Here is a 52,450-nt window from a genome sequence, read left to right as displayed (position 1 = left end):
GGCATCGATTCTCATCGAGGCGCGGGGTAGCTCCCCCACTCAGACGCCGAATAGATGAAAGCAAGCCAAACACGACATCAGAAACAGTATTGCAGAAAAGGGGGTAACCATAGATGTGGGAGCGGGCTTGCCCGCGATGCAGGCGACTCGGACCCCGAGTTGAGAACCCATGCCAATTGACGCCAATCCCCTGCCCATGCTCTCCTACACACCTTGTTACGGGTGCCCTTCACAGGGTGAAACGGGAAACCGGTGAATCATGTGCTTTACTGCAAAGCCATGTCAGTCCGGTGCTGCCCCCGCAACGGTAAGCGAGCGAAGAGTCCGAGCCACTGTGCCAGTCGTACGGCATGGGAAGGCGATTCTTGCAGGCGTGGCCACGGCCCGCCCCTCGTGAGCCCGGAGACCGGCCCGCAACACATAGCTAACAAACCCGCGGTGGGCGGGCGCTGTTCAAGTCTCTGCGTGCCCGGCTCGCGGAGGTTGGCATGCGCACGATTCACCCCTGACTGACCAGAGGGAAGCGCCATGTCGACCATCACCAGCACCCGCCACGCCACCGCCAGCACCACCACACTGGGCCAACGCCTCGTTGCCGCCATCGGCGCATCGATCCTGGGCGTGTGCCTGGTGTACTTCGCCGGGTTCTCCCATATCGAGGCCGTGCACAACGCGGCCCACGATACCCGCCACAGCGCCGCCTTCCCGTGCCACTGAGACCTGCCCAGATGATCAAGCGTATTGCACAAACCGCAGGTTTCAGTGGGCTGCTGGCCGCCCTGCTGCTGACACTGCTGCAGAGTTTCTGGGTCTCCCCGCTGATTCTGCAGGCCGAGACTTACGAACAATCCGCACCTACGGCGGTTGAGGTCCATGAACACGCCGCCGGCACCGCGGCCCACAGCCATGACGGCGAAGCCTGGGAGCCGGAAGACGGCTGGCAGCGTGTGCTGTCGACCACGGGCGGCAACCTGGTGGTGGCCGTCGGCTTTGCCCTGATGCTGGCCGGTCTCTACACCCTGCGCGCGCCGACCCGCACGTCCCAGGGCCTGCTCTGGGGCCTGGCCGGTTATGCCACCTTCGTCCTGGCACCGACCCTCGGCCTGCCACCGGAGCTGCCGGGCACCGCCGCGGCCGACCTGGGCCAACGGCAGATGTGGTGGATCGCTACGGCGGCCTCGACCGCCGCCGGTATCGCCCTGATCGCGTTCGGCCGCAACTGGCTGCTCAAACTGCTGGGCGTTGCCATCCTGGCGGTACCCCATGTGATTGGCGCGCCCCAACCGGCGGTGCATTCGATGCTCGCGCCGCAAGAGCTGGAAACGCAGTTCAAGATCGCTTCGCAACTGACCAACGTGGCGTTCTGGTTGGCCCTGGGCCTGCTCAGCGCCTGGTTGTTCCGCCGCAAAAGCACAGACCCGTTCCCGGCATGAGTGAAACCCGCGCAGCGCCGACCCTGGTGGTCGGCCTGGGCTGCCAACGCGGCTGCCCGATGAGCACGCTGCGCGCGTTACTCGATCAGGCCCTGCAGGCGCACCAGATCGACCTGCACTCGATCAAGGCCCTGGCCAGCATCGACCTCAAGCGCGAAGAGCCCGGCCTGCTTGAACTGGCCGCCCAACTGGCGCTGCCGCTGATCTACTTCAGCAGCGAACACCTGGCCCAGTATCAAGCCCGCCTCAGTCACCAGTCGCAAATCGCCTTCGAGCGCACCGGTTGTTATGGCGTGGCTGAAAGCGCCGCGCTGGCCCTGGCCGAACACCTGGCCCAGACCCCGGCGACGCTGCTGATTTCCCGGCAGAAATTCGCCCAGGCCACCTTTGCATTGGCCTGCGCTTCGTAAAATCCCGATAATCCACCCCTTCGATCATGAGCAAACTTCATCTGAAGCCTTGCCTTGTCCTTTTTTCACAGGAGCCGGCCATGACCGTCTACTTCATCGGCGCAGGTCCCGGCGACCCGGAACTGATCACCGTCAAGGGCCAACGGCTGATTCGCAACTGCCCGGTGATCATCTACGCCGGCTCGCTGGTGCCCCAAGCAGTGCTCCAGGGCCACCAGGCGCACCAGGTGGTCAACAGTGCCGAACTGCACCTGGAACAGATCATCGAGCTGATCAGCCACGCCCACGCCAAGGGTGAGGACGTGGCGCGGGTGCATTCCGGCGACCCGAGCCTGTATGGGGCCATTGGCGAGCAGATCCGCCACCTGCGCGCCCTGGGCATCCCCTTCGAAATCATCCCCGGCGTCACGGCCACGGCAGCCTGTGCGGCGTTGCTGGGGGTCGAACTGACCCTGCCGGACCTCGCGCAAAGCGTGATCCTGACCCGCTACGCCGATAAAACCACGATGCCCGCCGGCGAGGAGTTCGCCAGCCTGGCACGGCACGGCACGACCATGGCGATTCACCTGGGGGTCAACCACCTGGCGAAGATCGTCGCCGAACTGCTACCCCACTACGGCGCCGACTGCCCGATTGCCGTGGTGCACAAGGCCAGTTGGCCGGATCAGGATTGGGTCCTGGGCACCCTCGATGACATCGTCCACAAGGTCCAAGCCAAGGGCTTTCGGCGCACGGCGCTGATCCTGGTGGGCCGGGTGCTGGCAGCGGACACCTTCAGCGAGTCATCGCTGTATCGGGCCGGGCATGCCCATCTGTACCGGCCCTGAGGGTTTGTAGCAGCTGCCACACGGGTTGACCATAAAAAAACGGCGCTCACGGGCGCCGTTTTTTCATGTCGCAGCGAACACCTTAGTAGTAGGCGTTTTCTTTCTGCGTGTGGTCGGTCACGTCGCGCACGCCCTTGAGCTCGGGAACGCGCTCCAGCAGGGTGCGCTCGATGCCTTCGCGCAAGGTCACGTCCGCCTGGCCACAGCCCTGGCAGCCGCCACCGAACTTCAACACCGCAATGCCGTCGTCCACGACGTCGATCAGGCTGACCTGACCGCCGTGGCTGGCCAGCCCCGGGTTGATTTCGGTTTGCAGGTAATAGTTGATGCGCTCGTTGATCGGGCTGTCGGCGTTGACCATCGGCACTTTGGCGTTCGGCGCCTTGATGGTCAGTTGACCACCCATGCGGTCGGTGGCGTAGTCGACCACGGCGTCGTCGAGGAAGGCCTCGCTGAACGAGTCGATATAGGCGGTGAAGCTTTTGAGCCCCAGCGCGGTGTCTTCAGGTTTTTCTTCGCCCGGCTTGCAGTAGGCAATGCAGGTTTCGGCGTACTGGGTGCCAGGCTGGGTGATAAAGACCCGAATGCCGATCCCCGGGGTGTTCTGCTTGGAGAGCAGATCAGCCAGATAATCGTGGGCGGCGTCGGTAATAGTAATGGCGGTCATGGAAATTCCTCGCAGGCTTGGGCGCAGTTTACGCCAATCATGGCGCCGGACAAAGTCCCAGTATTTTTGTCGGGATAAAGCCCTGTCGAAAACACCTGCTGCAGGCGCCGGCTTGCCAGTTCCTGCAGCAGCTGTGGGTCAGAGGTTCTCGTAGCGGTTCATGTCCAGCACGCCCTCTTCCACCGGATCGGTCTCATTGAGGTAGCGGCTCATATCATGGAAATACACCCAGAACTGCGGGTGACTGCGGCGAATGCCCCAGCGCGCGACGATTCGCTCGAAGCGGTGGGCGTCCTTGGCGTTTTCCATGTCTTCGACGAACTCCGGCACGTCGCTGGCGAGAATGTTGAACATGAAGTTCGGATAGCTGCTCAGCACCCCCGGCGACAGGGTCAGGGTGTCCAGCCCCGGCTGATAGCGCAGCGACTCGCCGAGCATGAACGCCACGTTGCTGTGGGCGCGGTTGCGCAACAGGCTGTAGACCTCACGTTTGCCATCGGCGGTTTCGATGCGCAGCAGGGTCGCTTCCGGCATCTGCTCGATCACCTTCAACCCTGCCGCCGGGCGGGACGTCAGGCGGCTCAGGGCTTGCTCGGCATTCTGCAGGGCCGGGTCGATGTTCGGCCGGGAGCAGTAGGCGCCACTGCAGCGGTTGATCGGGTCCGGTTGGGCGTTGAGGTCGCCATAGCGGACCAGCAACTGCTGGACGAAGTCGCGCTTGGGGTCCTTCGGCGCAAGCTTGAGCGCGGTAGGCGTGTCGTTGTCGATGCTGGCGTAATCCAGCCACATCTTGAACTTGCCGCCGTCCTGATACCAGTCGTCGAGGTAATCATCACGGGAGTCGGCGGGCATCAAGCGCAGGAAGTTCTGCTCGGCGCCATTCCTGATCAGGTCGAAATACAGCCGGGTCTGGGCCTGGTGCGACACGTTGCCGAACACGTCGAAATTCACCGCCAACTGGTAATAGGTGCGCTCCAGCAACGGGAAGTCGAACAGCCACAGGGTCTGCGGGACGTCGCCGATCAGGCCCTTGGTCACCGAAGCACTGTCGAAGTGGCGAAAGATGCTCAACAAGGCGTTGTCGTTACCCGCCCACAAGGATGACCAGCTCGGCGCCGGGGCATCGGCGTAGGCGTCCTGGCGCAGGGTTTCGTACTCGTTGCGCTTGTCGCGATAGGCATGCCACAGGCTCAGTACGCTGCCGACATCGTCGTTCTGCCCGGGCATCGCCAGCAACGGCGTGGCCTGGCTGCGGTAGTTCGGGTCGACGATGTACAGGTCGTGTTCCGGTGACTGGAACAAGGCCCAGAAGTGGTCGCGGATCACGTCGGTGGCAATCTGTCCGCGGCACACCGGCCCACGGATGAAGGTGCGCACGAAGTATTCGGCGTTATCGAGCATGAACTGGTAGCGCGCCTGGGCCGGAATCGCCTGAAAGGTCACGAACGGGTTGGCACGGCGCTCCGGACCATAGCCCGGCAAGGCGTCGACCTGCCAGTTGCCGCTGTAGAACAGGCTTTTGATCCGGGCCATCTTCCCTGGGCTCAAGGGATAGGTGATGTGGGTCTTGTGCACAATCACCCCTTGCACCGGCCACAGGCGGTAATACACCTGGGTCCCCGGGTCATCGTTGGGTCGCCGGCTGTTGATCAGGTCGATCGGCTGGCCGGTGGGCGTGCGCGAACGCACCCACTGGAAGAAGTGGCCCTGCTCGCCATCCTTGAAATACAGGTGGGCCAGGAACAGGTGTTCATACAGCCAGCGCGCCACCAGGCTTTCCCGGGCACCCGGGGCGTTGAGCAGGTTTTCCCACTGCACGATCTGCAGCGCTTCCTGTGCGCTGGGGGCCAGGCCTTGTTCGTCGATGGGCGCCCCGGACGCCAGCCAGCGTTGCAAGGTCTGGTACTGCGCCGTGGTCAGGCCGGTCACCGCCAGCGGCATGCCCTCCTTGGGGTGCTGTTTGGCATAAGTGTCGAATTCCCCTGGCTGCGGGCACATGTTGGCCCGGTTCAAGCCCAGGACGATTTCTTCTGGCAGTTTGGCGTTGGGTTGCAACGGGGTTTGATGGCCCAGTTCGAGCATGCGCGCCATCAGCGCGGCCTGGCTGCCCTGGGCATCCAGTACCGAATAGAAGTCCTTGCGTTGCCAGGCCGCCTTGCCGAACGCGTCGTAATAGAGCCGCGTCGGATTCGCCGCCTTGCTGCGGTCGCCGGCGTACACCGGCAACTTGGTCGCGCCCCGCGCCGCGCCTTCACCACTGCCCAGGTTGAGCTGGCAGGCGGAGTCGTAGCAGGCGTGGCAGGCCACGCACTTTTCGGTGAAGATCGGTTGAATGTCCCGGGTGTAAGACATCGCCGGCGCCTGGGCGGTGGCGACACTGCTGATGAGCAGCGCAAAAAGGCTGATGAAAACGCGATACGGCATGTCCCTGGTCCCGATCATGAAAAAACCTCGCGATTCTACCGGTCCGGCCCCGGCTTCAACATGAGCGATATTCATGCAAATCCTGCTCATGCCCCAATAGCGCACAGGTTTGTTATGATTCCGGCCCTTCGTAATCGCCTGACCAGGTAGTCCCCATGTCCGATCGCAGTGCTCGCCTCCACGTTCTCAAGCAAGCCCTCAAAGAACGTATCCTGATTCTCGATGGCGGCATGGGCACGATGATCCAGAGCTACAAGCTCGAGGAGCAGGATTACCGCGGTAAACGCTTCGCCGACTGGCCGAGCGACGTCAAGGGCAACAACGACCTGCTGGTCCTGACTCGCCCGGACGTGATCGGCTCGATCGAGAAGGCCTACCTGGATGCCGGCGCCGACATCCTGGAAACCAACACCTTCAACGCCACCCAGGTATCCCTGGCCGACTACGGGATGCAGGGCCTGGCCTACGAACTGAACGTAGAAGGTGCCCGCCTGGCGCGCAAGGTGGCCGACGCCAAGACCCTGGAAACCCCGGACAAGCCGCGCTTCGTCGCGGGTGTGATCGGGCCGACCAGCCGCACCTGCTCGCTGTCGCCGGACGTCAACAACCCGGGTTACCGCAACGTGACCTTCGACGAACTGGTGGAGAACTACACCGAGGCCGCCAAAGGCCTGATCGAGGGCGGCGCCGACCTGATACTGATCGAGACCATTTTCGACACCCTCAACGCCAAGGCCGCGATTTTCGCCGTGCAGGGCGTGTTCGAGGCGCTCGGTTTCGAACTGCCGATCATGATTTCCGGGACCATCACCGATGCCTCCGGTCGCACCCTGTCGGGCCAGACCACCGAAGCCTTCTGGAACTCCATCGCCCACGCCAAGCCGATTTCCGTCGGCCTGAACTGCGCCCTGGGTGCCAGTGAGCTGCGTCCGTACCTCGAAGAGCTGTCGAACAAAGCCAATACCCACGTTTCGGCGCACCCCAACGCCGGCCTGCCCAACGAGTTCGGCGAGTACGACGAGCTGCCGGAAGAAACCGCCCGGGTCATCGAGGAGTTCGCCCAGAGCGGCTTCCTCAACATCGTCGGCGGCTGCTGCGGCACCACGCCGGGGCACATCGAGGCCATCGCCAAGGCCGTTGCCGGCTACGCCCCACGGCCGATTCCGGAGATTGCCAAGGCCTGCCGGCTGTCGGGCCTGGAGCCGTTCACCATCGATCGCAACTCGCTGTTCGTCAACGTCGGCGAGCGGACCAACATCACCGGTTCCGCCAAGTTCGCCCGACTGATTCGCGAAGACAACTACACCGAAGCCCTCGAAGTCGCCCTGCAGCAGGTGGAAGCCGGCGCCCAGGTGATCGACATCAACATGGACGAGGGCATGCTCGATTCGAAGAAGGCCATGGTCACCTTCCTCAATCTGATTGCCGGTGAGCCGGACATCTCCCGCGTGCCGATCATGATCGACTCCTCGAAGTGGGAAGTGATCGAAGCCGGCCTCAAGTGCATCCAGGGCAAAGGCATCGTCAACTCCATCAGCATGAAGGAAGGCGTCGAACAGTTCATTCACCACGCCAAACTGTGCAAGCGCTACGGCGCCGCCGTGGTGGTGATGGCCTTCGACGAAGCGGGCCAGGCCGACACCGAAGCACGCAAGAAAGAAATCTGCAAGCGCTCCTACGACATCCTGGTCAACGAAGTGGACTTCCCGCCGGAAGACATCATCTTCGACCCGAACATCTTCGCTGTCGCCACCGGCATCGAGGAGCACAACAATTACGCGGTCGACTTCATCAACGCCTGCGCCTATATCCGTGACGAACTGCCCTACGCCCTGACGTCGGGCGGGGTGTCCAACGTGTCGTTCTCGTTCCGTGGCAACAACCCGGTGCGCGAGGCGATCCACTCGGTGTTCCTGCTGTACGCGATCCGCAACGGCCTGACCATGGGCATCGTCAACGCCGGCCAGCTGGAGATCTACGACCAGATCCCGAGCGAGCTGCGCGAAGCCGTGGAAGACGTGGTGCTCAACCGTACCCCGAACGGCACCGACGCCCTCCTCGCCATCGCCGACAAGTACAAGGGCGATGGCAGCGTCAAGGAAGCCGAGACCGAGGAGTGGCGCGGCTGGGACGTCAACAAGCGCCTGGAACACGCGCTGGTCAAGGGCATCACCACCCACATCGTCGAAGACACCGAAGAATCGCGCCAGTCCTTCGCCCGGCCGATCGAGGTCATCGAAGGCCCGCTGATGTCCGGCATGAACATCGTCGGCGACCTGTTTGGCGCCGGCAAAATGTTCCTGCCCCAGGTGGTGAAATCCGCCCGGGTCATGAAGCAGGCCGTGGCCCACCTGATCCCGTTCATCGAGCTGGAAAAAGGCGACAAGCCAGAGGCCAAGGGCAAGATCCTCATGGCCACCGTGAAAGGCGACGTGCACGACATCGGCAAGAACATCGTCGGCGTGGTCCTGGGCTGCAACGGCTATGACATCGTCGACCTCGGCGTGATGGTGCCGGCGGAGAAGATCCTGCAGGTGGCCAAGGAGCAGAAGTGCGACATCATCGGCCTGTCCGGCCTGATCACCCCGTCGCTGGACGAGATGGTCCATGTCGCTCGCGAGATGCAGCGCCAGGACTTCCACCTGCCGCTGATGATCGGTGGCGCGACCACCTCCAAGGCCCACACGGCGGTGAAGATCGAACCCAAGTACAGCAACGACGCGGTGGTCTATGTCACCGACGCCTCGCGCGCGGTGGGCGTGGCCACGCAGTTGCTGTCCAAGGAACTGAAGGCCGGTTTTGTCGCCAAAACCCGCGAGGAATACATCGAGGTCCGTGAGCGCACCGCCAACCGCAGTGCCCGCACCGAGCGTCTGAGTTACGCGGCGGCGATTGCCAAGAAGCCGCAATTCGACTGGAGCCGCTATGAGCCGGTGAAGCCGACCTTCACGGGCGCCAAGGTCCTGGACAACATTGATCTGAAAGTCCTGGCCGAGTACATCGACTGGACGCCGTTCTTCATTTCCTGGGACCTGGCCGGCAAGTTCCCGCGCATCCTGCAGGATGAAGTGGTGGGTGAAGCCGCCACCGCGCTGTATGCCGATGCCCAGGAAATGCTCGCCAAGCTGATCGACGAGAAGCTGATCAGTGCCCGCGCGGTGTTCGGCTTCTGGCCGGCCAACCAGGTGCATGATGACGACCTGGAAGTCTACGGCGACGACGGCAAGCCGATTGCCCGCCTGCACCACCTGCGCCAGCAGATCATCAAGACCGATGGCAAGCCGAACTTCTCCCTGGCCGACTTCGTCGCGCCCAAGGACAGCGGCGTCACCGACTACGTCGGCGGTTTCATCACCACCGCCGGGATCGGCGCCGAGGAAGTGGCCAAGGCCTACCAGGACGCCGGCGACGACTACAACTCGATCATGGTCAAGGCCCTGGCCGACCGCCTGGCCGAGGCCTGCGCCGAGTGGCTGCACCAACAGGTGCGCAAGGAACACTGGGGCTACGCCAAGGACGAAGTGCTGGACAACGAGGCGCTGATCAAGGAGCAGTACAGCGGCATCCGCCCGGCCCCCGGCTACCCGGCCTGCCCGGATCACACCGAGAAGTCCACCCTGTTCAAGCTGCTCGACCCGCAAGCCTCGGAACTCAAGGCCGGCCGCAGCGGCGTGTTCCTCACCGAGCACTATGCGATGTTCCCGGCAGCGGCCGTCAGCGGCTGGTACTTCGCCCATCCGCAGGCGCAGTACTTCGCCGTGGGCAAGATCGACAAGGATCAGGTGCAGAGCTACACCGCCCGCAAGGGCCAGGAACTGAGTGTGAGTGAGCGCTGGCTGGCGCCAAACCTGGGATACGACAACTGAGGTGTGAACGGGCGCGGGTCGAACTTTATCGGCGCCGCGCCCTCTACATTTTCAAGTTCCCCCCAACAGCGTGAACACACGGAAGACCCCCATCATGCGATTGACCCTGTCTACCCTTGCTCTAGGCATTCTGATCACCCAAGGCGCCATGGCTGCCGGAGATGGTACTGCCGCCGTCGGCGGCGGGCTGGGGGGTGCGTTGGGTAACGTCCTCGGCCAACAGATCGGCGGCAGCACTGGCGCAGCGATCGGCGCAGGTGTTGGCGGTGCCGCGGGCGGCGCTATCGCCGCCCCCAAAGGCAACAAGAATGAAGCCGCGATCGGCGGCGGCTTGGGCGCAGCCGGTGGCTCGGTGATCGGCAACCAGTTGGGCGGCTCCACCGGCTCGACCATCGGCGCCGGCCTTGGCGGTGCCGCGGGCGGCGCCGTCGGCAACAACCTGGCCGATGACGACGATCACAAGAGCTCCGGCGGCAACAGCCATAAGCACAAACACAAGAACAAGCACAAAAACAAACACCACTGATGGGCTGCCGTGTGGGAGCCGCCTAGCAGCAACTCCCACACGGTGCATCAACATTTACCCGCGCTTGACCCGCACCCCGGCATGGATCAAGCCATGCATCGCCAGCCCCAGCAACAACCCCCAGAACGCCCCGCCCAGCCCTAGCAAGGTGACATTGGCGGCGGTCGCCAAAAAGGTGATCAGCGCCGTTTCCCGCCCCCGCACATCGCTCACCGCCGTCGCCAGGCTGCCCCCGATCGCCCCCAGCAAGGCCAGGCCGGCCAGGGTGCTGATGAAGGTGGCTGGCAGGACCACGAACAAGGTAGCCAAGGTGGTGCCGAACACCCCCACCAGCACATAGAACAGCCCGCAGGCGAGGCCGGCGATGTAGCGCTTGCCCGGTTCTTCGTGGGATTCGGGGCCGGTGCAGATGGCCGCGGTAATCGCGGCCACGTTGAACGCGTGGGAGCCAAACGGCGCCATCAGCAGTGAACCCAGGCCCGTCACCGTGACAATCGGGTTGGCGCTGGTGGTGAATCCGTCGTTGCGCAGCACCAGCATGCCCGGCATGTACTGCCCGGTGAGGGTGATCACAAACAACGGCAAGGCGACGCTGAGCAGCGCATTGACGGAAAACTCAGGCGTGGTCCAGACCGGCGCCGCCAGGCTCAACTCGACACTGTCGAAGCTGACCTGCCCCATCCCCAGCAACAACACGACGCCCATCAGCAGCACGCCGACGATCGCGTAGCGGGCAGTGAAGCGGCGCAGCACGCCGTAGCTGACAATCAGCACGCCCACCAGCAGCGGATCGACACTCGCCCCACCGAACGCGCCCATGCCGAAGCGCAACAGAATGCCCGCCAGCAGCCCCGCGGCAATCCCCGGCGGGATCAGCCGGACCAGCCGCTCGAAGTAGCCCGACAGCCCCAGTATCACGAAACCGGCGGCCGACAGCAGGTAGGCGCCGATGACCTCGGCGTAGGGCGTGTTAGGCAGCACCGTGATCAGAAAGGCCGCGCCGGGGGTCGACCAGGCCGTGATGATCGGCTCGCGGTAGCGGTAGCTCAACCAGGCCCCGGTCAAGCCGACCCCGATGGAAATCGACCAGATCCACGAGGCGGTTTGCTCAGGGCTGAGCCCGGCGGCCTTGGCGCCCTGGAACACCAGAATGAAGGTGCCGCCGTAATTGACGATCACCGAGATCAGGGCCGCCACGATCGGGTGCAGCAGATCGGTGGATTTAAGGGGTAAGGCAACAGCGCTATGTTTCATCCGTGATTGACCTTCAAACGGGCGCGCCACCAGGCCAGGCCTGGAGAGCTGGGCTAACAGTGGCTCAAGTATCGGGACAAAATGGACTGTTTGAAATATCCACTTCCAGCAGATAAGTTAGACCACTTATCTCTTAAGCCGACCTGTGCCCATGAAGACCCGCGCCACCGCCTACCCGGTCTGGAACGCCTTTGTCCCCAGCCCCGACAGCCCGCTGTCATTGCGCGAGCAACTGATGCAGTTTTTCCGCAAGGGCGTGGCCGACGGCACCTTGAAACCCGGCATCCGCCTGCCGGCTTCGCGCCTGCTGGCGCAGGAGCTGGGGGTGTCACGGATGACCGTGACCGGGGTCTACGAGCAACTGTTGGCCGAGGGCTTCTGTGAGGCGCGGCAAGGGGCCGGCACCTATGTGGCGAGTCGGATCAACGCCCGGCCGCCGCCCTCGCCTGCCGCCCCCGCGGCGGAACTGGGCGGTTCCTTGCGCGCCCGGCAATTGGCCGGGCCGGACTCCATGTCGCTGGCGCACCCCGACTGGCCGCTGACCCCGGGCCTTCCGGCCCTGGACGCCTTCCCCTACGCCCTGTGGGGCCGGCTCGAAGGGCGATTCTGGCGGGGCCGGCTGCCGACTCATTCCTCCTACGGCGATCCCCAGGGCTCGCTGCCCTTGCGCCAGGCCCTGGCAGAGTACCTGGGGGTGGCTCGCGGCGTAGTCTGTAGCGCCGAGCAGATCATCATCACCCCCGGCGCCCAGGCCGCGGTCTCCATCGCCGCGCTCGCCCTCACCGACCGGGGCGAGCGGGCCTGGGTCGAAAGCCCCGGCTACGACGCCACGTACCGCAGCCTGATCCTGGCCGGGCTGGAAACCGTCGGCGTGCCGGTGGATGCCGAGGGCCTGGACGTCCAGGCCGGTCGTCGCCTGGCACCCGATGCCCGGCTGGCACTGGTGTCGCCCTCGCACCAATACCCCACCGGCGTGACCCTGAGCCTGGCCCGGCGCCTGGCTCTGCTGCAATGGGCTGACGAAGCCAATGCGCTGATCCTGGAGGACGACTACGACAGCGAGTTCCGCTATGACTGTGGACCCACCACCGCACTCAAGGCGCTGGATGGCCACAACGGCCGGGTGATTTATGTCGGCACCTTGAGCAAGCTGCTGATTCCCGGCCTGCGCCTGGGTTTCCTGGTGGCCCCGGATGGGCTGGTGGATGTGCTGCAACGGGTGCGCAACGGCAGTGGGCATCGGGTGCCGAAGTCATTGCAGGCGACGGCCGCCGACTTCATCGGCAATGGTCACCTGGGCAGTCATATTCGCCGTTCCAAGGCACTCTATAGCGAGCGCCGCGCCGCCTTGCTCGAAGCCCTGGAAAGCCAGGCCAGCGGGCTGCTCTCGGTGGTGACCGCCACCACCGGTTTGCACCTGCTGGCGCACCTGCCAGAGGGCTGTGACGACCAGGCACTGACCTTGGCCGCACGCCGCCGGCAGATTGGCGCAGGGTCCTTGTCGAGCCTGTGGGTGACGCGCCCGACCGCTGCGCCTCATGGGCTATTGCTGGGCTTTGGCAACACCCCGGCAGGCGCCATGCCGGCTGCGGTGCGAACCCTGTGCCAACTGATTGAAGCCCAGCTCGCAGGGCGGTCCCCAGCGTAACGCGCCCGCCTCGGGTTCTACGCCACTGCCCCGTGGTCACGGGCCTGGGCTGCGCCGGACTGCAGCCCGGACCGCAGCGCATGCCGGTACTTCAGCGCCGGGCGCTCGACCCCGTAGTAGGAAACCCCACTTAACAGGAACGACAGGACCAGCACGGCGGTAACGAGAGTCCCGTCATAGGCCACCGGCCAGAAGGCCCGCAGGCCATACATCAGCACAAAGTGATTGAGAAACACGCCATAGCTGATGTTGCCGAGGAACTCGTCAAACCGATGAAACTTGAGTCTGGTCAGCAGGTACACGGCAGGCACGCCCAGGGCGATGCCCAGCGTGACCTCGGCGTTGAACGGCCGGCGCTCGATCCAGCCGGCCATGATGGCCATGAACAGCACGGCCGCGACGACCGTGGTGCTGGCGCCGATCGCCAGGCCCTTGGCATCGGGTTTGTACAGGTAACTGCCACACAGGAACATGAACAGCACGCCCGGCAACAGTCGGTAGCCGTACAGGTCGGTATTGATGTAACCCAGCACGGCGGCCATGAACACCGCGACCGACAGCACGAACAGGACGCCCCGCACTCGGTAGATACACAGGAACGGGATCACCAGGTAGAAACACATCTCCAGCCCCAGCGACCAGGCCGGCGGCAGGATATGCGTCCCGGCCGCCCCGAACATGTAGAACCCGAGGGGCACGATCGCCAGGCTCGCGGCGATGTTGCCCAGGGTCAGCTCGGCCGCTTGGGGGGTGCCCGGCAACAGAACGTAGATCACCGCGCAGGACAGCACGAAGTAAAACAGGAACTGGGGGTAGAGGCGCAAGGCGCGGTCCAGGTAGAACAGGCCGATTTTTTCCGGCGCCTTGTAGTTGCGCTCGATCAGCGAAGTCATGACAAAACCGCTGATGATCAGGAAGGAAATCACTGCAACCACTCCGGGGTTGAGCCCGGCGAATGTCTTGCCCATGTGCGAAACGGCGACCAATACGGCCAACAACAAACGAAAGGCACCCACTTGCAACCCCGTACGTCCTTGTTATCAGGCTGCGTAAACTACGATGAATGGCGCCGGGAGAACAGCCCTTTGCGCGGCCGCGGCCTGGGCAAAAAAATGCGATGGCCGTCACCGACCATCGCCAATCGCCAATCGCCCGCCCCCGGACGCTTCAGAGACGGCTGGGTGACACGATGATCTTGACGTTGTGCTCCTTGTTGTTGACCAGTTCCTCGAAGCCCTGGCCGACGATCTGCTCCAGCTGGATGCGCCCGGTCACCAGCGGCGTGATGTCCAGGCGGCCATCGGCGATAAAGGCGATCACGTCGGCGAATTCACCGTTGTAGGCCAGCGCGCCAAGCACCTGCTTCTCGGTGGCCACCAGCTCGAAAAAGTTGAACTCGCTGGGCTCCTCGAAGATGCCCACCAACACACATTTACCGGCCTTGCGGATCAGGTCGATGGCCAGCTTGGCCGTGTGCTTGTTGCCGATGCATTCGAAGCTGACATCAGCCCCCAGGCCCCCGGTCAGGCGGCGGACCTCGGCCAGGGCATCACACGCCTTGGGATCGAGCACATGGCTGGCCCCCACCTCCAGCGCCTTGGCCTTGCGCGCGCCGGACATTTCCAGGGCGATCACCTGGGCTGCGCCGGCCGCCTTGGCGCACATGATGGTGCACAGGCCAATGGTCCCGGCACCGACCACCACCACGTTCTGCCCCAACAGGCTGCCGGCTTTTTTCACCGCGTGCATGCCCACGGCCAAGGGCTCGATCAGCGCCCCGGCTTCGGCGGGAAAATTGGCCGGCAGCTTGTACAGCAGGTTGGCCGGCACGTTGACCAGCTCGGCAAAGGCGCCGTTGTTCATCAGGCCGGTGAAGGCCAGGTTCTCGCAGATGTTGTACAGCCCGTGGGTGCAGTAATAACAGGTGCCGCAGTGCTGGCAGGCATCGGCAGCCACCGGCTCGCCGACACTGAAGCCCTGCACCCCGGCGCCGATTTCGACGATTTCGCCACAGAACTCGTGACCGAGGATGCACTGGCCCTTGATCCCGGTCAGCGGGTGCGGCGCGTCCACCGGGATAAACACCGGCCCGGCCACATACTCGTGCAGGTCGGAACCACAGATGCCGCACCACTGGACGCGGATCTGTACCCAACCGGCGGGAGGCGCCACGGGCAGCGGTACGTCTTCGACGCGGATATCGTGACGGCCATGCCAGACGGCAGCACGCATGCTGCGGGGCGGGTTATTGATCAGGCTCATGTTGAAATCTCCTTGAAAACAAAGGCCACCGATGACCGTCGCCGGTCACCGGGAGCGCGTTCAGTGGCTCTGCACGAAGTCCAGGAGCAGGCGGTTGACCTGCTCGGCCGCTTCCATCTGCACCATGTGCGCCTGGCCCGGCAGGATCTCGACCTGGGCTGCCAGACCCTGGCTATGGGCCGCCGGGATGATCGCGTCGGCGCTGCCCCAGATCACCAGCACCGGGTGCCGGGCGTCCTGCACCACGGCGCGCAGGTCGACCTGCTGCCGGCCCGCGTGAAACAGCGTCGCCGCCAGTTGCCGCAGGGCCTCGTCGACCCCTTCCAGGCGCTTGTACTTGAGCATGTCTTCGAGCATCTGCCGGTTGACCAGCTCGGCATTGGAGAACAGTTGCACCAGCGGCGCCTTGAGGGCATTGCGGTTGCCCGCGTCGATGAAGCCCTGCAGGTAGTCGCCGTTGATCTCCGGGCCCAGGCCGGCGCTGCCGATCAGGCTCAGGGAACGCACGCGCTGGGGCGCCAGGCGTGCCGTATTCAAGGACACCGCGCCGCCCATGGAATGACCCGCCAGGTGCGCCTGGGCAATATCCAGGTGATCGAGCAGGGCCAGCAGCACGCCGCTCAACTCATCCAGATCACCCCGTTGCAGTGGCTTGCTCGACTCGCCATGGCCGGGCAGGTCCAGGGCGATCACCCGGCGTTCCGCCGCCAGGACCGGGTGGTTGAACAGCCAGTTGTTCAGGTCGCCGCCAAAGCCGTGCACCAGCACCAGCGGGATGCCGCCTTCGCCGCGCTCGAAATAGCGGATCACTCGACCATCGAGTTCGACCTTCTGCGGTTTTGGTCCCTGGTCTTCCTCAGCGTCCGCGCCGGGCACGAACGCCGCCTGGAACTGCTCGACCACGGCGTCGATCTCGGCCTCGCTGGCGTCGCCCTCGACCACGATGCCGAGCAAGGCCCCGACGGCCAGGGTTTCGTCCTGCTGGGCGATCTGGCGGCGCAGCACCCCGGAAAATGGCGCCTCGACGCTGCTGGAGATCTTGTCGGTCTCGACGTCCAGCACTTCGTCGCCCTTGTTGATGACTTGCCCCGGCTCCTTGAGCCAGGCATCCACCCGGCCTTCGGTCATCGACAGGCCCCACTTGGGCATGGTCAGGGTATGGATCTGGCTCATCAACGCTTGCTCCACTCGATCAGCTTGAGCACGGCGTTTTCGATCTTCGCCGCATCAGGTATGTAGAGGTCTTCCAGGGCATCGGAAAACGGCACCGGGGTGTGCGGCGCAGTGACCATTTCAATCGGCGCCTTGAGTGCGCCAAAGGCCTTTTGCGCCACCAGTGCGGAAATATCGGTGGCCATCGAGCAGCGCGGGTTGGCTTCGTCGATGACCACCAGGCGCCCGGTCTTCTCCACGCTTTCGAGGATGCTGTCTTCGTCCAGCGGGCTGGTGGTGCGCAGGTCGATCACCTCGCAGTCGATGCCGCGCCCGGCCAGGCTGCGGGCTGCATCCATCGCGGTATTGACGGTGCGCCCGTAGGACACCAGGGTCACGTCCTTGCCATCGCGCAGGAAGTTGGCCTCGCCAAACGGGAGGGTGTAGAGCTCTTCCGGCACATCGCCCTGCATGCTGTAGAGCAGTTTGTGCTCGCAGAAAATCACCGGGTCGTTGTCGCGAATCGCCTGGATCAACAAGCCCTTGGCGTCATAAGGGGACGAGGGGCAGACCACTTTCAGGCCCGGGATGTGGGTCCACAGGGAGGTGAGCATTTGCGAGTGCTGGGCAGCGGCGCGCAGCCCGGCGCCAACCATGGTGCGAATCACCAGCGGCGTGGAAGCCTTGCCGCCGAACATGTAGCGAAACTTGGCGGCCTGGTTGAGGATCTGGTCCAGGCAGCAACCGGCGAAGTCGACGAACATCAATTCGCACACCGGGCGCACGCCACAGGTCGCCGCGCCGACTGCCGCGCCGACATACCCCAGTTCCGACAACGGGGTGTCGAGCACCCGCCCGGGAAACTGGTGATAGAGGCCCTTGGTCACACCCAGCACACCGCCCCAGGCATCGTTTTCACCGGGGGCACCGGCACCGCCGGCGACGTCTTCACCCATGATGAACACGCTGGGATCGCGGCGCATTTCCTGGGCCAGGGCTTCGTTGATTGCCTGCTGATAACTGATTTTTCTCGCCATGATGAAGGTCTCGATTCTTGTTATAGGGGGGCGTTCAGGGATAGGCAACGTAGACGTCGGTGAGCAGGTCGGCCGCGCTCGGCTTGGGGTCGGACTTGGCCTTGCGCACGGCGTTCTCGATCAAGGATTCGACCTCCTGGTCGATGCGATCCAGTTGGCTGGCCTGCAGCAGGCCGGCGCGGGTGGTGCGCTCGCGAAACTGCATCAGGCAGTCGTTGTGCTCACGGAAATGCTTGACCTCGTCCGGGGCCCGATAGGTCTGGGCATCGCCTTCGAAGTGACCGTAGTAGCGGGTCAGCTTGACCTCGATCAGCGACGGCCCCTCCCCGGCCCGGGCCCGCTCCACGGCGGCACCGGCGGCTTCGTGGACGGCAAAGAAGTCAAAGCCATCCACCGTGACCCCGGGCATGCCGAAACCGGCGGCGCGGTCGGCGATGTGGTCGCAGGCCACCGACCAGTTGGAGGCCGTGGCCTCGGCGTAGCCGTTGTTCTCGGCAATGAACAGGCACGGCAGGTTCCACACCGAAGCCATGTTCATTGCTTCGAACACCGCCCCTTCGTTGGAGCCGCCGTCGCCGAAGAACACCACCGCCACGCTGTCGGTGCCCTTGAGCCTGGCGGCCAGGGCCGCGCCGACCACCAGCGGTGCGCCGGCCCCGACGATGCCGTTGGCACCGAGCATGCCTTTCTCGAAGTCGGCGATGTGCATGGAGCCACCCTTGCCCTGGCAGACCCCGGTTTTCTTGCCATAGATCTCGGCCATCATCCCGTATACGTCGACGCCCTTGGCGATGCAGTGGCCGTGGCCACGGTGGTTGGAAGCAATGCAGTCGTCATCGCCCAGGTGGGCCATGACCCCGGCGGCCGACGCTTCCTCGCCGGCGTAGAGGTGGACAAAACCGGGAATCTCGCCGGTGGCGAATTCCACGTGCAGGCGCTCTTCGAAGGCGCGGATGGTGCGCATCACCTGGTAGGCATGCAGCAATTTTTCAGCAGTCAGCGGTGTCGACATTTTTATTCTCCAGGAGTGTCTTGGGACTGAAGGTTCACGGGGTGTTGCGGATGTTCACGACCGATGGCCAGCAGGCGCTCTTGCGCGACATAGGCCAGGGCCGCATGGACATCGATGCTCAGCGGGCCGCCGGCATCGAGGGTGACGGTGGGTCGGTCGTGGGCGTTGAATTCGATCTCGCGCTCGCCGTCCAGGGCCAGGGTCCCGCTGGCCAGCGCCAGGTCATGGGCGACACCGGGCTCCAGGCTGCCGGCCGCCAGCACGCCGCAGCCTTGCAGCAGCCCGGGCGCCAGGGGCACCAGCAGGGCCTCGGGGGATTGACCGTCCAAGCGCATCCAGGCCCCGCCCGGTGCCTGCCGCGACACCGGCAACCACAGCCCGCACAGGGCGGACAGGCCGATCGATTGCGGCTCGGCGAACGTCACGAAGACTTGCGCCAGGTCCGCGGCACGGCTGATGGCCCGGGCGCCGACGAAGGGCAACGAGGACACCGCGACATCCACCAGGGCGATCTCGCACAGGCCACGGCTCGGCTCGCGCACCACCAGCCGCTTGTTGCGCCGCAGGGCGATGGCCGCGGGAATCCGTCCGCTGGCGTACAAGCCGCCGGCCAGGCCGGCGCTGGTGGCTTCGCGCAGTTCCGGGAAAGCGTTGTTGGTGCCGGTGGACAGGGTCAGCATGGGGATGTCGCCGATCTCGCCGGCCACCGCCTTGTGGGTGCCGTCGCCGCCGAGCACGGCGATCAGGCTCACGCCGCGCTCGGCCATCAGGCGCGCGGCCTGGCGGGTGTCGGCGACACTCTGGCGCAAGGTGATGTCGAGAAACTCCAGGGCCGGCCAGTGGCTCTCGCGGGCCTGACGGCTGTGGCTGTTCTTCTGTACGGCGGCGGCGATGCCGGTCATGTCGGTGGGCAGCAACACCCGCTCGATGCCGGTGGCACCAAAGGCGGCGAGCAGGCGCTGGATCACCGAGACCTTGTCGGTGCTGGAAAACAGCCCGGCGTTGGCGGTCAGGCGGCGCACATCACGCCCGGACGCCGGGTTGGCGATGATCCCCACGGTCAGCGGCGGGCGGCTCATGGAGCGCTCCGGGACAGCTCAGGCGGCAAGCCGCAATGGCAGGACATAAGGCACCTCGAATTATTGTTGTCAGGCTTGCCAGGGCTAGAGCAAGGCCGGTGCCAGTTCTGCCATAACTGCCGAAGAGGCCCGTTGCAGAGCCTTTGCGTCATTCGATTCGCAGCCTCAGGCCAGGCCCGATTGAGACGCCGGATGTCAGGTTGCACGGGCCGGCGCCGAGACCGTGAGACGTCGCGTCTCACTCACGACCGTGCGCGCCCTGGCGCTTGTCTGCGGGCATTGATCGGCGCTTAATGGCCGCACAACGACAAGAAGCTGGAACCGGAGGCCTCAATGCTTTCCGTACACTCGAAGGCGCACGTGGATTGCGTCAGCCGGGTCTTGAAGAACGCTGCCCATTTGCCGCAGTTGCCTGTGCCCGACCTGATTCTCGACTCCTGGCGCCGCTCCATGGAGCAACACCACCTGGACCCCGGCTCGCTGCAGGGGCCACGGATCCTTTCGCACAACGTGCTGCAGGAATGCCGCGAGCGCTCGGAGCTGTTCCTGCGCATCGCCAGCGAAGAAGTCGCCCGCCTCCACGGCCGCGTGCGGGATGCCGACTACTGCGTGCTGCTCACCGATGCCCAGGGCCAAACCATCGACTACCGGGTCGAAAGCACCCTCCGCAACGACTGCCAGAAGGCCGGCCTGTACCTGGGCACCTGCTGGTCGGAAGGCGAAGAAGGCACCTGCGGGGTGGCCGCGGTACTCACCGCCCGCACCCCGGTGACGGTGCACAAGCGTGACCACTTTCGGGCTGCCTTTATCGGCCTCACCTGCTCGGCGGCACCGGTCTTCGACCCGCAGGGTGAGTTGCTCGGGGTGCTGGATGTGTCAGCGGTGCGCTCACCGGACGAGCGCCGTTCCCAGCACCTGATCCGGCAGATGGTGGTGCAGAGTGCGCGGGAAATCGAACAGGCGTTCTTCATGAACAGCGTCCAGGGCTACTGGGTGCTGCGGGCGCACCGCAGCCCGGGTTACGTCGACAGCCAGCCCGACTACCTGCTGGCCTGGGACGACGACGGCCGCCTGCAAGCGCTCAACCCGGCGGCGCGCCAGTGGCTGCTGCACGGCGTTGGCCGACTGCCGGAACACATCGGCCAGGTGTTCGATCACGCACTGCTGCAGGCCGCCCGCGACGAATCGCTGTGCCTGCTGCACAGCACAATAGGCACCCAGGCCTTGCACGGGCGCCTGAGCGCACCCCGGCGCAGCAACCACAGCCGCCAGCGCCTGGTGGTGAGCCCGGCCGAACTGGACCCGCGCCTGGCCGAGAGCCTGCGCCTGGCGGTACGGGTCAAGGACCGCAACCTGCCGGTGCTGATCCAGGGCGAAACCGGTTCGGGCAAGGAAGTCTTCGCCCGCCAACTGCACCAGGCCAGCCAACGCCGGGAACAGCCCTTCGTCGCGATCAACTGCGCGGCCATCCCGGAAAGCCTGATCGAGAGCGAGCTGTTCGGTTACGTCGCCGGGGCCTTTACCGGGGCCTCGCACAAGGGCATGCCCGGCCTGCTGCAACAGGCCGATGGCGGCACGCTGTTCCTCGACGAGATCGGCGACATGCCACTGGCCTTGCAGACCCGCCTGCTGCGGGTACTGGCGGAAGGTGAAGTGGCGCCCCTGGGCGCTTCACGGCGCAAGGCGGTGGACCTGCAGGTGATCTGCGCCAGCCACCGTGACCTGGAAAGCCTGGTGGCCGCCGGCGAGTTCCGCGAGGACCTGTACTTTCGCCTGGGGGGCGCGCGCTTCCAGTTGCCACCGCTGCGTGAACGCAGTGACCGCCTGGCCTTGATCAACCGGATCCTCGCTGAAGAGTCCAACCAGTGCGATACCCCGTTGCAACTGGGCAGCGCCGCCCTGGAGTGCCTGCTCGGTTACCGCTGGCCGGGCAATGTGCGGCAGTTGCGCCACGTGCTGCGCTACGCCTGCGCGGTGTGCGAAGGGCCGTTGATCCAGCCCGGCCATCTACCCGAACCCCTGCACAGCCAGGGCCGGCTCGGCCCAGCGCCCGAGGATACCCGGGAGCTGGAGGCCAGCCCGCAACGCCAGGCCCTGATCGACGCCCTGATCCGTCACCGCTGGAAACCCACGGCCACGGCCCAGGCCCTCGGCATCTCCCGCGCAACCCTGTACCGCCGGGTGCATCAGCATGGCATTGAAATGCCGGGGAGAAGCCCGGCCTGAATCTCCCATACCCCCACCACCCGTAGCAGCTATATCCCAAGACCAGGTAAACATCTGGAAACATCCGGCCAATTGCCAATACCCCCCACCTCTGTTTGCATCCGCGCTCCATTCCGTCAGTCGGGTCAAGGAGACAATCGATGAAAACCCTGGTGGTCGGTGCTAGCAAAGGATTGGGCAAAGCCTTGATCGAAGGCCTGGGGGAGCCGGGGGACACGCTGATCGGGGTCTCACGCAGCCGCCCAGACAGTCTGCGACCCCTCGCCGGTGTGCAGGTGCGCTGGCTCGAAGCCAATCTCGGCGAACCGGCCGAGGCGATCCAGGTCATCGAGCAGGCGGTGGCTGCCGACGGCCTGGACACTCTGATCTACAACCTGGGTATCTGGGAAGAACGCGCTTTCGATCCGGCCTACCGCTTCCTTGCCGATGACGATGCGCAACTGCAAGCCATCGTCAACTGCAACATCACCGCGCCTATCCTGCTGATCAAGCGCCTGCTGCCCCTGCTGCTGAAAAGCCCAAACCCGCGGATCATCCTCACCGGCTCGACCTCCGGGCTGGCGCAAAGTGGCCGGCCGGAAGTGGCCTTCGGCGCCTCCAAGTTTGCCCTGCACGGTATCGCCGACGCACTGCGCGAAGGCTATCGTCAGCAGCGCCTGGCGGTCACTTGCCTGAACCTGGGCTACCTGAACACCGAGGACCCGCTCAGCACGCCCCGCGAGGTGGCCGAGCAGCGTGGCGAGGGCCAATTGATTCCGGTCCACGACGTGGTGCAGGTGGTGCGCATGGTGCTGAGCCTGTCCGCGGCCAGCTACGTCAAGGACATCACCCTGCCGGCCCTGCTGGATGAGCGCTTCTGACATGATCCGGATCTGGACCCCGCAGGACACCGACGCGGTCCTGACTATCTGGCTGTCGGCCTCAATCCAGGCCCATGATTTTATCGAGGCCACGTTTTGGTCATCCCAGGTCGACGCCATGCGCACGCTTTACCTGCCGGCCTCAGAGGTCTACGTGTTCGAGCGTGATGCGGTGGTCGTCGGCTTCCATGCGCTGCACGGCGACAACCTGGCCGCCCTGTTTGTGGCGCCGGCCTTTCAAGGCCAGGGCATTGGCAGTCAGTTGATCGCCCACGCGAAAAGCCAGAGAACCGAGCTGAGCCTGTCGGTCTACCAGGAGAACCAGGCCAGCTATCGGTTCTATCTGGCCCAGGGTTTTGGGGTGGTCAGCGAGCAGACGGACCAACACACCGGCCACCGCGAATACCGCATGCGTACCGGCAGCCGATAACCGCCAGGCAGGCTCAGCGCTCCGACATCACCACCATCACTTCGGCATCCGCCCCGTCGTCGCTTTGCGCCAGGTAGATATGGCCAATGGCGCTATTGAAATAGGCGGTTTCGCGGCAGCCGATGGTGATGGACTCGCCGGTTTCGAACTGGATGCGCACCCGCCCGCTGAGCACCAGGGCAAACTCTTGCCCGGGGTGGCGAATGTAGTCGTCGAACTGGGTCAGTTCCCGGGCAAAGATGCGCGCGTACATCGGCGTCATGCTGCGCCCGGGGAAATCGCCGGCCATCGGATGGTAGTCGTAGTTACCGGTGCTGTAGCCCGCGGCACTGTCGATGGCCGTGCTGACCACCGTCGGTTGGACCAGGTCCGTGCGGTCTTTGGCCGGGCTGAACAACTGGGCGATGTCGACGCTCAGGGCGCGCGCCGCGGCGGCGAGTTTTTCGTAGCTGACCGAGACTTGGGCCAACTCCATTTTCGACAGGGTCGACAAGGCCACGCCGGAACGCTCGGACAATTGCTTGAGGGTCAACTTCTGGTGTTTGCGGATCGCCCGCAGGCGTGCGCCAACCTGGGCTCGGTCAATCAGCGGATGGGCCTGGGCATTCGAAGCGAGCGGTGGGCGGCTGGAACTCATGCAGTCTCTCTGTCATACCAATTTTCCGGCCCTGGGGAGCCGGGTCGGATGCGTGGCGCGATATTACCTCAAGGTCATGGCTTGACTGGAAAATTCTCATATCTTACATTTCTCTTATGTGAGAATTTATCCAGCCGGTGCGGGCCTCGTCATTTCTCCCCCCACCCACCACGGAGGTCCTTGGGCATGCACGACAGCGAATGTTTCGATTTCGTCATCATCGGCGGCGGTATTGCGGGGGCCTCCCTGGCCTATCGCCTGGCAGGACAGGCCAGTGTGCGGGTCCTGGAGCGTGAGTCGCAGCCCGGCTATCACGCCACCGGCCGCTCCGCCGCGATGTTCATGGAAGCCTACGGAACTGCGCAGATCCAAGCCCTGACCCGAGCCAGCCGGGCGTTCTACGAACAACCGCCGGCAGGGTTCACGGAACACCCGCTGCTGGAACCCCGGGGCTGCCTGTACATCGCCAGCCCACAACAACAGCCCCTGCTTGAGCAAACCTATGCCAGCCTGCGCCGTTGCGCCGCCAACGTGTCCTTGATCGACGCCGAACAAGCCCTGGCCCTGGTGCCGTGCCTGCGCGCCGAGGCCATCGGCGGGGCGATCCTCGAAACCGATGCCCGTGACCTCGATGTGCACGCGTTGCACCAGGGTTTTCTGCGGGCTATGCGCCGCGCCGGCGGTGAGCTGATGTGTGAGGCCGAGCTGCGTACCGCCCACCGGGACGGCGATGCCTGGGCCCTGACCCTGGCCGACGGTCGTCAGCTCAGGGCGCGAACCCTGGTCAACGCGGCCGGCGCCTGGGCCGACCAGGTGGCGCAGCTGTGCGGGGTAGCCCCCATCGGCCTGCAGCCGTGCCGGCGCAGCGCCTTTACGTTCGACGGCCCTGTGGACACCGATTTCTCCCGTTGGCCGGCGGTGATCGGCATCGACGAAAGCTTCTACTTCAAGCCCGACGCCGGCCAGTTGCTGGGCTCGCCGGCCAACGCCGACCCCGTACCGGCCCAGGACGTGATGCCCGAAGAGCTGGACATCGCCACCGGGATCTATCACATCGAAGCCGCCACCTCCCTGCAGATTCGTCGCCCGCGCCACAGTTGGGCCGGCTTGCGCTCGTTCGTGGCCGACGGCGACCTGGTGGTCGGTTGGGACGATCAATGCGCGGGGTTCTTCTGGCTGGCGGCTCAGGGCGGGTATGGCATCCAGTCCGCCGCCGCCGTCTCGCAATTGGCGTGCGCCCTGCTGCTGGACCAACCCCTGCCCGAGCACCTGCACCAGCAAGGCGTCGACCCTCTGCGCCTGGCGCCGGCGCGCTTGCGTTAATCACTCACTCAACAACCGAGGTTCCGTGCCATGCCCAACACGCTCCAGCGCTACCCCAGCACCCTGCCCTACCCCTTCTCCAAGGCGATCCGGGTTGGCGATTTCCTGTTCCTTTCCGGCCAGATCCCGATGAGCGCCGACGGTGAGGTGGTGCGCGGCGATATCGCCACGCAAACCGCCGCCGTGATGACCCGCATCGGCGAAACCCTGAGCGAATGCGGCGTGGGCTTCGATCAGGTGGTCAAGGCCACGGTCTGGCTGTCGGACATGCAGCATTTCGCCGGTTTCAACCAGGAGTACCAGCGTCACTTCAGCAATGGCTTCCCGGTGCGCTCCACCGTCAGCGCCGGCCTGGCGCTGGGCGTCGACGTGGAAATCGAAGTCCAGGCCTGGGTCGGCGCAACCGACTGACCGACCCCGGCCCCGCATCCGTGCAATACCCCGCAGAGGCTCTACGTAGCCCATAACAACAATAGATCGAGGGAATTGGTCATGAAAGAAAGTCTGAAAATCGCCGGTGCATTTGTCGGTGTCATCGTCGGCGCGGGGTTTGCCTCGGGCCGAGAGCTGTTGTTGATGTTCGTCGACTTCGGCGTCTGGGGCCTGCTCGGCGCGGTGGTCAGCGCTGCGCAGTTCACCTTCCTCGGCATGGCGCTGGCCGGCATGGGCAGTCGCTTGCAGGCGACCTCCCACAAGGACGTGGTGTACGCCTTGTGCGGCCGCTACCTGGGGACCTTTGTCGACCTGATGATCACCTTCTTCATGTTTGCCGTGACCGTGGTCATGCTGGCGGGCGGGGGGGCATTGCTGGAGCAGCAGTTCGGTATTCCGGCGGTGCTCGGCAGTGTCCTGGTGACCCTGATCGTGGTCGCGGTGGTGTGCCTGGACGTGCACAAGGTGATCGGCATGATCGGTGCTGCGACGCCCTTTCTGATTCTCACCGCCGTGGCAGTGGCGCTGTATGGCGTGGCCAGCCGCGACCTGGCATTCGCCCAGCTCGATCAGTTGGCCAGCCAGCAACAGGCCGGTGCCAGCCATTGGTTGCTGGGGGCATTGCTCTATGTGTCGTACAACATAGTGGCCGGGGTACCGATCCTGGCAATCATGGGCGGCGCGGCGAAAACCGAAAAACAGGCGATGTGGGGCGGCATCCTGGGCGGTGCGGCGCTGGGCATGCTGATGCTGGTGATGAGTCTGGGCCTGCTGTCGCGCCTGGACAGCGTGGCGGACCTGCCGATGCCGATGCTGTCGATCGCCACCGAGATCTCCCCGGTGCTGGGGCTGCTGATGGCGTTGATCATCTTTTGCATGATCCTCAACACCGCCGTCGGCACGCTCTACTCCTTCTCGGCCCGGCTGTTGCCTACCGGCACTCGCCAGTTCCGCATTGGCTCGGCCGTGGCCGGCGCCGTAGCCTTCGTGGGTAGCCTGGTGGGCTTCATCAGCCTGGTGGGCCAGGTGTATCCGCTGTTCGGCTACCTGGGCTTTCTGCTGATCGCCGCCGTCCTGATCGGCTGGCTGCGCCGGGGCCGCGTCGCGGCGGCCGCGGTGTAAGGGCTTGTGTAGGAGCGAGCCTGCTCGCGATGGACGTCAACGATGACGCGCCAAGCCTGATTCAACGCGGCGTCCTTTCGTTCTTCGCGAGCAGGCTCCCACACAGAGAATCTGGCTGCCCGCACATTTTGCGTACGGCCACCACACCTGCGGGGCCGGGCGCCCGCTTGCGGCTTGCCCTGGGTGGCGGTGTGCCAGGTACCATAAATGTTGGCTGTCCCGGCCCCTGGAATTGGGCGAGTATCGCGCCACCACCGGACTGGCCTGGGTCGACTTGAACCGTGCGGTAAAAAGCAACGTATTCGACCTGATAAACAACGTGTTCAAAAACGTTACTTGAAAACATGCCATTTTAAATTTTGACGCCAATTTAAAGTCCAACTAACGACAATCATCCGCAACGACAAACCCCACAACTCAGCACCATTGAAAAATAATTAAAATCACAAAAGCCAACAAATACGCACACTTCGCCAACTTGGATCCATCTATAACCCACCATTCGTCGCCAGTGCCCTCCCCGTCATAAATGACCGACTGCAAACCAACTACATTCGTCTTAAGAGCAATCCATAACGGACCTGCGGCGCGCTGCTGGAGTTCTTATGAAAACAATAAATATGCTTGCTGTTGCCTGCACCGTTGTCGCGGCAACTGTTGCGCCCCATTCAACAGCCGCCGCAAATACTGAACCGGTTATTGCACTGGGTCTGCTGGGTAGCTACAACGAACTGGAATTCAAAGGGCAAAGCAACGACATCGAGCGCATGCCCGAAGGCGGATTGTTCCTCAACTACGGCAATAAGTTGACCGGCCATGCCGGCCTGGTGTTTCACGCCGAAATCAGTGGCCAGTACTCGGAAAAACAGGGGCAGCGGGTCAAAGACCTGCAGGCCGACCTGGATCTGGGCTGGCGACTGGCACTGGATGCCAACAACTTTCTCGACCTGCTGGTTGGCGCTGGCTACAAATGGAATAGTTTTGATCCGGGCTATAACAAATACGATATTGAACTGACCAACCGCACGCCTTTCGCCAAAGTCGCCATTGGCTATAACCATCAGTTCGATAATTCCGTCCTGCGCCTTGAGGCCGGTGCGCGAAGATCCCTGGAGGGTGATGCACAACTGGAGATCCAAGGTGTTTCCAACCAGACCCTGGATTTGCAAAGCAGCACCGACCCTTATGTCGAATTAAGCGTGCTGTTCAACCAGCATGGCAGTTTGCCAATTATTGCCAGCCTGTATTACAACCATTTCAACTATGAGCCTGAGGGTCAGTTTGACTTCACTCAGTATGACAAGCAGACCAGGCATGAATACGGGGCCAAACTGGGCATCGTGTTTTAACTGCAGGGGCGCACGGGTGCCTTACTTGACCAGGCGCGTTTCCTTGGAAGGTCGATAGCCGAAGTACGCGCTGTAGCACTTGCTGAAATGACTCGGCGAGACAAACCCGCAAGCCACCAGCACGTCCACCTGGGACAGTTCAGTGTGTTGCAGCAGGCGACGGGCCTCGGTAATGCGCAGTTCCAGGTAATAACGCTGCGGCGTGGTGCCCAACTGCTCCTTGAACAAGCGCTCGAGCTGGCGCCGGGAGCGCCCGGCATAGACCGCCAGTTGTTCGAGCTCCAGCGGCTCCTCAAGGTTGGCATCCATGAGCTTCACCACCTCACGTAACGGCGCGCTCAGGCAGACGTTTTCCGTCGGTTTGATGCGCCGGTAGCGCGACTCTTCGAACGCCAGGATGTCCTCGATGCCCTCGACCAGGGCTTTGTCGTGCAGGCCCTTGATCCAGTCCAGCGCCATGTGGAAGGCCCCCGATGGGCTGGACGCGGTGAGCCGGTCGCGATCGATCACGTAGGGCTCACTGCTGACGTGGGTGGTCCTGGCGATTTCCGTGAGGGCGGGACGGTGTTCGGGGTGAATCGCGCACCGATAGCCGTCCAGCAAGCCAGCCTTGCCCAGGAACCAGGCACCATTCCACAGGCCGGCGAGGTGGGCGCCCCGCTCGGCGGCGGTCTTGAGCAGGCCGATGAAGTCGTCGCTGACCTTGAGCTCGGTGCGGTATCCGCCACAAATGACCAACAGGTCCAGGTCGTTGATCGCACCCGTATCGAGACGGGCATCCGGGCGAATGACCAGCCCCAGGTCACTGACGACCTCAGCGTCGCCCAGGCCGAACGTGCGGGTCGTGAACAACCCGGGACGTAGCAGGTTGGCGGTGATCAGAGTGTCCAGAGCCTGGGTGAATGCCGGCAAGGAGAAATGCTCAAGCAGCACAAACCCGGTACGAACCGTTGCCGGCGTGGCATTGGGGGTTTGCTTCAGGTATCGAAGATTCTTGCCCTTCATACCACCGCTGAATTGCCGTCGCTCCATCACGCTCATTCCACTTCAATAGCGGCACCTGGCGGGTGTCTGCTGCGTTGAGAAAACGCCCATGGTAACTGTAGAGGCAGGCAAAGCCCTAGTGCTGCCCCGGCCCTTGGTCGACCCGGGCCTGGCCGGCGATGCAATCGACTACGCTCAAGGTACGGCGCGCCGGCTCCCCTTGCCTGGCCACCCAACGTCGGAGATGACCATGTTCAAGCCCTTGAGCCCGATTGTCCTGCTCGCCACCGCCATCTGCCTCAGCGGTGCGTCCTGTCACGACCAGAGCAGTACTGACCCTGCCAACACACAGAACCCGGCCACCCTGGATGGGGGCAACAATCGATCCGGCTCCGAAATTGTGCCCCGGCAACAGATCCAGCCTCGCATGCACCGCATGTAACCCAGAGCGGCAACCCGTTGCTCAGCCTTGATTGTCCTGCGCGAGCGCCAGGTAGCTGTCGACGGCATCGTCGATAGTTGCAAAAAACGCCGCTTCGCCAAACCGCTCGAACAGTCCGAAGCGCTTGAGCTTGTCCTTGACCGGGTCCTTCATTTCGGCCACGCACAACCTGATCCCCGCCGCGTGCAGGGTGTCGTGCAGTTCGGCCAGCATGTCGGCGGACGTCACGTCGACACTGGTCACCGGCTCCGCCGCCACCACCAGCCAGCGCACCGGCGTCGGGGAGTCGGCTATGGCTTGCAGCACGCGGTCGTTGAACAGTTCGCCATTGGCAAAAAACAACGGCGCATCCCAGCGAAACAGCACCAGGCCCGGGATCAGGCTCGCGTTGGGGTAACGCTGCAGGTCGTGGTAACCCTTGACCCCGGCCGCTTGCCCGAGCACCGCGGAATAAGGACGCCAGGCGTCCCACAGGAACTCGATGATGGCGATCACAATCGCCAGGCCGATGCCCTCGATCGCACCCAGCACGGCGACGCCGATGGTGCAGACGATCGACAACCAGAACTCCCAGCGCTGGATACGGTAGATCCGGCGCAGGTCGCTGACCTCGATCAGGCCAATCGCCGAGGCAATCACCACGGCGGCCAAGGCGCTGCTGGGCAGGTCCTGCAACAGGTTCGGTGCGACCATCAACAGCACGGCCACTGCCAGCGCGCCGACCACGCCGGTGAGTTGGGTCTTGGCCCCGGCGGCTTCGGCCACTGGGGTGCGCGAAGAGCTGCTACTGATGGGAAAGCCCTGGAAGAATCCGGCGGCCAGATTGGCAAAACCCAGCCCTGCCATTTCCTGGTTCGGGTCGACATAGGTGCGGGTCCGCGCCGCATAGACCCGTGACAGCACGCTGGTGTCGGCGAACGACACCAGGGCCACGGCACAACCGCCGATCAGCACCGGGACGATGTCGGCACGGGTGATCCACGGCAGGGCGAATGCCGGCAATCCTTGCGGCAGCGAGCCCAGCACTGCCACCCCGGCCCGCGCGCCAAGGTCCAGCACAGCCACGGCGACCGTCGCGCCGACGACGGCGATGAGGATGCCCGGCACACGTTTGCTGCCCTTGAGCAGCAGGATCACTGCCAGAGTGGCAGCGCCCACGGCAAAGGTGGTCCAGTTGCTCCTGCCGTCCAGCACTGCGGTGGCGATCGACCACAGGTTGTGCAGCGGGCCATCGGAGTCGATGGAAAACCCGAACAGCTTGGGCAACTGGCTGATCAGCACTGTCACGGCGATCCCGTTCATGTAGCCATATCGGATCGGTTTGGACAGCAGTTCCGTGATGAACCCCAGGCGCGCGATACCCGCCAGGATGCACACGGTTCCCGAGACGATCGCCATCATTCCCGCCAGGGCGATGGCCCGTTGCGGATCGCCACCGGACAGGGGCAGGACCACGGCGAGGATCACCGCGGCCAGGGATGAGTCCGGCCCCAGCACCAGGATCCGGCTGGGGCCGAACAAGGCATAGGCCAGCAGCGGAATGATGGTCGCGTAGAGCCCATAGATACCGGGGACGCCCGACGCCACCGCATAGGCGATGCCCACGGGTACCAGCATGGTGGTCAGCACCAGCCCGGCCATGATGTCGTGGCGCAACCAGGCGATCGGGTAATGACGCAGCGTTTGCAGGCCGGGGAGCCAGCGGGCCCAGCCGGGCTGGCTGTCGCTGGACTGGCGATGGGCGATGCGCCCCGGTTCCGGGGCGGGAGGCAAGGGATCCGTCTGGCTCATGGGGCGGTGGCCTTCTACTGTAGAGCGAATGGAAAAATCAACGTGAAACACGACCGGCTATCACGCACGCACCCAGGTGCGCATCCCGGCGCGGCGATCATCGTGCGCTCTTCTTCCTGGCCAGCGGGTGGCGACGCTGATGGTGAAGGTCATTGCCAGGCCAGGCCAAAGATCGACCTCGGTGACTCGCTCGACCGGATCAAAAACCGCGCGCACTTTGCGTCGTCTGTGTTCGCCATGCACTGATCCTCATCACTGTTCAATCGATCTGCTGCACGTTGCGCACAATTCATCGGCCAGAACACGGATAACCTCAGCCCCTGGGGCCCGATCCAGTTTCAGTGTAGTGTGAAAAACTCTTCGTGCTGCCCGCCCCAAGGCCTGGAGGTCGAGATGCCCGCTGCCGAATCCGCCGTGCTGCAAAGCTGGCACCACAACGCCTCATCCTGGATCGACGCCGTGCGCAGCGGCAGTATTGAAAGCCGCCGACAGGTCACCGACCAGGCGATCCTGCTGGCGGTGCTGGGCCGCCAACCCGAACGCGTGCTCGACCTCGGCTGCGGCGAGGGCTGGTTGTTGCGTGAGCTGACAAAACGCGGGATCGAGGCGGTCGGCGTGGATGGCGATCAAACCCTGGTGGAGGCCGCGCGGGCGGCCGGCTCGGCGCCCGTGCACCTGGCCAGCTATCAGGAACTGGTCGAGTCCCGGGTCGACGTCGGCAACCAGTACCCGCTGATCTGCGCCAACTTCGCCCTGCTGCACCAGGACATCATCCCCCTGCTCACCGCCCTGAACGCCCTGCTCGCCCCGGGCGGCGTCCTGCTGATCCAGACCCTGCACCCCTGGACGGCGGCAGCGGGCGAATATCAGGACGGCTGGCGCGAAGAAACCTTCGCCGGGTTCAAGGGCGACTGGCAACCGATGCCGTGGTACCTGCGCACCTTGTCCAGTTGGCTCAATGCCCTGGACATGGCCGGTTTCCGGTTGAGCGCCCTGCAGGAACCGCAGCACCCACAGAGCCCGGTGCCGCAGTCACTGCTGATGATTGCCCAGCGCCAGGACTGAACACGCGCCGGCACTCAATACCTTGCAGCCTCTGGGCCGTGACACAGGCAATCCGTGGTGTCGAGTGCCCCCCCCTTCTCGATCCCGCTGCTACGCTGATTTCACTTGCCGGGGACAATGTGTTGGGTAGATCGAGGAGTGGTTGATGGCCGACTCAAGCAAAAAAATGAGCCTGACCGGGCTCACCACACTGGTGACGGTGAACATGATGGGGTCGGGCATCATCCTGCTGCCGACGAGCATGGCTCAGCTGGGGGCCGTTTCGTTGCTGTCCTGGATCGTCACGGCCATCGGCTCGATGGCCATCGCCTATTGTTTTTCCCAGTGCGGCATCTATTGCATGCGCTCCGGCGGGTTGTCCGCCTACACCGAGGAGGCCCACGCCAAATCGGGCTTCTTCCTCTGTTCGTACCTGTACTTTCTCTCGCTGGGCATCGCCAACGTGGCGGTCGCCATCTCGGCGGTGGGTTACATGACCTCGTTCGTGCCCTGGCTGGGCACGGGCGCCATTCCCTTGTTCGTCGGCACGGTCGGCCTGCTCTGGTTGACCACAGTGGCCAACTTCGGTGGCCCGCGAATCACCGGCAAGATTGGTGCGCTGACCGTATGGGGGGTGATTGTCCCGGTGGCGGGCTTGAGCATCATCGGCTGGTTCTGGTTCAAGCCCGAGGTGCTGATTGCCGCCTGGAACCCCAATGACCTGCCCATCTCCGAAGCCATCAGCAAGGCGATCCCCCTGACCCTGTGGGCGTTCCTGGGCATGGAGTCGGCGGCCCAGGCCAGCGATGCGGTGGAAAACCCCAAGCGCAACGTGCCCCTGGCCTGCCTGTTCGGCACCCTGGGTGCCGCCGTGGTCTATGTGCTGTCGACGACGGTGATCCAGGGGATGATCCCCAACGCTGAACTGGCCAACTCAAGCGCGCCCTTCGCGCTGGTCTATGCCCATATGTTCAACCCCACGGTGGGCACCATCGTCATGGCGCTGGCGGTGATGGCCTGTGTCGGTTCGCTGCTGGGCTGGCAGTTCACCCTGGCACAAACCGCAAAGATGACCGCGGACCAAGGGATGTTCCCCAGGTTCTTCAGCAAGGTCAGCGCACAGGACGCCCCCATCATCGGCATGCTGGTGTGCGGCGTGTTGCAGACCTTGATGGCGCTGTCGACCATTTCGCCCAATGCCAGCGCCCAGTTCGCCAAACTGGTCAGCCTGGCGGCGGTGACCAACCTGATTCCCTACGTGACAGCCGCCACCGGACTGCTGGTGATGATGTACAAAGCCCAGGTCAGCGCCGCGATCTACACCCGCAACACCCTGCTGTTGCTGATTGCCGTGGCCTATTCGTTGTACGCCCTGTACGCCTGCGGCAAGGATGCGGTGTTCGGCGGCTTGATCGTCCTGGCATTCGGCTACCTGCTCTACGGGTTCCTCTCCAAGCGGTTTGTCGACATCCCTGCACCCGCACCGACCGGGACCGGGACCAGTCATCCTTAGCACTGATGTGCAGATCGTACAGACAGCCGATTACGGGACCAGACGATGAATCAACAACGCACCAGAGCGACCCACCTGCTGTTCACCTGCCTGCTGGCAATGGCGCCGATTATCGCCAGCGCCAGTACCCTGGAGCGCGTGCGGGCGAGCAATACGTTGACCCTGGGCTACCTGGCGAATTTCGCTCCCTTTAGCGTCCAGACGGGCGACAAGGCCGACGGCTATGCCATCGACCTGTGCCTGAAAGTCGCCGACAAGCTCAAGAACGAGCTGGGATTACCAACGTTACAGGTGCGCTTTCAACCGGTGGCCAGCGACGACCAGATGTTGGCGGTCAGCTCGGGCCAGGTCGATATCCTCTGTACGCCGACCCCTCCCACCCTGGCGCGACGTCAGCAGGTGAGCTACTCGATACCGATCTACACCGCCGGCCTGTCGGCGGTGGTACGCCAGGATGCATCCGAGTCACTGCTCAATGTGCTGGACGGCAAGGCAGCCCGTACCGGACCGACCTGGCGGGCGACCGTCAACCATGGGTTGGCCAACCAGACCTATGCCACCACCGCCGGCGGCGTCACCGAAGCCTGGGTCCGCCAGCAAATGCAATGGCTGGGCGTGGTGTCCAGCCTGGTCACGGTGCCGGACACCGCAGCGGGCCTCAAGCGGGTCGCCGACGGCCAGGTCGACGCCTTCTTCGCCGAACGCATGCTGCTGAGCAACCTGCTCGCCAATCAGCCGGCCGCCGCCAAGCTGGTGCTGCTGGATCGAGTGTTCGAGTACTCGCCGACGGCCATGGCGCTGGCGCGCGAGGATGAAGATTTCCGCCTGCTGGTGGACACCGCCCTGAGCCAGATGTACCGCTCGGGCGAGATCGAGCAGGCCTACGCCAGGCACCTGGGCGGTGTCGGCGAGATGGCGAGAAAACTGTTCAAGGTCTATGCCATTCCTTGAGCGCGGCCGGGTCGAGAGCCCGTACCGCATGATCGGCTATGGTTGCACTGAACAGACTGCGCCCCAACTGCCGCGCCTCTTCCAGATGCACCTGCGGGTCTTGGGTTTCCGACTCCAGCAGTAACTCGGACGTCATGACCTGGGCCCCGCAGTAATCAAAAATCCCGTGATCCATCAGAGTCTTCATCGCCGCCCCATACCCATGCCGTTCGTAGGTGCTGCGGTCCGCGCCCCCCATGCCAACCAGGTGCACCTGCAAGTGCTGCAGCTTCTTCAGCAGCGGGGCGTCTGCAGTGAAATCGAACGCCCAGCCATTGGCGAACACCCGATCGATCCAGCCCTTGAGCAGCGCTGGCATCGACCACCAGAACACCGGATACACCAGCACCAGGGCATCCGCGCGGTCGATCCGGGCTTGCTCGGCTGCCACATCGGCAGGTGCCGGGGCTGCGCGATGATGCACGGCAACATCAGCGGCGCCAAACCTGGGGTCGAAGCCTTCCGCCCACAGGTCCGCGAGTTCAAATGTGTGGCCGGTATCGGCCAGACCTTGGGCAATCTGCGCCACGATACTCTGACTCAGCGAGCGTGGATCATGATGGGCGACCACGATAAGTGCGTGCATGGCAAAACTCCTGCTGACGGGTGAGGACGACGGCTATATACTTTTAGTAAGTTACCCACGATAAGTTACGTTTGGTATATAAGCATGTCAAGTCGCCAACCGCCTCAGTCAGATCCCACCGCCCCAGCGCGGCGCCGCCTGTCTCGCGAAGACCGCCTGCGTCAGTTATTGGATGTCGCCTGGCAACTGGTCCGGGAGGAAGGCACCGAGGCCTTGACCCTGGGACGCCTGGCCGAAGCAGCCGGAGTCACCAAACCCGTGGTCTATGACCATTTCATCACCCGGCCGGGGCTGCTGGCGGCGCTCTATCAGGATTTCGACGGGCGCCAGACGGCACTGATGGACGCTGCGCTGCAGGCGAGCGAACCGACCCTGGCCAGTCGGGCGAGCGTTATCGCCAGCTCCTATGTCGAGTGCGTATTGCTGCAAGGCAACGAGATACCAGGGGTGATCGCAGCGCTGGCGAGTTCGCCGGAGCTGGAAAAGATCAAGGCTGAGTACCAGGCCATCTTCATGGAGAAATGCCGCAACGCCCTCGCCCCTTTCGCCCAGGGAGCGCAGATCGGTGCGGCAGGCCTGCGAGCGATGCTCGGTGCCGCCGAGGCGCTCTCCCACGCCGCCACGACCGGTGAAATCACCCCTGCCCAGGCGCAAGACGAACTGGTTGCAACCATTGTCGCGATGGTCGAACGCAGTGGCCGCCTGGCGAGCCTTGAGTAACCGTTGACCGACGCCTCAGCGCCCCGCGGGCTTGCCACTGGACGGCTTCAGGCCTGCGGCGAGCACTTCCAGCAAGGCACTGATCCGGGGAAGCGCCTGCCGGCTCTTGTGCCAGACCAGGTTGATCGCCAGGCCATCGGTTGCCAGTTGCGGGAGCACCTCGACCAGGGTCCCCGTTTCCAGGTGCCGCTGGATCAGCCACGTCGGTAGTTGGGCAATACCGCACCCGGCCAGTACCGAGGTCAACAAACCTTCGCCATCACCCACCACCAGCGTGGCCGGCACCTGCCGGCGCTCGGATTCCCCGGTGCGGAGGCCGGAAAAACTCCACGGGCTGACATTGCCATCCACCCAGCCGTAGGCGATGCACTGATGATGCTGCAGGTCATCCTCGGACACAGGTGTGCCGTGCTGGCTCACGTACGCGGGTGACGCACAGAAGACATGCCACTCACTGCCCAGGTAGCGATGCCCCAGGGTGTCGGGCCAGATGTCCGCGCCACCGATGCGCACCACGATGTCGACGCCCTCGGCAATCGGGTCGCTGTAACGGTCGGAGAACGAAATATGCGGCACCAGCCGGGGGTGCTCCTGGGCGAACCGCAGAATGATCGGCAGCGCCTGGGCGCGGCCGAAGGCGCCGGGAAGATCCAGCCGAACCCGTCCCTGCAGCTCAGTGTTTTCGCTGTGCAGCGACAGCTGCGCCTCTTCCAGATCCGCCAACACCCCGGTACAGGTGCGGTAGAACGCCATCCCCGCATCACTCAATGCCAGGCGCCGCGTCGTGCGCTGGAACAGTCGGGCCCCCAGCCGAGCCTCCAGGCGGGCGATGCTTTTGCTGATGGCCGAGGGCGTCAGGTGCAGCCGCTCGGCGGCCACCCGAAAACTGCCAGCGTCCGCGACACAGACAAACACATCAATACCCTTCAAGCGTTCTGAGGAAAACATAGAAGCCCTGCATTAATGAATCAGATTCCGTTATTGGATGAAAAACCATCCTCAATCCGAACAGCATTCCCCAGTAAGCTGGATTCCAGCAGATCAATCAATGCCCTGCGCCTGGCAAAACGCCTGAACCCACCCTGCTGAACAATGAGGCACGGATGCTCGCCACCCTGAAACACTACCCCGGCACGGTAAAGCTGTTGCTCTGTGCCTCCCTGGTCTTGACCCTGGCGCGGGCAGTCACCCTGCCCTATCTGGTCATCTACCTGTGCGCCGACTTCGGGTTGAGCGTGGCGGAGGTGGGACTGATCATTGGCAGCAGCCTGATCGTCGGGTCGTTGTTGAGCCTCTACGGCGGGTTCCTGGTGGACAGGATGTCCAGCTACCGACTGATCCTGGCTTGCAGCGCGGTGTTTTCGCTGGGTTTTCTCGGTACGTTCCTGGCCTGCGACCTGTGGCTGTTCTACCTCTGCCTGGTGGTGATCAACCTGGCATTTGCGGTCATTGATATCGCGGTCAAATCCGGGTTTGGCCGTTTGCTGGCGCAAGCCGAGCGCAGCACGGTGTTTTCGATCAAATACACCCTGAGCAACATCGGTTACGCCGTCGGCCCATTGCTGGGCGCCGGGATGGCCAGGCTGGATATCAGTTGGCCCTTCCTGCTGTCCGCAGGGCTCGGCGCAGGGTTCTTTGGGGCCTATTGGGTGTGGGGGGACCGAGCTCTGGATGGGGTTGATGCGCCTCACCCGCCTGGCGCATTTTTGGCGATGGGCAAATGGCTGATCAAGGATCAGCGACTGGTCTGCTTCACCCTCGGCGGGCTACTCAGCGCCGTGGTCTTTGGTCAGTTCACGGCCTACCTCTCGCAGTACCTGGTGGTGACGACCACGCCTGAGTTCGCTTATCAGGTCATCAGCGCCCTGGTCACGACCAATGCCGTCATGGTGATCAGCCTGCAATACCTCATCGGCCGGAAAATCTCCCAGCGCCAATTGAACCTCTGGCTGGCAGCGGGCTTGAGCATGTTCCTGTTGGGGCTGGGCGGTTTTGCCCTGTCGACCAGCCTTGTGCTCTGGGTACTGTCCATGGCCATTTTCACCCTCGGCGAAATCATCGTGTTCCCCGCTGAATACATGTTCATCGACCACATTGCCCCAGCCCCTCTGCGGGGCCTGTACTACGGGGCACAAAACCTCAGCAACCTGGGCGCGGCACTGGGCCCGGTGCTGTGCGGTATCGTCCTGGCGAGCCAGCCTGCGCACTTTATTTTCTACATGCTTGGGTTTTTTGTTGTTGCCGGTGGGGCGTTTTACTTTCTCGGGGCTTCGGGCCTGATGACAGGCCAGCGCCTGACTGCAGATCCACCGGCCCAGAGTCAGACCAGCTGAACGCCTGCTCATGCAAGCTTGTCTTGATCAACTCAGCGAGTTGCCTGGCGGCGGGTGTGGGGGCGTTGTCACTGCGGTGAATCATGTAGCCAAGGCTCGGCACGGGGGGCAGGCCGGAAATGACGGTGAGGTGATCCGGCAAGCCGATGCGGGTTCGCAAGGTCACGCCCAATCCAGCGGCGACAGCCGCCCAGATGCCCGCAACGCTGGGGCTGGTCAGGGCGATTCGCCAGGGGATGTGTGCAGCGTCCAGGGCCTGGGTGGCAGCGCTACGTAACACGCAGGGCGCGTCGAACATGATCAATGGCAGCGGTGAATCGGCAGGACGGCTCAGCGCTGGCGTGTCACGAGCGCCGATCCAGTGCATCTGCGTTTCGCCCAGGCGCGTGGCGTAAGGCGCTGCGTGTCCAGCGTCCCACGTCAAGGCCAGGTCCAGGTCGGCGCTTTCAATCCACGCGAGCAATTGGGCATTGCGCGCCACCTTCACCTCAAGACTCACCATCGGATAGGTCCGGACGAAACGCCTGAGGATCTCGCTCAGCAAGTGTTCGGCAAAATCTTCTTGAAGCCCGAGGCGAACAGTGCCGGCTGTTTGGCTTTCATGCAGGGTCTGGAAAATGCCGTCGTTGAGTTCCAGCAGTCGACGGGCATGACTGAGCACCGATTCGCCGATGGGCGTCAGGACCAGCCCGCGCCCGGATTTGACCAGTACCGCGGTGCCGACCTGCTCCTCGAGTTTCTTCAATTGAGCGCTGACAGCGGACGTCGATCGACCCAGGCGATCCGCTGCTTTTGCAAAACTGTTGAGCTCCACGCCGGTGACGAACGTGCGCAATACATCGAGATCGAAGGTCGGCCGGCGCATTGAATGGTCCATAAATTCAGGATGATTACCCGCATTTAATCTGATATTCGGAATTATCGCGACTTGATAGTTTTCCCTTGTGGATTAGCCAATCAGAGGGAAAGTGTCATGAATACAACGATGGGCACGGAGCCTACGCAGCAGGATGAATACCCGCAGAAATTTGCCGAACTGACCGACAACCTCCTGTTCGGTGATATGTGGAAACGAACGCAACTGACGCCTCGAGAGCGCAGCCTGGTGACGGTGTCCGCACTGGTGGCGATGTACCGTCTTGAGCAACTGCCGTTTCATTTGCAACGCGCCATGGATAACGGGTTGAGTGATGAGGAACTGACTGAAGCCATCACCCATCTGGCGTTTTACTCCGGCTGGCCGACAGCCGCCTCGGCACTGAGGTTGCTCAGTCAGTCAAGGGCCAGCCTCGCCACCCGCCAGGAGTAACCGATTATGCCGTTTGCACGTATTTCACTGCATCGCGGGAAGTCCGCCGCGTATCTGCAAGCCTTGTCTCAGGCGTTGCACGACGCCCTGGTTGACTGTTTCGAGGTGCCGAAGGCGGATCGTTTCCAGGTCATTCACCAGCATGACGTAGGGGAGCTGATCTTCGATCCCGACTACCTGGGCGGGCCGCGTAGCCACGACTTTGTGCTCATCGCGATCACCGCTGGCCGCCCTCGCAGCGTCGAGACGAAACAACGTTTCTACCGCACCCTGGTGGAGAAGCTGAACCAGGCAACGGGGCTCAACCCGGAGGATGTCATGGTGGTGATCAGCACCACGGCCAGTGATGAATGGTCCTTTGGCGGCGGTCGGGGCAATTAGCCCCGGAACGCCCCCGGCGTCTGCCAACCGTCCACCCACCTCCAACCCGTCACGCTGCATGGTGACCTGCTTCAAGGCGTGCGGGCGCTTTTAGCGGGTTATCTTCTTGATCGAACCGCGCATACCAACGAGCAGTACTGTCTTCTTCGAAGCCATCACCATAGGGTAAATAGGTATGCAATGGATCTGGATTGGGAATGCGCAGTGTTTTTATGACGCTGTTGACCGCTACGTAGGCTGCGGGAAGCGGCTCGCTTTTCTTACCCAACTCAGGGAGTTCGCCCGCACGGATGATTAGCCCGTTGTCGTAACTCAGTACTTCTACATCACCCCGACCACTACCGAGGCATCACCCTACAGCCCCTACGTGAGTGATCTGAACGATACGTATCTGGACTTTGGCGGCGGCACGCCCCAAGTATTTGCATGGCAGGTGACATTGGGTGGCCCTTTTACCACTGCGTTCTTGATGCTCGTCGGCTTTCCGATTATCGGCGCTCTTTTTGGTGCAGGCCTCGGCTACGGCTGGGTTGATATGTGGGATGCGATGCAAGGCATCTTTTTAGTTGGTTATGAACCTGCCATCTGGGCGTATTTGTGCGGCCTGGGCGTCGGTCTCGCCGTGTGGCTCAACGCCCACAGTAAATACACAGAAGTCATCCCCACCCGCTTCAACCGCCAACGCCGTGAAGTCTGCTTCATGCCCAGGGGGGCGGAGGTTCCCCTGTTTGTACCCTGGGAATCACTTTCCGCCTGGGTCGTCCAGGCGCAGGGCGCGACACAGTATGGTGTGACCCGCCAGTACGGCATGGGCATGGGCTTTCACCATGAAGGTGAGCTGGTCAGCCTTGAGTTCATGTGTGGTGGCACGCAGTTGGCGATTGCCCACTGGGAGGCCGTTCGTGCCTACATGGAATACGAGGTCCATGACCTCAAGAGCATCCAGGACCCCATGGACCTGCAAGGCCCCAACGATCCGCCCCATGAGGGCATGCACACCTTCCGCAATGCCCGCGCACGCCTGCACCGCAGGATCCGCGAAAAGGAAGTCGGCTGGGTTTACGCTTTTTTCTGGTACCTCTACCACGTCATGACCTGCTGGACATTGCCCAATCGCCTCGTCGAATGGGAAGTGAAACGCATCGCCAGGGTCGGCCGCAAAAAACTGCCGGACGCCATGCAAGCCTGGTCGGCGCCGATCCCTGAAGACCAGTGGGCAACGCCCAGTGAGGCGCTGCTTCGCCTGGGTCAACAGGTCAAAACGCTCAAACAACGCAGGCCACTGCGCGCGATCACCGAGATTTTTGCCGAGGTGTATCGAAGCGAACAGGAGGCGCAGAGTGCACCCGAACGCAAATCCAAGCGTGCGCGCAAATGATGCGGGCGTCTGCCGACCGTCCCCACCCGCCTCCAGCTCGCCCTGGATCACATTCAGCTATGCAGGGCCCGCTCGTAGGCGGCCAGCACCGCTTCATGCATGGCTTCAGACATCGTCGGGTGCGGCAGGATGCTGTCGATCAGTTCGGCCTCGGTGGTCTCCAGGCCCCGCGCAATGGTGTAGCCCTGGATCATCTCGGTCACCTCCTCGCCGACCATGTGTGCGCCCAGCAACTCGCCGCTGTCCGCGTCGAACACCACTTTGACGAAGCCCTCCGTGGCCCCCATGGCAATCGCCTTGCCGTTGGCACTGAAGGGAAACTTGCCGACGTTGAGCGTCTTGCCGGCACTGCGCGCCTGGGCTTCGGTGTAGCCGACGCTGGCGACTTGCGGGTGGCTGTAGGTACAGGCCGGCACGCTGCGCGGATCCAGTGGATGGGGATTCTGACCGGCGATCTTCTCGACACAAATCACCGCTTCGTGACTGGCCTTGTGCGCCAGCCACGGCGCCCCGGCCAGATCACCGATGGCGTAGACCCCCCGCTCGCCCGTACGGCAGAACTCATCCACCACCACATGGCTATGCTGCACTTGGACCCCCGTGCCCTCCAGTCCCAGGTCCTCGACATTGCCGACAATGCCCGCGGCCACCAGCACCACATCGGCTTGCAGCGTCTCCTGGCTGTTGCCCTCCAGGCGCAACTGCACCACGCCCTGCTCCACCTGGCTACCTTGCAGCGCACAGCCGGTGTACAGGCGAATACCGTCGCGAACCAGGGCCTGCGCCACATGGGCACTGACCTCGTGGTCTTCTACCGGAAGGATACGCTCCGCCATTTCCACCACGCTGACCTGGGCACCCAGCGCGTGATAGAAACTGGCGAACTCGATCCCGATCGCACCGCCGCCGATGATCACCAGCCGCTTGGGTACGCTGTCCGGCACCAACGCCTGGCGGTAGGTCCAGAAATGCTTGCCGTCCGGCTCCATGCCCGGCAGCACCCGGGCGCGGGCACCGGTTGCCAAAATAATGTGCGGCGCCGCCAGGCTCAGATCGCCCTGCTCTGCGGTCACTTTCAGGCGCTGTGGCCCATCCAGCCGCGCATGTCCGTTGAACACCTGGACGCGGTGCTTTTTCATCAGCCCGCTAACCCCCCGATGCAGCTGGGCGGCCACCTCGCGGGACCGTTTGACGATGGCCTGCAGGTCCGGCCTGGCCGGCCCGACCTCAATGCCAAAACTGCCCGCACGGCCGATCAGGCGCAGCACGTCAGCGCTGCGCAACAGGGCCTTGGTCGGAATGCAGCCCCAGTTCAGGCAGACCCCACCCAGTTGCGCCTTTTCCACCAACGCCGTGCGCAGCCCCAGCTGGCTGGCGCGGATGGCCGCCACGTAACCGCCGGGGCCGCCACCGACGACGATCAGATCAAATTGCATTTCGCTCATGGAAACTCCCTCAAATCAGCATGCCCAGCGGGTTTTCCATCAGGCCCTTGAACACGGCCAGCCATTGCGCAGCCAATGCACCATCCACGGCCCGATGGTCCACCGACAGGGTGCAGCGCAGGACCGAACCGATCTTCAGCTCGCCGTTTTCAACCACCGGTTTTTGCTGCGTCGCGCCCACCGCCAGAATCGCCGCGTGGGGGGGATTGATGATGGCGCTGAACTGCTCGACGCCGAACATTCCCAGGTTACTGATGGTGAAACTGCCGCCCTGGTATTCCTCGGGGCGCAGACGCCCATCGCGGGCACGCCCGGCCAACTGCGCCACATCCGCGCTGATCTGCGACAGGGCCTTGCTGTCGGCATTACGCACCACCGGCGTGATCAGGCCGCTGTCGGTGGACACCGCCACGCAGACATCCGCCTGGTGGTAGCGGCGCAGTGCCGAGTCGGTCCAGGTCACGTTCATCGCCGGGACCTGCTTGAGCGCGACAGCCACCGCCTTGACGATGAAGTCGTTGATCGACATCTTCCTCGGGGCGCTCTGGTTGATTTGCTCGCGCAGGGCCAGCAAGGACTCCATCCGGCATTCCAGCTCAAGATAGAAATGCGGGACCGTGGCCTTGCTCTCCACCAGGCGGCGGGCAATGGTCTTGCGCATGCCGCTGTGGGGAATTTCATCAAAGTCGCTGGTCGACACCGACGTTGGTGCAACTGCCGGCGCTGCACCGGCAACGGGTGCCGCTTCAACATCGCGTTTGACGATGCGCCCGTTCGGCCCACTGCCCTCCAGGCTCGTCAGGTCAAGCCCCTTGGCCGCGGCCAGGCGGCGAGCCAGGGGGCTGGCGAAGACACGCCCGTGGGTAGGCGCGTCAATCAGCGGCGTCACCTCAGCCCGGGCCTGGCGTACCGGCGCCTCATCCACCACCGGCTCATTGGCCGCCGCCAGCGCACCGGCCTTGGCCAACAGCGCCGCGATATCGACATCGGTTTCGCCTCGGGCAAACAACACCCCGATGGGCGCGCCCACTTCCACTTCGCGCCCCGGCTCGACCAGGATCTTGCCCAGCACCGCATCTTCTTCAGCCGCCAGTTCGACCAGGGCCTTTTCGGTTTCGATCTCGGCGATGCAGTCACCGGCGTTGATCGCATCACCCTCCTTGAGGGTCCAGTTCTGGATCGCCGCGTGGGTGGCGTTGGCCGACACTTCCGGCATATGTAAGAGCTTGGCCATCAGGCACTCCTGTCGCTGAACAGGTCGGGACGGTAGGCGGCGATATCGGCGTACTCCACCAACTCCAGCACGTTGCCCTCCGGATCGCGGCAGAACAGCGCCTTGACATCGGGGCGCAGTTGGATCGGGGCCGCCTCGGCGCAGAAACTCGCACCGGCATTTTTCAGGTCATCCACCAGGCTGGCGATGTCTTCGACAATGAACGTCAGGTAACTCGCATGCTGCCGGTCGAGAATCAGCCCCGGTTCAGGCCGGGTCGGCGCCCGCTCGGGCGCCAGCAACTTGATACGTTCACCGTAAGGCGTCTGCAGGCGCACCACGCTGTAGCCGCCTTCGCTCAGGCCTACCAACTGCGCGGCCGCGGCCGGCATTTGCACCTGTGCGACAAAGGTGAAACCCAGCACGTCCTGATAGAAACGGCTAAGGGTCGGAAGATCAACACAGCAAATCCCCACCTCCATTGGAACCAGCATCTTCACGCTCATTGGTGTGCCCCTTTTTCACGGATGACCTGTTGCAGGCCTTGGATCACTTCCTCGGTGCGGGCACAAGCGGCGCGCTCCAGGACTTTGGAAATACTCGGCGAGCCTTCGCCCCCGGTGACACGCTGGATCGGCTGGTCGAGCCAGTCGAAGCAACGGCGCTGCAGTTCGTCCGCCAGCCAACCGCCATAGGAAGTCCCCCGGGCGCCCTGCTCGACGATCAGCACGTTGTTGGTCTTGCGAATACTGGCCTCGACGGTGGCCCAGTCGAAGCTGGCGCGGTCGAGGAAGCGCAGGTCAATGACTTCGGCGTCGATGCCGGTCTGCTCCACGGCCTCCAGGGAGTGCCCGACCATGCTCAAGTACGTGAGGATGGTCAGGTCGCGGCCTTCGCGGCGCACGGCAGCAGTGCCGAATGGAATCTGATAGTCCAGGTCGTCCACCGGCACCTCGCCGCTGTGGCTGTAGAGGTCGACGTGCTCGATCACCAGCACCGGGTCCTTGCAGGCCAGCGCGGTATTCATCAGGCCGATGTAGTCGAACGGCGTGGAAGCGGCAACGATGCGCCAACCCGGGTTAGTCACGTAGATCCCGGCCGGGTCCATGGAGTGCTGCGAGCCGTAGCCGGTGCCCATGGCGATCTTGGTGCGCAGCACCAGCGGCACGTCACTCTGCCCGCCGAACATGTGCCGGGCCTTGCCGATCTGATTGAACACCTGGTCGGCGGCGACCCACATGAAGTCGGGGTACATGAACTCCACCACCGGTTTGAATCGGCCGTCCAGGGCCATGCCGCCACCGAGCCCGCAGAAGGCGTTCTCGCTGATCGGGGTGCCGAGGATGCGCTCTGGAAAACGCTCTTTCAGGCCACGGGTGGCGCCGTTGGTACCGCCCTTGAGACGGTGCACGTCCTCACCCATGACGACGATGCTGTCATCGGTTTCCATGCGCCGGTTCATCACATCGGCGATGGCGTCGATGAACTTGCGTTGTTCAAGACCACCGCGGTAGCTCGACTGCTCACAGGTGCGGGCGTCGGCCAGTTCGCTGAGGTCGCCACGAATACCGACATCGCGAAAGTCCGGCGAAGGCCACAACGGGGGACGAATCCGTCGCTTGCCCGGTTTGCCAGCCGGGTCGGCTTCAAGCAATGCGGCAGCCGCCTGGACCATGGCCAGCTTGACGGTTTCGCGCAGGTCGGCCAGGCCGGCATCGTCGATCAAGTCGCGCTTTTTCATTTCCCGCGCCAGACGCTCCAGCGGATCTCGGGCGCGCCAGCTCTGTTCTTCTTCCTTGCTGCGATAGCCGAAGGCGCTGCCGGGGAACGGACCATTCTGGTGGAAGAACCGGTACACATCGGCCTCGATGACGGTCGGACCGTTGCCAGCGCGCATATGGGCCAGCGCTTGCTGCATGGCCAGGTAAACCGCCAGCGGGTCCATGCCATCGACCTTCCAGCTGGGGATATTGAAGCCCAGCCCACGTGCCGACAGGCGCGGCTCGGCCGTCGCTTCGTCAACCGTGGTGGAGACGGCGTACAGGTTGTTCTCGATGAAGAAACACAACGGCAGTTTCCAGGCCGCCGCCAGGTTCATGGTCTCCAGCACCGAACCGATGTTCACCGCGCCGTCACCAAAATAGGTGACCGCCACCGTGTCGGTCCGGGCATGCCGGTGGGCCCAGGCGGCACCGGCGGCCAGCGGCACACCACCGCCAACGATGGCGTTGGTGCCCAAGGCACCCGCCTCGGCCCATTGCAAGTGCATCGAACCACCACGGCCTTTGCAGAAGCCCTGGGCCAGGCCCAGGATTTCCGCCAGGGTGCGTTGCAGCAGGTCCTGGATCGGTGCAGTCACCGGCGCTTTCGGGTCGATGCCTTCGGGCATCAGGTACACCAGCGCCTTGGCCAGGAACTGGTGATGACCCCGGTGCGAGCCGTTGACTTCATCCGCCGCGCCCAGCGCCACGATCGAACCTACCGCCCCCCCTTCCTGGCCGATGCTCGAGTGCGCCGGACCGTGTACCAGGCCTTCGCCGGCCAACTCCAGCACGGTTTCTTCAAAGGCACGGATCAGGTGCAACTGACTGAGCATGGTGCCCAGCAACGCAGGGTCGGCCTGCTTCCAGTCGGCATCGGTGGAACTGAGCTCGACCCACGGCGAGGCCGGCGACAAGGCAACACTTTTCGGCATTTCAATTCTCCACAAATAACGTCAATCGACCGGCCACGGGGGGCCGGTACAACGGGGGCGGACTAGAAACCGTTGGCGGTCCAGCCGCCGTCCGACACGTAGATCTGCCCGGTGATGAAGGTCGCGCTGCCAGAGGCCAGGAACAGTGCCAGCTCAGCCATCTCGCCCGGCTCACCGAGGCGTTGCAAAGGCGTGCGCTTGCGCAGGGCCTCGACGTCCAGGCGCCCGGCGCGCTGCAGCTCTTCGACCAGCGGAGTGCGGGTGTAACCAGGGCCGATGGCGTTGACGCGGATGCCATGCCGGGCCCACTCCACCGCCAGGCATTTGGTCATGGACACCACGGCGGCCTTGGTCGCGCAGTACGCCGTGCGATCGGCGGAGTGGGACACGCCCCACATCGACGAGGTGTTGATGATCACCCCGCCCTGCTGGTCGATCATGTGCCGGGCGGCCGCCTGGGCGCAGAAGAACACGCTGTTGAAATTGATCTCGATCGCCCGGCGCCACTCGGTGGGCGTGATCTCCAGGGACGGTTTGTTGATGGATACGCCCGCGTTGTTGAGCAACACATCGATGCGCCCGAAACACGCCTTGGCGTGAGCGAAGGCCGCCTCGACGGCGGTTTCGTCGGTGACCGAGGCCTGGAAACATTCCACCCGTGTCGCTGGGAAACCTTGCTGCAACGCGCGCTTGGCGTCCGCCATGGCTTGGGCGTTGATGTCGATCAACAACAGATGCGCGCCGTTGCGGGCAAAACCTTCGGCCAGCGCCAGGCCGATGCCGCTACCGCCACCGGTCACTACCACGACTTTGTCGGCGATACCGGCATAGGCGCTGTGCTGGAAAACGGCGGGATCGTGCTGTGGCTGTTCGGCGTTTGCGGGAGAGTGATCTGGATGGGACATGGGGTTCTCACTTGTTTTTTTGTCTGGTCATACATTTAAATTAACTTGTCAGACCACCAGGCAAAAACTAACTCGCGGCCTGGGGTCTGTCAAAGGAATTTGTTGAACGTTGCCGCGTCGCAGCGATCAGAACAGCGCCAGGCTATAGCTGACAATCAGCCGGTTATCGTCCACTGACGGACCAAAATTGGAGCGCACCATGGCATTCCTCCAGCGCAACCCGAGGTTCTTCAGGGGCCCGCTCTGGATCACGTAGGACAGATCGAAATCCCGCTCCCATTCCTTGCCGCCATTGCCCCCGGCTACCGCCACGTTGTCGCCATTGACGTAGCGCACGAAGGCGCTCAGGCCGGGCACACCCAGGGCCGCGAAGTTATAGTCGTAGCGCAGTTGCCAGGCTTTCTCCTCGGCGGCGGCGAAATTGCGCACCTGGATATCGCTGGGCAGCACGGTAGTGGTGGGACTCAACCAGATGGTGCCGTCCTCGCCATACATGCGTTGCCAGGCGGCCATCAGCGTATGCCCACCGACGCCGGCACTCAGGGCGGTGTAGAACGAACGGTTGTCGATCTGCCCCGCCTTGGCCTGGCCTTCTTCCTCGGAGTCCAGCAAGCCGATGTTGGCGCCCAGCGTCCAGGCGCCGACCGGTTGTTTGTGGGTGAGCTGGATGTACCGCTGGCGGTAAATGTCCTCCAGTTGCGCCCCCCACAGGCCGACCATGGTCCGCTCCTGATTGAAGCGGTATTCGCCGCCCAGGTAGTTGTAGCGATCGGACGTGGCGAAGGCGCGACCATCGATGAACAGGTCTTCACGGTCGCTGGAGTTGCGCTGGGTGAATGAACGCATCTGCCCGGTGTTGAGGGTCAGCCCGGTGATTTCCCTGGAGGTCAGCATGGCGCCCTGGAAGGTCTGGGGCAGCAGGCGCGCATCGTTGTACTGGAGGATCGGCAGCGTCGGCAGCAGTTCGCCGACTTTCAGTTCGGTTTTCGACACTTTCAGTTTGACCGCCGCCCCCAGGCTGGAGAAGTCATCGGCCGAACCATTGCCGTCGGCGGGCAGCAACAGGCTGCCGCCGCGCCCGCCGCCACTGTCGAGTTTGACCCCCAGGCGCCCGATCAGATCGGCACCGACACCGACCGTGCCCTGGGTGTAGCCGGACTGGGCGTTGAGCAAGAAGCCCTGGGCCCACTCCTCGCTCTTGGCCTTGGCAGCGCCGCTGTCACGGAAGTCGCGGTTGAAGTAGAAGTTGCGCATCTGCACGGTGGCCGTAGCGTCCTCGATGAAACCATGCTCCTGGGCCAAGGCCAGGCCCGGCAACGTACTGAGCAACAGCAGCGGTCGTGCGGTGAAGTGTTTAGGTAGGCTCATTGTTATTGTTATTCCTGGTGGATTGCAGGTGCAGCGATCCCTGGCGGGCACAGCGCCGCCACGGAATCAGCGTGAAAATGGCAGTCAGAGCTGCCGGTTGAACGCGGTGGCGGCCTCAGACCGCCAGCCACTCCTTCATCAGGTTCGGGTCGGCGGTCAGCGCCTGGGGCGTGCCCTCGAAGACGATCCGCCCATGGCCCATCACGCACACGCGACTGGAGACCTTGAGGGCGATGGTCAATTTCTGCTCCACCAGCAGGATCGATACCCCGCGCCGATGAATGTCGCGAATGGCCTCGGCAACCACTGCGACAATCTTCGGCGCCAGGCCCTCGGTGGGCTCGTCGATCAGCAGCACCTTGGGACAGCCCAGCAGCGAACGGCACAGGGTCAGCATCTGTTGTTCGCCCCCTGACAGGTTGCCGGCGCCCGTGTTGCGCCGTTCGCGCAGCCGTGGGAAGTAGTCGAACATCTGCTCGACGGTCCATGCCGTGGCGCCGTCAGTGGGTGCCTGTTGGCCCATGCGCAGGTTTTCCTCGACGCTCAGATTGGCAAACACCTCGCGCTCTTCCGGGACAAATCCGACGCCGGCGCGATTGATACGGTACGGGCGCAGCCCGGTCAGTTCCCGCCCCGCCAACTGGATGCTGCCGGCACTGGGCGGCACCAGGCCCATGACCGCTTTCAGGGTGGTCGAACGCCCGGCGCCATTGCGCCCCAGCAGGCTCACCACTTCGTTGTGCGCGATGTTCAAGTCGACACCATGCAACACATGGCTTTTGCCGTAGTGCACATGCAGGTCGCTGATTGACAGCAGGTGTTGCGAGGTCGGGTTCATGCGCATTGCTCCTCACCCAGATAGGCTTCCTGTACCCGCCGGTCGGTGCGGATCTGTTCCGGTGTACCGGTGGCGATGACTTCGCCGTAGACCAGCACACTGATGCGGTCGCACAGGGAGAACACCACGTCCATGTCATGTTCGACGATCAGCAGTGAACGTCCCTGGGTCACCTCGCGGATCAGGTTCAGGGCGTAGTCGGTTTCTTCATGGGACATGCCCGCCATCGGCTCGTCGAGCAGGATCACCCGGGGGTCACAAGCCAGGGTCATGCCGATCTCCAGGGCACGTTGTTCGGAGTAGGACAGTTCGGCTGCGCACACCGCCTGCTTATCCTGTAGCCGCACCTGTTCAAGCAGTTGCTCGGTCTGGGCGCGCACCTGGGGGTAACGCTGGATCGAGCGCCAGAAGTGGTACTGCAGCTGGTGTTTGCGCATCACCGCGATGCGCAGGTTTTCGAACACCGAAAGCCCGGGAAAAATGTTGGTGATCTGGAACGAGCGCGACAAGCCCAGATGATTGATGTGCTCTGGCGAATAGCCCTGGATCGGCTCATCAGCGAGGAGAATCTGCCCGCTGCTGGGCTGCAATTGCCCGGAGATCAAATGGAACAAGGTCGATTTGCCCGCCCCGTTGGGACCGATCACCGCGTGGCGTTCGCCGGCGCGCAGCTCAAGCTGCGCACCACGAATGATGTGGGCCTCGCCGAACGACTTGTGTACATCGCGTAGTTGCAGGATCGCACCGCTCATGGCTGGTCTCCTTCGACCCGAGGGCTGAGGGCGGCGCACGCGGCCGCCGGTTCTTCGTCCAGCAGGCGCAGCCATTGATGGCGGGCCAGCTTCAGCACCAGCAGCCCCACCAACCCCAACAGCAACGGTACGCTCCAGGTCAGCAGCGCGCCCGGCAACCATTCGCGGCCGAACAGGCTGATCGCAGGCCAGGCCTGATCCGCCATCAGCAATGCCTGATAGTCCTGACTGAACACCCGTTGCACGGTCTCGATCGCAAACACTACGGCCAGGCTCAACAACCCCGCACTCAGCAGTGCCGCCAGTGCTGCCGGGATGATTGCCAGCCAGCCGCGTCGACGAATCTGCGCCGTCCAGCACAGCACCAGCCCGGCCAGGCCGCTGGGCATGAACATCATCACCAGCACGAACAGCAGCCCCTGATACAGCAACCAGGATTGCGTGAGGTCGGAGGCCGCATTGCCAAAGAAGGTCATCAGCGCTGCGCCCAGTACCGGACCGAGGAACACATTGACGCCACCGATGTAGGTGTTGAGTACCACCTCGGCGGAAAACCGCATGTCGAACAGCACGTAGTTGGCCGACTCCAGGTTCAGTGCCTGCAGGCCCCCGGCAATCCCGGCAAACATCGCCGACAAGGCGAACACCAGTACCCGCAGGCGATGCACGTTGTAGCCCAGGAACTGCAACCGATGGCCGTTCTCGCGCAGGGCAAAGGTCAAGCGTCCCATGGGGGTCAGCGTGAAGGCGTAGAGCAAGGCGATCGACAGCACCACCCAGCCCAGCGTCAGGTAGTAGACCTGGGTGGCATCCGCGAAATCCAGGCCCCAGGCCGCCGTGCGCATGGAGGAAATACCGGCCTCGCCACCGAACAGGGTACTCAGGTGCGGGGCCAGGGAATGCAGCAACTCGGCCAGTGCCAGGGTGATCATGGAGAAATACACGCCCGCGCGCTTCGTCGCGAACCAGCCGGCGCACAGGCCACAGACAAAGCCGCCCATGGCCCCGATCAACGGCAGCAACGGCGTTGGCAGCAGGCCTTCGCCATTGAGCGCGTTCATCGCGTGCAGCGTGGCGAACGAACCCACGCCGAAGTAGGCCGCGTGGCCGAACGAAAGCATGCCGCCCTGCCCGCACAACAGGTTGAAGGCACAAGCAAACAAGGCCGCAATCAGCATCTGGATGGCCGCATTGACCATCGCCGCCGGCAGGAGGGCGGGCAGCACCAGCAACGCCAGCAGCAATACCGCCAGGAGGATTTTCGTCAGTTTCATGGTTTATCCCTTCTCGCCCATCAACCCGGACGGCCGGATCAGCAAAATCAGCAGCATCAGCGCAAACGGAATGGTTGCCGCCACGCTGGACACCTTGAGGGTCATCAGCCCGCCCATCTGCCGCGCCCAGTCACCCGCCCCCACCAAGCCCAAGAGCGACGCGAGGCTGAGGTCCACCCCCACGGCGAAAGAAGAAATCAGCCCGATCAGCAGCGACGCGATCATGGCCCCGGCCATCGAGCCCAGGCCACCCACCACCACCACGACAAACACGATCACCCCCAGTTCCAGGGCCATGTTTGGGTTGGTGGTGTAGAACGCCCCCGCCAGTGCCCCGGCCAGGCCGGCCAGCGCTGCGCCGATGCCGAACACCGCCATGAACACCAGCGGCACGTTGTGCCCCAGGGCCTCGGCCATTTGCGGGCGATGGATCGCCGCCCGCACGACGATGCCGACACGGGTGCGGGTCAACAGCAGATAGATCAGGCCAAACACCAGCAACGACACTCCACC

At 63.7% G+C, this 52,450-nt stretch carries 49 protein-coding genes, 1 pseudogene and 1 riboswitch (1 of these 51 only partly in view); of the genes and pseudogenes, 24 read left to right on the top strand and 26 right to left on the bottom strand.

The window, feature by feature from the left end; translation table 11 throughout:
• Nucleotides 1–203 precede the first annotated feature (203 nt).
• Nucleotides 204–429, top strand: a riboswitch (cobalamin riboswitch).
• A gap of 99 nt (nt 430–528) precedes the next feature.
• The 4 genes from AACY45_RS18540 to cobM all read left to right on the top strand — a co-directional run bounded on the left by AACY45_RS18540 (nt 529) and on the right by cobM (nt 2,670).
• Nucleotides 529–717 (top strand): CbtB domain-containing protein, encoded by a 189-nt coding sequence (locus tag AACY45_RS18540; protein ID WP_095170170.1) that lies wholly within the window; start codon nt 529–531, stop codon nt 715–717.
• Nucleotides 718–728: 11 nt separating this feature from the next.
• Nucleotides 729–1,433, top strand: coding sequence for a CbtA family protein (locus tag AACY45_RS18535; protein WP_339546789.1), 705 nt, complete (start codon nt 729–731; stop codon nt 1,431–1,433).
• Nucleotides 1,430–1,843 carry a cobalamin biosynthesis protein gene (locus AACY45_RS18530; RefSeq protein WP_339546788.1) on the top strand — a complete coding sequence of 138 codons (414 nt, stop codon included), beginning with the start codon at nt 1,430–1,432 and terminating at the stop codon, nt 1,841–1,843. The genes AACY45_RS18535 and AACY45_RS18530 overlap by 4 nt, the downstream gene beginning before the upstream one ends.
• Before the next feature lie 80 nt (nt 1,844–1,923).
• Entirely contained in the window at nt 1,924–2,670 is a 747-nt protein-coding gene (gene cobM / locus AACY45_RS18525; protein ID WP_339546787.1) for a precorrin-4 C(11)-methyltransferase, read from the top strand.
• Between the two features lie 82 nt (nt 2,671–2,752).
• Here the strand turns inward: cobM and nfuA are convergent, their stop codons facing one another.
• A complete protein-coding gene (gene nfuA / locus AACY45_RS18520) occupies nt 2,753–3,337 on the bottom strand; it encodes a Fe-S biogenesis protein NfuA (RefSeq protein ID WP_045057579.1) in 585 nt (194 codons plus the stop codon).
• A 138-nt stretch (nt 3,338–3,475) separates the two neighbouring features.
• Nucleotides 3,476–5,761, bottom strand: a complete 2,286-nt coding sequence (locus AACY45_RS18515) for a fatty acid cis/trans isomerase (protein WP_339546786.1) — start codon at nt 5,759–5,761, stop codon at nt 3,476–3,478.
• 155 nt (nt 5,762–5,916) lie between these two features.
• On the opposite strand from AACY45_RS18515, the gene metH reads away from it, so the two are divergent.
• Both metH and AACY45_RS18505 read left to right on the top strand, forming a co-directional pair.
• Nucleotides 5,917–9,627, top strand: coding sequence for a methionine synthase (metH, locus tag AACY45_RS18510; protein WP_339546785.1), 3,711 nt, complete (start codon nt 5,917–5,919; stop codon nt 9,625–9,627).
• Nucleotides 9,628–9,721: 94 nt separating this feature from the next.
• Complete coding sequence (locus AACY45_RS18505) at nt 9,722–10,153, top strand: glycine zipper domain-containing protein (protein WP_339546784.1); 432 nt, start codon at nt 9,722–9,724, stop codon at nt 10,151–10,153.
• A 54-nt stretch (nt 10,154–10,207) separates the two neighbouring features.
• Here AACY45_RS18505 and AACY45_RS18500 read toward each other — a convergent pair whose 3' ends face one another.
• Complete coding sequence (locus AACY45_RS18500) at nt 10,208–11,407, bottom strand: benzoate/H(+) symporter BenE family transporter (RefSeq protein WP_339546783.1); 1,200 nt, start codon at nt 11,405–11,407, stop codon at nt 10,208–10,210.
• Between the two features lie 151 nt (nt 11,408–11,558).
• On the opposite strand from AACY45_RS18500, the gene pdxR reads away from it, so the two are divergent.
• Complete coding sequence (pdxR, locus tag AACY45_RS18495) at nt 11,559–13,055, top strand: MocR-like pyridoxine biosynthesis transcription factor PdxR (RefSeq protein WP_339546782.1); 1,497 nt, start codon at nt 11,559–11,561, stop codon at nt 13,053–13,055.
• 17 nt (nt 13,056–13,072) lie between these two features.
• Here pdxR and AACY45_RS18490 read toward each other — a convergent pair whose 3' ends face one another.
• The 6 genes from AACY45_RS18490 to AACY45_RS18465 form a co-directional block, all read right to left on the bottom strand.
• Entirely contained in the window at nt 13,073–14,071 is a 999-nt protein-coding gene (locus AACY45_RS18490) for an acyltransferase family protein (RefSeq protein WP_339546781.1), read from the bottom strand.
• Nucleotides 14,072–14,222: 151 nt separating this feature from the next.
• A complete protein-coding gene (locus AACY45_RS18485) occupies nt 14,223–15,287 on the bottom strand; it encodes a 2,3-butanediol dehydrogenase (protein ID WP_339546797.1) in 1,065 nt (354 codons plus the stop codon).
• A 90-nt stretch (nt 15,288–15,377) separates the two neighbouring features.
• Complete coding sequence (locus AACY45_RS18480; RefSeq protein ID WP_339546780.1) at nt 15,378–16,490, bottom strand: acetoin dehydrogenase dihydrolipoyllysine-residue acetyltransferase subunit; 1,113 nt, start codon at nt 16,488–16,490, stop codon at nt 15,378–15,380.
• Nucleotides 16,490–17,506 carry an alpha-ketoacid dehydrogenase subunit beta gene (locus AACY45_RS18475; protein ID WP_339546779.1) on the bottom strand — a complete coding sequence of 339 codons (1,017 nt, stop codon included), beginning with the start codon at nt 17,504–17,506 and terminating at the stop codon, nt 16,490–16,492. The genes AACY45_RS18480 and AACY45_RS18475 overlap by 1 nt, the downstream gene beginning before the upstream one ends.
• A gap of 34 nt (nt 17,507–17,540) precedes the next feature.
• Nucleotides 17,541–18,518, bottom strand: a complete 978-nt coding sequence (locus AACY45_RS18470) for a thiamine pyrophosphate-dependent dehydrogenase E1 component subunit alpha (RefSeq protein ID WP_339546778.1) — start codon at nt 18,516–18,518, stop codon at nt 17,541–17,543.
• Nucleotides 18,519–18,520: 2 nt separating this feature from the next.
• Nucleotides 18,521–19,597 (bottom strand): ATP-NAD kinase family protein, encoded by a 1,077-nt coding sequence (locus AACY45_RS18465; protein WP_339546777.1) that lies wholly within the window; start codon nt 19,595–19,597, stop codon nt 18,521–18,523.
• Nucleotides 19,598–19,930: 333 nt separating this feature from the next.
• Between AACY45_RS18465 and AACY45_RS18460 the strand changes: the two genes are divergently transcribed.
• The 3 genes from AACY45_RS18460 to AACY45_RS18450 all read left to right on the top strand — a co-directional run bounded on the left by AACY45_RS18460 (nt 19,931) and on the right by AACY45_RS18450 (nt 23,113).
• Nucleotides 19,931–21,823 carry a sigma-54-dependent Fis family transcriptional regulator gene (locus AACY45_RS18460; protein ID WP_339546776.1) on the top strand — a complete coding sequence of 631 codons (1,893 nt, stop codon included), beginning with the start codon at nt 19,931–19,933 and terminating at the stop codon, nt 21,821–21,823.
• A gap of 140 nt (nt 21,824–21,963) precedes the next feature.
• Nucleotides 21,964–22,683, top strand: coding sequence for an SDR family NAD(P)-dependent oxidoreductase (locus AACY45_RS18455; protein ID WP_339546774.1), 720 nt, complete (start codon nt 21,964–21,966; stop codon nt 22,681–22,683).
• A complete protein-coding gene (locus AACY45_RS18450; RefSeq protein ID WP_445261199.1) occupies nt 22,670–23,113 on the top strand; it encodes an N-acetyltransferase in 444 nt (147 codons plus the stop codon). The genes AACY45_RS18455 and AACY45_RS18450 overlap by 14 nt, the downstream gene beginning before the upstream one ends.
• A gap of 13 nt (nt 23,114–23,126) precedes the next feature.
• Here the strand turns inward: AACY45_RS18450 and AACY45_RS18445 are convergent, their stop codons facing one another.
• Nucleotides 23,127–23,750, bottom strand: a complete 624-nt coding sequence (locus AACY45_RS18445) for a helix-turn-helix domain-containing protein (RefSeq protein ID WP_339546773.1) — start codon at nt 23,748–23,750, stop codon at nt 23,127–23,129.
• 186 nt (nt 23,751–23,936) lie between these two features.
• On the opposite strand from AACY45_RS18445, the gene AACY45_RS18440 reads away from it, so the two are divergent.
• The 4 genes from AACY45_RS18440 to AACY45_RS18420 all read left to right on the top strand — a co-directional run bounded on the left by AACY45_RS18440 (nt 23,937) and on the right by AACY45_RS18420 (nt 27,976).
• Nucleotides 23,937–25,073, top strand: a complete 1,137-nt coding sequence (locus AACY45_RS18440; protein ID WP_339546772.1) for an NAD(P)/FAD-dependent oxidoreductase — start codon at nt 23,937–23,939, stop codon at nt 25,071–25,073.
• A gap of 30 nt (nt 25,074–25,103) precedes the next feature.
• A complete protein-coding gene (locus tag AACY45_RS18435) occupies nt 25,104–25,484 on the top strand; it encodes a RidA family protein (RefSeq protein ID WP_339546771.1) in 381 nt (126 codons plus the stop codon).
• A gap of 81 nt (nt 25,485–25,565) precedes the next feature.
• Nucleotides 25,566–26,627, top strand: a complete 1,062-nt coding sequence (locus AACY45_RS18430) for a YkvI family membrane protein (protein WP_339546770.1) — start codon at nt 25,566–25,568, stop codon at nt 26,625–26,627.
• A 605-nt stretch (nt 26,628–27,232) separates the two neighbouring features.
• On the top strand, nt 27,233–27,976 hold the full coding sequence (locus tag AACY45_RS18420) for a hypothetical protein (RefSeq protein ID WP_339546769.1): 744 nt from the start codon (nt 27,233–27,235) through the stop codon (nt 27,974–27,976).
• Nucleotides 27,977–27,997: 21 nt separating this feature from the next.
• On the opposite strand, the gene AACY45_RS18415 is transcribed toward AACY45_RS18420, so the two are convergent.
• A complete protein-coding gene (locus tag AACY45_RS18415) occupies nt 27,998–29,008 on the bottom strand; it encodes a GlxA family transcriptional regulator (protein ID WP_339546768.1) in 1,011 nt (336 codons plus the stop codon).
• A 61-nt stretch (nt 29,009–29,069) separates the two neighbouring features.
• Between AACY45_RS18415 and AACY45_RS18410 the strand changes: the two genes are divergently transcribed.
• Nucleotides 29,070–29,402 carry a hypothetical protein gene (locus tag AACY45_RS18410; protein ID WP_339546767.1) on the top strand — a complete coding sequence of 111 codons (333 nt, stop codon included), beginning with the start codon at nt 29,070–29,072 and terminating at the stop codon, nt 29,400–29,402.
• Between the two features lie 21 nt (nt 29,403–29,423).
• Here AACY45_RS18410 and AACY45_RS18405 read toward each other — a convergent pair whose 3' ends face one another.
• The gene (locus AACY45_RS18405) at nt 29,424–31,193 is read right to left on the bottom strand and encodes a SulP family inorganic anion transporter (protein ID WP_339546766.1); all 1,770 of its coding nucleotides are present in this window, start codon (nt 31,191–31,193) and stop codon (nt 29,424–29,426) included.
• A gap of 42 nt (nt 31,194–31,235) precedes the next feature.
• Here AACY45_RS18405 and AACY45_RS18400 point away from each other — a divergent pair, with 42 nt between their 5' ends.
• The 4 genes from AACY45_RS18400 (at nt 31,236) to AACY45_RS18385 (ending at nt 34,701) form a co-directional block, all read left to right on the top strand.
• Complete coding sequence (locus AACY45_RS18400; RefSeq protein ID WP_339546765.1) at nt 31,236–31,439, top strand: hypothetical protein; 204 nt, start codon at nt 31,236–31,238, stop codon at nt 31,437–31,439.
• A gap of 147 nt (nt 31,440–31,586) precedes the next feature.
• Nucleotides 31,587–32,258, top strand: coding sequence for a class I SAM-dependent methyltransferase (locus AACY45_RS18395; RefSeq protein ID WP_339546764.1), 672 nt, complete (start codon nt 31,587–31,589; stop codon nt 32,256–32,258).
• Between the two features lie 145 nt (nt 32,259–32,403).
• Complete coding sequence (gene potE, locus AACY45_RS18390; protein ID WP_339546763.1) at nt 32,404–33,750, top strand: putrescine-ornithine antiporter; 1,347 nt, start codon at nt 32,404–32,406, stop codon at nt 33,748–33,750.
• A 45-nt stretch (nt 33,751–33,795) separates the two neighbouring features.
• Nucleotides 33,796–34,701, top strand: coding sequence for an amino acid ABC transporter substrate-binding protein (locus tag AACY45_RS18385; RefSeq protein ID WP_339546762.1), 906 nt, complete (start codon nt 33,796–33,798; stop codon nt 34,699–34,701).
• Here the strand turns inward: AACY45_RS18385 and AACY45_RS18380 are convergent.
• Nucleotides 34,679–35,326, bottom strand: coding sequence for an NAD(P)H-dependent oxidoreductase (locus AACY45_RS18380; RefSeq protein WP_339546761.1), 648 nt, complete (start codon nt 35,324–35,326; stop codon nt 34,679–34,681). The two genes, AACY45_RS18385 and AACY45_RS18380, sit on opposite strands and share 23 nt — an antisense overlap.
• 84 nt (nt 35,327–35,410) lie before the next feature.
• On the opposite strand from AACY45_RS18380, the gene AACY45_RS18375 reads away from it, so the two are divergent.
• Nucleotides 35,411–36,046 (top strand): TetR/AcrR family transcriptional regulator, encoded by a 636-nt coding sequence (locus AACY45_RS18375; protein ID WP_339546760.1) that lies wholly within the window; start codon nt 35,411–35,413, stop codon nt 36,044–36,046.
• Between the two features lie 15 nt (nt 36,047–36,061).
• Here the strand turns inward: AACY45_RS18375 and AACY45_RS18370 are convergent, their stop codons facing one another.
• Nucleotides 36,062–36,994, bottom strand: coding sequence for a LysR family transcriptional regulator (locus AACY45_RS18370; protein WP_339546759.1), 933 nt, complete (start codon nt 36,992–36,994; stop codon nt 36,062–36,064).
• 155 nt (nt 36,995–37,149) lie between these two features.
• On the opposite strand from AACY45_RS18370, the pseudogene AACY45_RS18365 reads away from it, so the two are divergent.
• Nucleotides 37,150–38,319 (top strand): annotated as a pseudogene (locus AACY45_RS18365) (MFS transporter); the annotation flags it as partial.
• Here AACY45_RS18365 and AACY45_RS18360 read toward each other — a convergent pair.
• Entirely contained in the window at nt 38,255–39,244 is a 990-nt protein-coding gene (locus tag AACY45_RS18360) for a LysR substrate-binding domain-containing protein (RefSeq protein ID WP_339546758.1), read from the bottom strand. The pseudogene AACY45_RS18365 and the gene AACY45_RS18360 overlap by 65 nt on opposite strands.
• A gap of 108 nt (nt 39,245–39,352) precedes the next feature.
• Here AACY45_RS18360 and AACY45_RS18355 point away from each other — a divergent pair, with 108 nt between their 5' ends.
• Nucleotides 39,353–39,688, top strand: coding sequence for a carboxymuconolactone decarboxylase family protein (locus AACY45_RS18355; RefSeq protein ID WP_339546757.1), 336 nt, complete (start codon nt 39,353–39,355; stop codon nt 39,686–39,688).
• Nucleotides 39,689–39,694: 6 nt separating this feature from the next.
• Nucleotides 39,695–40,069: a tautomerase family protein gene (locus AACY45_RS18350; protein ID WP_339546756.1), complete on the top strand. Its 375-nt coding sequence runs from the start codon at nt 39,695–39,697 to the stop codon at nt 40,067–40,069.
• A 49-nt stretch (nt 40,070–40,118) separates the two neighbouring features.
• Here the strand turns inward: AACY45_RS18350 and AACY45_RS18345 are convergent, their stop codons facing one another.
• Nucleotides 40,119–40,361 (bottom strand): type VI immunity family protein, encoded by a 243-nt coding sequence (locus AACY45_RS18345; RefSeq protein WP_445261201.1) that lies wholly within the window; start codon nt 40,359–40,361, stop codon nt 40,119–40,121.
• Between the two features lie 75 nt (nt 40,362–40,436).
• On the opposite strand from AACY45_RS18345, the gene AACY45_RS18340 reads away from it, so the two are divergent.
• A complete protein-coding gene (locus tag AACY45_RS18340; RefSeq protein ID WP_339546755.1) occupies nt 40,437–41,447 on the top strand; it encodes a hypothetical protein in 1,011 nt (336 codons plus the stop codon).
• A gap of 53 nt (nt 41,448–41,500) precedes the next feature.
• Here the strand turns inward: AACY45_RS18340 and lpdA are convergent, their stop codons facing one another.
• The 10 genes from lpdA to AACY45_RS18290 all read right to left on the bottom strand — a co-directional run.
• Nucleotides 41,501–42,892 (bottom strand): dihydrolipoyl dehydrogenase, encoded by a 1,392-nt coding sequence (lpdA, locus tag AACY45_RS18335; RefSeq protein WP_339546754.1) that lies wholly within the window; start codon nt 42,890–42,892, stop codon nt 41,501–41,503.
• Nucleotides 42,893–42,902: 10 nt separating this feature from the next.
• On the bottom strand, nt 42,903–44,126 hold the full coding sequence (locus AACY45_RS18330) for a pyruvate dehydrogenase complex dihydrolipoamide acetyltransferase (RefSeq protein ID WP_339546753.1): 1,224 nt from the start codon (nt 44,124–44,126) through the stop codon (nt 42,903–42,905).
• Complete coding sequence (locus AACY45_RS18325) at nt 44,126–44,611, bottom strand: VOC family protein (RefSeq protein ID WP_339546752.1); 486 nt, start codon at nt 44,609–44,611, stop codon at nt 44,126–44,128. The genes AACY45_RS18330 and AACY45_RS18325 overlap by 1 nt, the downstream gene beginning before the upstream one ends.
• Nucleotides 44,608–46,800, bottom strand: coding sequence for an alpha-ketoacid dehydrogenase subunit alpha/beta (locus AACY45_RS18320; RefSeq protein WP_339546751.1), 2,193 nt, complete (start codon nt 46,798–46,800; stop codon nt 44,608–44,610). The genes AACY45_RS18325 and AACY45_RS18320 overlap by 4 nt, the downstream gene beginning before the upstream one ends.
• A 62-nt stretch (nt 46,801–46,862) precedes the next feature.
• Nucleotides 46,863–47,705: an SDR family NAD(P)-dependent oxidoreductase gene (locus tag AACY45_RS18315; protein WP_339546750.1), complete on the bottom strand. Its 843-nt coding sequence runs from the start codon at nt 47,703–47,705 to the stop codon at nt 46,863–46,865.
• Between the two features lie 126 nt (nt 47,706–47,831).
• The gene (locus AACY45_RS18310; protein ID WP_445261200.1) at nt 47,832–49,079 is read right to left on the bottom strand and encodes an OprD family porin; all 1,248 of its coding nucleotides are present in this window, start codon (nt 49,077–49,079) and stop codon (nt 47,832–47,834) included.
• A 109-nt stretch (nt 49,080–49,188) separates the two neighbouring features.
• Nucleotides 49,189–49,911, bottom strand: a complete 723-nt coding sequence (locus AACY45_RS18305) for an ABC transporter ATP-binding protein (protein WP_339546748.1) — start codon at nt 49,909–49,911, stop codon at nt 49,189–49,191.
• Nucleotides 49,908–50,663, bottom strand: a complete 756-nt coding sequence (locus tag AACY45_RS18300; protein ID WP_339442895.1) for an ABC transporter ATP-binding protein — start codon at nt 50,661–50,663, stop codon at nt 49,908–49,910. The genes AACY45_RS18305 and AACY45_RS18300 overlap by 4 nt, the downstream gene beginning before the upstream one ends.
• Nucleotides 50,660–51,937, bottom strand: coding sequence for a branched-chain amino acid ABC transporter permease (locus AACY45_RS18295; RefSeq protein WP_339442894.1), 1,278 nt, complete (start codon nt 51,935–51,937; stop codon nt 50,660–50,662). Before AACY45_RS18295 ends, AACY45_RS18300 begins: the two co-directional genes overlap by 4 nt.
• Nucleotides 51,938–51,940: 3 nt before the next feature.
• Nucleotides 51,941–52,450 carry the 3' portion of a branched-chain amino acid ABC transporter permease gene (locus AACY45_RS18290; protein WP_339546747.1) on the bottom strand. It continues 432 nt past the right edge of the window, so the window shows 510 of its 942 coding nt (coding positions 433–942); its start codon lies off the right edge, out of view; its stop codon occupies nt 51,941–51,943.

This window comes from Pseudomonas sp. RA_35y_Pfl2_P32, from assembly GCF_963970735.1.
Lineage (GTDB): Bacteria > Pseudomonadota > Gammaproteobacteria > Pseudomonadales > Pseudomonadaceae > Aquipseudomonas.
Note: the sequence above shows the minus strand (reverse complement) of the source record. Positions and strands in the feature narration are given on the sequence as shown.

Excerpts from the sequence above, each read along its gene's own strand:
- AACY45_RS18540 (WP_095170170.1), top strand. The coding sequence starts at position 529 with ATGTCGACCATCACCAGCACCCGCCACGCCACCGCCAGCACCACCACA.
- AACY45_RS18535 (WP_339546789.1), top strand. The coding sequence starts at position 729 with ATGATCAAGCGTATTGCACAAACCGCAGGTTTCAGTGGGCTGCTGGCC.
- AACY45_RS18530 (WP_339546788.1), top strand. The coding sequence starts at position 1,430 with ATGAGTGAAACCCGCGCAGCGCCGACCCTGGTGGTCGGCCTGGGCTGC.
- cobM (WP_339546787.1), top strand. The coding sequence starts at position 1,924 with ATGACCGTCTACTTCATCGGCGCAGGTCCCGGCGACCCGGAACTGATC.
- nfuA (WP_045057579.1), bottom strand. The coding sequence starts at position 3,337 with ATGACCGCCATTACTATTACCGACGCCGCCCACGATTATCTGGCTGAT.
- AACY45_RS18515 (WP_339546786.1), bottom strand. The coding sequence starts at position 5,761 with ATGCCGTATCGCGTTTTCATCAGCCTTTTTGCGCTGCTCATCAGCAGT.
- metH (WP_339546785.1), top strand. The coding sequence starts at position 5,917 with ATGTCCGATCGCAGTGCTCGCCTCCACGTTCTCAAGCAAGCCCTCAAA.
- AACY45_RS18505 (WP_339546784.1), top strand. The coding sequence starts at position 9,722 with ATGCGATTGACCCTGTCTACCCTTGCTCTAGGCATTCTGATCACCCAA.
- AACY45_RS18500 (WP_339546783.1), bottom strand. The coding sequence starts at position 11,407 with ATGAAACATAGCGCTGTTGCCTTACCCCTTAAATCCACCGATCTGCTG.
- pdxR (WP_339546782.1), top strand. The coding sequence starts at position 11,559 with ATGAAGACCCGCGCCACCGCCTACCCGGTCTGGAACGCCTTTGTCCCC.
- AACY45_RS18485 (WP_339546797.1), bottom strand. The coding sequence starts at position 15,287 with ATGCGTGCTGCCGTCTGGCATGGCCGTCACGATATCCGCGTCGAAGAC.
- AACY45_RS18480 (WP_339546780.1), bottom strand. The coding sequence starts at position 16,490 with ATGAGCCAGATCCATACCCTGACCATGCCCAAGTGGGGCCTGTCGATG.
- AACY45_RS18475 (WP_339546779.1), bottom strand. The coding sequence starts at position 17,506 with ATGGCGAGAAAAATCAGTTATCAGCAGGCAATCAACGAAGCCCTGGCC.
- AACY45_RS18470 (WP_339546778.1), bottom strand. The coding sequence starts at position 18,518 with ATGTCGACACCGCTGACTGCTGAAAAATTGCTGCATGCCTACCAGGTG.
- AACY45_RS18465 (WP_339546777.1), bottom strand. The coding sequence starts at position 19,597 with ATGAGCCGCCCGCCGCTGACCGTGGGGATCATCGCCAACCCGGCGTCC.
- AACY45_RS18460 (WP_339546776.1), top strand. The coding sequence starts at position 19,931 with ATGCTTTCCGTACACTCGAAGGCGCACGTGGATTGCGTCAGCCGGGTC.
- AACY45_RS18455 (WP_339546774.1), top strand. The coding sequence starts at position 21,964 with ATGAAAACCCTGGTGGTCGGTGCTAGCAAAGGATTGGGCAAAGCCTTG.
- AACY45_RS18450 (WP_445261199.1), top strand. The coding sequence starts at position 22,670 with ATGAGCGCTTCTGACATGATCCGGATCTGGACCCCGCAGGACACCGAC.
- AACY45_RS18445 (WP_339546773.1), bottom strand. The coding sequence starts at position 23,750 with ATGAGTTCCAGCCGCCCACCGCTCGCTTCGAATGCCCAGGCCCATCCG.
- AACY45_RS18440 (WP_339546772.1), top strand. The coding sequence starts at position 23,937 with ATGCACGACAGCGAATGTTTCGATTTCGTCATCATCGGCGGCGGTATT.
- AACY45_RS18435 (WP_339546771.1), top strand. The coding sequence starts at position 25,104 with ATGCCCAACACGCTCCAGCGCTACCCCAGCACCCTGCCCTACCCCTTC.
- AACY45_RS18430 (WP_339546770.1), top strand. The coding sequence starts at position 25,566 with ATGAAAGAAAGTCTGAAAATCGCCGGTGCATTTGTCGGTGTCATCGTC.
- AACY45_RS18420 (WP_339546769.1), top strand. The coding sequence starts at position 27,233 with ATGAAAACAATAAATATGCTTGCTGTTGCCTGCACCGTTGTCGCGGCA.
- AACY45_RS18415 (WP_339546768.1), bottom strand. The coding sequence starts at position 29,008 with ATGGAGCGACGGCAATTCAGCGGTGGTATGAAGGGCAAGAATCTTCGA.
- AACY45_RS18410 (WP_339546767.1), top strand. The coding sequence starts at position 29,070 with ATGGTAACTGTAGAGGCAGGCAAAGCCCTAGTGCTGCCCCGGCCCTTG.
- AACY45_RS18405 (WP_339546766.1), bottom strand. The coding sequence starts at position 31,193 with ATGAGCCAGACGGATCCCTTGCCTCCCGCCCCGGAACCGGGGCGCATC.
- AACY45_RS18395 (WP_339546764.1), top strand. The coding sequence starts at position 31,587 with ATGCCCGCTGCCGAATCCGCCGTGCTGCAAAGCTGGCACCACAACGCC.
- potE (WP_339546763.1), top strand. The coding sequence starts at position 32,404 with ATGGCCGACTCAAGCAAAAAAATGAGCCTGACCGGGCTCACCACACTG.
- AACY45_RS18385 (WP_339546762.1), top strand. The coding sequence starts at position 33,796 with ATGAATCAACAACGCACCAGAGCGACCCACCTGCTGTTCACCTGCCTG.
- AACY45_RS18380 (WP_339546761.1), bottom strand. The coding sequence starts at position 35,326 with ATGCACGCACTTATCGTGGTCGCCCATCATGATCCACGCTCGCTGAGT.
- AACY45_RS18375 (WP_339546760.1), top strand. The coding sequence starts at position 35,411 with ATGTCAAGTCGCCAACCGCCTCAGTCAGATCCCACCGCCCCAGCGCGG.
- AACY45_RS18370 (WP_339546759.1), bottom strand. The coding sequence starts at position 36,994 with ATGTTTTCCTCAGAACGCTTGAAGGGTATTGATGTGTTTGTCTGTGTC.
- AACY45_RS18360 (WP_339546758.1), bottom strand. The coding sequence starts at position 39,244 with ATGCGCCGGCCGACCTTCGATCTCGATGTATTGCGCACGTTCGTCACC.
- AACY45_RS18355 (WP_339546757.1), top strand. The coding sequence starts at position 39,353 with ATGAATACAACGATGGGCACGGAGCCTACGCAGCAGGATGAATACCCG.
- AACY45_RS18350 (WP_339546756.1), top strand. The coding sequence starts at position 39,695 with ATGCCGTTTGCACGTATTTCACTGCATCGCGGGAAGTCCGCCGCGTAT.
- lpdA (WP_339546754.1), bottom strand. The coding sequence starts at position 42,892 with ATGAGCGAAATGCAATTTGATCTGATCGTCGTCGGTGGCGGCCCCGGC.
- AACY45_RS18330 (WP_339546753.1), bottom strand. The coding sequence starts at position 44,126 with ATGGCCAAGCTCTTACATATGCCGGAAGTGTCGGCCAACGCCACCCAC.
- AACY45_RS18325 (WP_339546752.1), bottom strand. The coding sequence starts at position 44,611 with ATGAGCGTGAAGATGCTGGTTCCAATGGAGGTGGGGATTTGCTGTGTT.
- AACY45_RS18320 (WP_339546751.1), bottom strand. The coding sequence starts at position 46,800 with ATGCCGAAAAGTGTTGCCTTGTCGCCGGCCTCGCCGTGGGTCGAGCTC.
- AACY45_RS18315 (WP_339546750.1), bottom strand. The coding sequence starts at position 47,705 with ATGTCCCATCCAGATCACTCTCCCGCAAACGCCGAACAGCCACAGCAC.
- AACY45_RS18305 (WP_339546748.1), bottom strand. The coding sequence starts at position 49,911 with ATGAACCCGACCTCGCAACACCTGCTGTCAATCAGCGACCTGCATGTG.
- AACY45_RS18300 (WP_339442895.1), bottom strand. The coding sequence starts at position 50,663 with ATGAGCGGTGCGATCCTGCAACTACGCGATGTACACAAGTCGTTCGGC.
- AACY45_RS18295 (WP_339442894.1), bottom strand. The coding sequence starts at position 51,937 with ATGAAACTGACGAAAATCCTCCTGGCGGTATTGCTGCTGGCGTTGCTG.